The sequence below is a fragment of the Hydrogenoanaerobacterium sp. genome (assembly GCF_032017025.1).
GTDB lineage: Bacteria > Bacillota > Clostridia > Oscillospirales > Ruminococcaceae > Hydrogenoanaerobacterium.
In genome coordinates this window covers 1-50,200 of sequence record NZ_DALZQO010000024.1, presented here as the reverse complement: position 1 = coordinate 50,200, position 50,200 = coordinate 1, and the positions used below count along the sequence as shown (strand labels likewise).

General features: G+C 44.3%; 58 protein-coding genes and 1 pseudogene. 13 read left to right on the top strand and 46 right to left on the bottom strand.

Annotation, left to right across the window (positions count from 1 at the left end):
* From RTV33_RS13030 to RTV33_RS13005, 6 genes are all read left to right on the top strand, one after another.
* A partial coding sequence (locus RTV33_RS13030) for a M23 family metallopeptidase (protein ID WP_312644930.1) occupies positions 1 to 107 on the top strand: 107 nt, incomplete at its 5' end.
* A 21-nt stretch (positions 108 to 128) separates the two neighbouring features.
* Complete coding sequence (locus RTV33_RS13025; protein WP_109708939.1) at positions 129 to 503, top strand: DUF3846 domain-containing protein; 375 nt, start codon at positions 129 to 131, stop codon at positions 501 to 503.
* Between the two features lie 13 nt (positions 504 to 516).
* The gene (locus RTV33_RS13020) at positions 517 to 783 is read left to right on the top strand and encodes a DUF6103 family protein (protein WP_312644924.1); all 267 of its coding nucleotides are present in this window, start codon (positions 517 to 519) and stop codon (positions 781 to 783) included.
* Between the two features lie 382 nt (positions 784 to 1,165).
* Positions 1,166 to 1,582: a hypothetical protein gene (locus RTV33_RS13015; RefSeq protein WP_312644922.1), complete on the top strand. Its 417-nt coding sequence runs from the start codon at positions 1,166 to 1,168 to the stop codon at positions 1,580 to 1,582.
* The gene (gene mobP3 / locus RTV33_RS13010; protein ID WP_312644919.1) at positions 1,582 to 4,458 is read left to right on the top strand and encodes a MobP3 family relaxase; all 2,877 of its coding nucleotides are present in this window, start codon (positions 1,582 to 1,584) and stop codon (positions 4,456 to 4,458) included. The genes RTV33_RS13015 and mobP3 overlap by 1 nt, the downstream gene beginning before the upstream one ends.
* A 146-nt stretch (positions 4,459 to 4,604) precedes the next feature.
* Entirely contained in the window at positions 4,605 to 5,549 is a 945-nt protein-coding gene (locus RTV33_RS13005) for a DUF3991 and toprim domain-containing protein (RefSeq protein WP_312644918.1), read from the top strand.
* Between the two features lie 124 nt (positions 5,550 to 5,673).
* Here the strand turns inward: RTV33_RS13005 and RTV33_RS13000 are convergent, their stop codons facing one another.
* Positions 5,674 to 6,249, bottom strand: a complete 576-nt coding sequence (locus RTV33_RS13000; RefSeq protein WP_312644917.1) for a YdeI/OmpD-associated family protein — start codon at positions 6,247 to 6,249, stop codon at positions 5,674 to 5,676.
* A gap of 122 nt (positions 6,250 to 6,371) precedes the next feature.
* On the opposite strand from RTV33_RS13000, the gene RTV33_RS12995 reads away from it, so the two are divergent.
* Both RTV33_RS12995 and RTV33_RS12990 read left to right on the top strand, forming a co-directional pair.
* Complete coding sequence (locus RTV33_RS12995) at positions 6,372 to 8,195, top strand: VirD4-like conjugal transfer protein, CD1115 family (RefSeq protein ID WP_312644915.1); 1,824 nt, start codon at positions 6,372 to 6,374, stop codon at positions 8,193 to 8,195.
* An 11-nt stretch (positions 8,196 to 8,206) separates the two neighbouring features.
* Complete coding sequence (locus tag RTV33_RS12990; RefSeq protein WP_040658462.1) at positions 8,207 to 8,473, top strand: helix-turn-helix domain-containing protein; 267 nt, start codon at positions 8,207 to 8,209, stop codon at positions 8,471 to 8,473.
* A 369-nt stretch (positions 8,474 to 8,842) separates the two neighbouring features.
* On the opposite strand, the gene RTV33_RS12985 is transcribed toward RTV33_RS12990, so the two are convergent.
* From RTV33_RS12985 to RTV33_RS12845, 29 genes and pseudogenes are all read right to left on the bottom strand, one after another.
* Positions 8,843 to 9,094 carry an alpha/beta hydrolase gene (locus tag RTV33_RS12985; RefSeq protein WP_312644911.1) on the bottom strand — a complete coding sequence of 84 codons (252 nt, stop codon included), beginning with the start codon at positions 9,092 to 9,094 and terminating at the stop codon, positions 8,843 to 8,845.
* A 45-nt stretch (positions 9,095 to 9,139) separates the two neighbouring features.
* Positions 9,140 to 9,299 (bottom strand): annotated as a pseudogene (locus tag RTV33_RS12980) (SAM-dependent methyltransferase); the annotation flags it as partial.
* Positions 9,300 to 9,375: 76 nt separating this feature from the next.
* Positions 9,376 to 9,609 (bottom strand): hypothetical protein, encoded by a 234-nt coding sequence (locus RTV33_RS12975; protein ID WP_312644908.1) that lies wholly within the window; start codon positions 9,607 to 9,609, stop codon positions 9,376 to 9,378.
* A gap of 64 nt (positions 9,610 to 9,673) precedes the next feature.
* A complete protein-coding gene (locus RTV33_RS12970; protein ID WP_312644906.1) occupies positions 9,674 to 10,027 on the bottom strand; it encodes a nuclear transport factor 2 family protein in 354 nt (117 codons plus the stop codon).
* Between the two features lie 54 nt (positions 10,028 to 10,081).
* The gene (locus RTV33_RS12965) at positions 10,082 to 10,576 is read right to left on the bottom strand and encodes an HD domain-containing protein (RefSeq protein ID WP_312644904.1); all 495 of its coding nucleotides are present in this window, start codon (positions 10,574 to 10,576) and stop codon (positions 10,082 to 10,084) included.
* A gap of 107 nt (positions 10,577 to 10,683) precedes the next feature.
* Complete coding sequence (locus RTV33_RS12960; RefSeq protein WP_312644901.1) at positions 10,684 to 11,214, bottom strand: N-acetyltransferase; 531 nt, start codon at positions 11,212 to 11,214, stop codon at positions 10,684 to 10,686.
* A gap of 12 nt (positions 11,215 to 11,226) precedes the next feature.
* Complete coding sequence (locus RTV33_RS12955; protein WP_312644899.1) at positions 11,227 to 11,763, bottom strand: GrpB family protein; 537 nt, start codon at positions 11,761 to 11,763, stop codon at positions 11,227 to 11,229.
* Positions 11,764 to 11,800: 37 nt separating this feature from the next.
* Positions 11,801 to 12,412 carry an SDR family NAD(P)-dependent oxidoreductase gene (locus RTV33_RS12950; protein WP_312644928.1) on the bottom strand — a complete coding sequence of 204 codons (612 nt, stop codon included), beginning with the start codon at positions 12,410 to 12,412 and terminating at the stop codon, positions 11,801 to 11,803.
* A complete protein-coding gene (locus RTV33_RS12945; protein ID WP_312644897.1) occupies positions 12,385 to 12,579 on the bottom strand; it encodes a hypothetical protein in 195 nt (64 codons plus the stop codon). The genes RTV33_RS12950 and RTV33_RS12945 overlap by 28 nt, the downstream gene beginning before the upstream one ends.
* Positions 12,580 to 12,806: 227 nt before the next feature.
* On the bottom strand, positions 12,807 to 14,036 hold the full coding sequence (mef(B), locus tag RTV33_RS12940; protein ID WP_312644895.1) for a macrolide efflux MFS transporter Mef(B): 1,230 nt from the start codon (positions 14,034 to 14,036) through the stop codon (positions 12,807 to 12,809).
* Positions 14,037 to 14,294: 258 nt separating this feature from the next.
* Positions 14,295 to 14,660 carry a DUF4180 domain-containing protein gene (locus RTV33_RS12935; protein ID WP_312644893.1) on the bottom strand — a complete coding sequence of 122 codons (366 nt, stop codon included), beginning with the start codon at positions 14,658 to 14,660 and terminating at the stop codon, positions 14,295 to 14,297.
* Between the two features lie 49 nt (positions 14,661 to 14,709).
* Positions 14,710 to 15,345, bottom strand: coding sequence for a Vat family streptogramin A O-acetyltransferase (locus tag RTV33_RS12930; protein ID WP_312644891.1), 636 nt, complete (start codon positions 15,343 to 15,345; stop codon positions 14,710 to 14,712).
* 42 nt (positions 15,346 to 15,387) lie between these two features.
* Positions 15,388 to 15,984 carry a GrpB family protein gene (locus RTV33_RS12925; protein WP_312644890.1) on the bottom strand — a complete coding sequence of 199 codons (597 nt, stop codon included), beginning with the start codon at positions 15,982 to 15,984 and terminating at the stop codon, positions 15,388 to 15,390.
* Positions 15,956 to 16,702 carry a methyltransferase domain-containing protein gene (locus RTV33_RS12920; RefSeq protein ID WP_312644888.1) on the bottom strand — a complete coding sequence of 249 codons (747 nt, stop codon included), beginning with the start codon at positions 16,700 to 16,702 and terminating at the stop codon, positions 15,956 to 15,958. Before RTV33_RS12920 ends, RTV33_RS12925 begins: the two co-directional genes overlap by 29 nt.
* Before the next feature lie 51 nt (positions 16,703 to 16,753).
* A complete protein-coding gene (locus RTV33_RS12915) occupies positions 16,754 to 17,491 on the bottom strand; it encodes a class I SAM-dependent methyltransferase (protein WP_312644886.1) in 738 nt (245 codons plus the stop codon).
* A gap of 48 nt (positions 17,492 to 17,539) precedes the next feature.
* Positions 17,540 to 18,370 (bottom strand): nucleotidyltransferase domain-containing protein, encoded by an 831-nt coding sequence (locus RTV33_RS12910; protein ID WP_312644884.1) that lies wholly within the window; start codon positions 18,368 to 18,370, stop codon positions 17,540 to 17,542.
* Positions 18,367 to 19,077, bottom strand: a complete 711-nt coding sequence (locus RTV33_RS12905) for an MBL fold metallo-hydrolase (protein ID WP_312644882.1) — start codon at positions 19,075 to 19,077, stop codon at positions 18,367 to 18,369. Before RTV33_RS12905 ends, RTV33_RS12910 begins: the two co-directional genes overlap by 4 nt.
* Positions 19,068 to 19,457: a cytidine deaminase gene (locus tag RTV33_RS12900; protein ID WP_312644881.1), complete on the bottom strand. Its 390-nt coding sequence runs from the start codon at positions 19,455 to 19,457 to the stop codon at positions 19,068 to 19,070. The genes RTV33_RS12905 and RTV33_RS12900 overlap by 10 nt, the downstream gene beginning before the upstream one ends.
* A 40-nt stretch (positions 19,458 to 19,497) precedes the next feature.
* The gene (locus RTV33_RS12895; RefSeq protein ID WP_312644878.1) at positions 19,498 to 19,992 is read right to left on the bottom strand and encodes a nucleotidyltransferase domain-containing protein; all 495 of its coding nucleotides are present in this window, start codon (positions 19,990 to 19,992) and stop codon (positions 19,498 to 19,500) included.
* Between the two features lie 109 nt (positions 19,993 to 20,101).
* Entirely contained in the window at positions 20,102 to 21,016 is a 915-nt protein-coding gene (locus RTV33_RS12890) for an MFS transporter (protein WP_312644876.1), read from the bottom strand.
* 12 nt (positions 21,017 to 21,028) lie between these two features.
* Positions 21,029 to 21,343: a hypothetical protein gene (locus RTV33_RS12885; RefSeq protein ID WP_312644874.1), complete on the bottom strand. Its 315-nt coding sequence runs from the start codon at positions 21,341 to 21,343 to the stop codon at positions 21,029 to 21,031.
* 13 nt (positions 21,344 to 21,356) lie between these two features.
* A complete protein-coding gene (locus RTV33_RS12880; protein ID WP_312644872.1) occupies positions 21,357 to 21,542 on the bottom strand; it encodes a hypothetical protein in 186 nt (61 codons plus the stop codon).
* A gap of 16 nt (positions 21,543 to 21,558) precedes the next feature.
* Complete coding sequence (locus RTV33_RS12875; protein WP_312644870.1) at positions 21,559 to 21,765, bottom strand: type II toxin-antitoxin system Phd/YefM family antitoxin; 207 nt, start codon at positions 21,763 to 21,765, stop codon at positions 21,559 to 21,561.
* Positions 21,766 to 22,187: 422 nt separating this feature from the next.
* Positions 22,188 to 22,349 carry a hypothetical protein gene (locus tag RTV33_RS12870; RefSeq protein ID WP_312644868.1) on the bottom strand — a complete coding sequence of 54 codons (162 nt, stop codon included), beginning with the start codon at positions 22,347 to 22,349 and terminating at the stop codon, positions 22,188 to 22,190.
* Positions 22,350 to 22,373: 24 nt separating this feature from the next.
* A complete protein-coding gene (locus RTV33_RS12865) occupies positions 22,374 to 22,970 on the bottom strand; it encodes a helix-turn-helix domain-containing protein (RefSeq protein ID WP_312644865.1) in 597 nt (198 codons plus the stop codon).
* Between the two features lie 33 nt (positions 22,971 to 23,003).
* Complete coding sequence (locus RTV33_RS12860; RefSeq protein WP_312644863.1) at positions 23,004 to 25,037, bottom strand: AAA family ATPase; 2,034 nt, start codon at positions 25,035 to 25,037, stop codon at positions 23,004 to 23,006.
* 1 nt (position 25,038) lies between these two features.
* A complete protein-coding gene (locus tag RTV33_RS12855) occupies positions 25,039 to 25,503 on the bottom strand; it encodes a DUF6530 family protein (protein WP_312644861.1) in 465 nt (154 codons plus the stop codon).
* The gene (locus RTV33_RS12850; protein ID WP_312644858.1) at positions 25,500 to 25,844 is read right to left on the bottom strand and encodes a GIY-YIG nuclease family protein; all 345 of its coding nucleotides are present in this window, start codon (positions 25,842 to 25,844) and stop codon (positions 25,500 to 25,502) included. Before RTV33_RS12850 ends, RTV33_RS12855 begins: the two co-directional genes overlap by 4 nt.
* Before the next feature lie 78 nt (positions 25,845 to 25,922).
* Complete coding sequence (locus RTV33_RS12845; RefSeq protein ID WP_312644856.1) at positions 25,923 to 27,164, bottom strand: MFS transporter; 1,242 nt, start codon at positions 27,162 to 27,164, stop codon at positions 25,923 to 25,925.
* Between the two features lie 621 nt (positions 27,165 to 27,785).
* Between RTV33_RS12845 and RTV33_RS12840 the strand changes: the two genes are divergently transcribed.
* Together RTV33_RS12840 and RTV33_RS12835 are read left to right on the top strand one after the other, a co-directional pair.
* Positions 27,786 to 28,613 (top strand): MerR family transcriptional regulator, encoded by an 828-nt coding sequence (locus RTV33_RS12840; RefSeq protein ID WP_312644854.1) that lies wholly within the window; start codon positions 27,786 to 27,788, stop codon positions 28,611 to 28,613.
* 133 nt (positions 28,614 to 28,746) lie between these two features.
* Positions 28,747 to 29,166, top strand: a complete 420-nt coding sequence (locus RTV33_RS12835) for a VOC family protein (RefSeq protein ID WP_312644852.1) — start codon at positions 28,747 to 28,749, stop codon at positions 29,164 to 29,166.
* A gap of 317 nt (positions 29,167 to 29,483) precedes the next feature.
* On the opposite strand, the gene RTV33_RS12830 is transcribed toward RTV33_RS12835, so the two are convergent.
* The 16 genes from RTV33_RS12830 to RTV33_RS12755 form a co-directional block, all read right to left on the bottom strand.
* Positions 29,484 to 30,506: a hypothetical protein gene (locus RTV33_RS12830; protein ID WP_312644850.1), complete on the bottom strand. Its 1,023-nt coding sequence runs from the start codon at positions 30,504 to 30,506 to the stop codon at positions 29,484 to 29,486.
* Between the two features lie 62 nt (positions 30,507 to 30,568).
* Positions 30,569 to 31,432, bottom strand: coding sequence for an ADP-ribosylglycohydrolase family protein (locus RTV33_RS12825; protein WP_312644847.1), 864 nt, complete (start codon positions 31,430 to 31,432; stop codon positions 30,569 to 30,571).
* Positions 31,432 to 32,085 carry a VWA domain-containing protein gene (locus RTV33_RS12820; protein WP_312644845.1) on the bottom strand — a complete coding sequence of 218 codons (654 nt, stop codon included), beginning with the start codon at positions 32,083 to 32,085 and terminating at the stop codon, positions 31,432 to 31,434. Before RTV33_RS12820 ends, RTV33_RS12825 begins: the two co-directional genes overlap by 1 nt.
* A gap of 84 nt (positions 32,086 to 32,169) precedes the next feature.
* On the bottom strand, positions 32,170 to 33,489 hold the full coding sequence (locus RTV33_RS12815) for a topoisomerase IV (RefSeq protein WP_312644843.1): 1,320 nt from the start codon (positions 33,487 to 33,489) through the stop codon (positions 32,170 to 32,172).
* A gap of 5 nt (positions 33,490 to 33,494) precedes the next feature.
* Positions 33,495 to 34,526, bottom strand: coding sequence for a macro domain-containing protein (locus RTV33_RS12810; protein WP_312644842.1), 1,032 nt, complete (start codon positions 34,524 to 34,526; stop codon positions 33,495 to 33,497).
* 72 nt (positions 34,527 to 34,598) lie between these two features.
* Complete coding sequence (locus RTV33_RS12805; protein ID WP_312644840.1) at positions 34,599 to 35,783, bottom strand: hypothetical protein; 1,185 nt, start codon at positions 35,781 to 35,783, stop codon at positions 34,599 to 34,601.
* A gap of 18 nt (positions 35,784 to 35,801) precedes the next feature.
* On the bottom strand, positions 35,802 to 36,194 hold the full coding sequence (locus tag RTV33_RS12800; RefSeq protein WP_312644838.1) for a hypothetical protein: 393 nt from the start codon (positions 36,192 to 36,194) through the stop codon (positions 35,802 to 35,804).
* 86 nt (positions 36,195 to 36,280) lie between these two features.
* The gene (locus RTV33_RS12795) at positions 36,281 to 36,961 is read right to left on the bottom strand and encodes a hypothetical protein (protein ID WP_312644836.1); all 681 of its coding nucleotides are present in this window, start codon (positions 36,959 to 36,961) and stop codon (positions 36,281 to 36,283) included.
* Between the two features lie 30 nt (positions 36,962 to 36,991).
* Positions 36,992 to 38,764, bottom strand: a complete 1,773-nt coding sequence (locus tag RTV33_RS12790) for a DUF262 domain-containing protein (RefSeq protein ID WP_312644834.1) — start codon at positions 38,762 to 38,764, stop codon at positions 36,992 to 36,994.
* A gap of 34 nt (positions 38,765 to 38,798) precedes the next feature.
* Positions 38,799 to 39,410, bottom strand: a complete 612-nt coding sequence (locus RTV33_RS12785) for a hypothetical protein (RefSeq protein ID WP_312644833.1) — start codon at positions 39,408 to 39,410, stop codon at positions 38,799 to 38,801.
* 22 nt (positions 39,411 to 39,432) lie between these two features.
* Positions 39,433 to 41,952, bottom strand: coding sequence for a DEAD/DEAH box helicase family protein (locus RTV33_RS12780; protein WP_312644831.1), 2,520 nt, complete (start codon positions 41,950 to 41,952; stop codon positions 39,433 to 39,435).
* Positions 41,949 to 44,396: a DNA methyltransferase gene (locus RTV33_RS12775; RefSeq protein ID WP_312644829.1), complete on the bottom strand. Its 2,448-nt coding sequence runs from the start codon at positions 44,394 to 44,396 to the stop codon at positions 41,949 to 41,951. The genes RTV33_RS12780 and RTV33_RS12775 overlap by 4 nt, the downstream gene beginning before the upstream one ends.
* A gap of 14 nt (positions 44,397 to 44,410) precedes the next feature.
* On the bottom strand, positions 44,411 to 46,114 hold the full coding sequence (locus RTV33_RS12770; RefSeq protein WP_312644827.1) for a DUF2326 domain-containing protein: 1,704 nt from the start codon (positions 46,112 to 46,114) through the stop codon (positions 44,411 to 44,413).
* Positions 46,083 to 46,331 carry an ABC-three component system middle component 7 gene (locus tag RTV33_RS12765; protein ID WP_117418227.1) on the bottom strand — a complete coding sequence of 83 codons (249 nt, stop codon included), beginning with the start codon at positions 46,329 to 46,331 and terminating at the stop codon, positions 46,083 to 46,085. Before RTV33_RS12765 ends, RTV33_RS12770 begins: the two co-directional genes overlap by 32 nt.
* Positions 46,309 to 47,745 (bottom strand): ABC-three component system protein, encoded by a 1,437-nt coding sequence (locus RTV33_RS12760; RefSeq protein ID WP_312644823.1) that lies wholly within the window; start codon positions 47,743 to 47,745, stop codon positions 46,309 to 46,311. The genes RTV33_RS12765 and RTV33_RS12760 overlap by 23 nt, the downstream gene beginning before the upstream one ends.
* Before the next feature lie 32 nt (positions 47,746 to 47,777).
* The gene (locus RTV33_RS12755; protein WP_117418225.1) at positions 47,778 to 47,990 is read right to left on the bottom strand and encodes a helix-turn-helix transcriptional regulator; all 213 of its coding nucleotides are present in this window, start codon (positions 47,988 to 47,990) and stop codon (positions 47,778 to 47,780) included.
* A 297-nt stretch (positions 47,991 to 48,287) separates the two neighbouring features.
* On the opposite strand from RTV33_RS12755, the gene RTV33_RS12750 reads away from it, so the two are divergent.
* The 3 genes from RTV33_RS12750 (at position 48,288) to RTV33_RS12740 (ending at position 50,078) form a co-directional block, all read left to right on the top strand.
* Positions 48,288 to 48,446, top strand: coding sequence for a hypothetical protein (locus tag RTV33_RS12750; protein ID WP_170313502.1), 159 nt, complete (start codon positions 48,288 to 48,290; stop codon positions 48,444 to 48,446).
* A gap of 154 nt (positions 48,447 to 48,600) precedes the next feature.
* Positions 48,601 to 49,053, top strand: a complete 453-nt coding sequence (locus RTV33_RS12745; protein ID WP_312644821.1) for a sigma-70 family RNA polymerase sigma factor — start codon at positions 48,601 to 48,603, stop codon at positions 49,051 to 49,053.
* A 638-nt stretch (positions 49,054 to 49,691) separates the two neighbouring features.
* A complete protein-coding gene (locus RTV33_RS12740; RefSeq protein ID WP_312644819.1) occupies positions 49,692 to 50,078 on the top strand; it encodes a type II toxin-antitoxin system PemK/MazF family toxin in 387 nt (128 codons plus the stop codon).
* Positions 50,079 to 50,200: the final 122 nt, after the last annotated feature.

Genomic DNA, 50,200 nt, shown 5'->3' with positions numbered 1-50,200 from the left:
AAACCGTTGCCAAGGTGGGTTCCACCGGGCGCAGCACCGGAAACCATCTGCACTTCGAGGTGCGGGTGAACGGCGTGAAGCAGAATCCGAGAAATTATCTGCCATGAAAACAAAGAAGGGATGATTTTATGAATGAAAATATGATTCGTGTATTGAAGATTGAGCCGGGGCAGGCTCCCGCGGTCAAGGAGATTCCAAATGACCTTAAAAGCCTGCAGGCGGAGGTGGATGGCCTGATTGAATGCATCCGCTTTCCAAACGGCTGTGTTGCCGTCTGCAATGAGGAAGGCAAATTAAACGGAATGCCGCCCAACAGGCGGCTGGGCGCAGACATTATCTGCGGCCCGTTTTTTGTCTGCGACACCACCCGTGATGGGAATTTCACCTCGCTCGGCAAGAGTAAAATCGCGGAATACAGTCAGCTTTTTGCTGACATTCCCGAATTCACCGGGCAGGAGCCGGAGCTGGAACCCGGCTTCACATTTATTGGATTTGAGTATTAAGGAGGGCACTTAGATGAAAAAAGAAAGCATTACCGTTCAAATGGACGGAGAAAAGCTCCGTGCGGTAAAACGCTACATGGAGAAAAAGGACGCGGATCTCGCACAGGAACTCTGCGATTCCCTGCAAAAGTTGTATGAAAAATACGTTCCGTCTTCCGTCCGGGAATACATTGACGAGGGCTGCGAAGATGCTCCAGCCATCGCTCCGGCAAAAAAGCAGAAGGAAAAAGATAAGGCCGCTGCTGCCGCTGACGGCGCACAGGACAGGGCGGCGCATTAAGGCGCATGCCCGTCTCCCGGCGTTGCCCCCTGTTCGCCCCCGTGTGCCGCTTTGACAGGCGGGGGTGGCATCCATGCACCCATCCCGCCCCAAAACGCTGTGTGAGGGCTTTGGGACGAGCGTTTGGAAAAGGCGCTCTGCCCTCCAAATCTGGCAGCTCTCCACGGTCGAAAAAAGAGCAGGATAAAGGCGGGTGGTCGCAAGCGCCCTCCCGCCGCCCACTTCGCCCAGCAGTGCTGGGCGTTTTTCGCACTTCCCCATGAGGTGGTCGGATTACGGATTCGTCACAGCCAAGGTGGTCGGAATCCACGAAAACGTAAGGAAACAAAGGAATTTACACGGTCACCTCATAGGTGGACACCCATGAAAGGTCGGATTTCACATGAAAAATAACAAGGAACGGACAGCGGTTTGGCTGTACCCCGAAACCATGGAACGGCTGGACGGCTGGCTGCCAAAGGACAACTGCAAGAGCCGCAGCGAGTTTATTGAAAAAGCACTCAGCTTTTACATGGGCTACCTTGGAACGGAGGACATTTCCTCCTATCTTTCCAAGGCTTTGCTTGCATCCATTCAAGGCACACTGCAAAAGACCGAAAACCGGGTGGCAAATAATCTGTTTCGGCTTTCTGTGGAAATCAGCATGATGATGCATCTGCTGGCAACCACGCTGGAGATTACCGACGAGGAACTGCACCGCCTCCGTGGTCGGTGCGTTGCCGAGGTCAAACGGACCAGAGGTAAAATCCGCTTGGACGATGCGGTGGATTTCCAGAGCAGCCCTGAGACGGAAGAATAATGGCCCGCATCATTCTCAAGTGCCCCTACCTCAAAGGCGGGAAAAAGACTGCCGCCCATCTGAACAACCTCGTCAAGTATATTGCCACCCGTGACGGCGTAGAAAAAATGGAAGGCGGTCATAAGCTCTGGCACTCCACAAAAAAACAAAAGGATTTGATCGCACAGATACTCCGGGAATTTCCTGATGCCCGGGATTTATTTGAATATGAGGATTACCTCGAAAACCCCAACCGGGCAAATGCCTCCGAATTCATCACCATTGCATTGGAACAGAACCTTGATAAAATCAACGGCCGGGAAAAATATCTGGACTACATTGCGAACCGTCCCCGCGTCGAAAAGTTTGACAGCCACGGTCTGTTCACGGCCGGGAACGAGCCGCTGGTCTTATCGCAAGTTGCTGATGAAGTATCCGGCCACACCGGAAATGTGTGGACGCCGATTATTTCCCTCCGCCGTGAGGATGCCGCACGGCTGGGTTATGACAATGCCCCTGCATGGAAGGCTCTGCTTTCCGAAAAAGCCGTGGAGCTTGCGGAGAATTTAAAAATCCATCCTGACCATCTGAAATGGTACGCTGCCTTTCACAACGAGTCCCATCATCCCCATATCCACATGGTCTGCTACAGCACCGACCGGGGAGAGGGCTACCTCACAAAACAGGGCATCAAGAAAATGAAATCCTCTCTGGCAAATGAGATTTTTCGTCAGGAGCTCATTCCGCTCTATGGAGAAAAGGCCCAGCGGCGGGATGACCTGAAACAACAGGCTGCCGAGTCCATGCGGGAGCTGATCCATCAGATGAAAGGCTGTGTTTTACAAAGCGACCGCATGGAGCAGCTCATCACACACCTTGCCGAGCGTCTGCAATCTGTAGGCGGCAAAAAACAATATGGCTACCTCAAGGCAGGCCTTAAAAATGTAGTGGACGAAATTGTGGATGAGCTTGCCAAGGACAGCCGTGTCTCAGAAGCCTACCGCCTGTGGTGGGAAACCAGGGGCAGGATCGAATCCATCTACACGGAAACTCCATCCGAGCCGCCGCCCCTTTCCCGCTGTGATGATTTTAAGCCCATCCGCAACATGGTCATTCAGGAAGCCCTGCTGATTGGGACCATGACCTTTGAGGAACCGGCATCTATGGAAACAGCCTTGCCGGAGCCGGAGGATGATCTGGAGATGCCCCTCTCTGACATGGCGGATGAAGAAGATCAGGAACCGGCAGATGGTTTTGGGGAACGGTCCTCCAGCGATGAAGCCTCTGCCAGTAAGGAATCCTCCGACTCATGGTGGACGGATGGCTACAAACAGGCAAAGAAGTATTTGTACGGCGATGAGGATGCCGGGATTTTGCAGGATTTTGAAAAAGCCCATGAACTCTTCCTCATGGAAGCGGAGGCAGATAACCCTCTCGCCCTGTATGACCTGGGCAGAATGTCCGCGGATGGTCTTGGCTGCGAAGCGGACGCCGATGAAGCATATCGCTGGTACGAAAAGGCCCTTGCTGTTTTCCATACTGCCGAGGAAGAAAAACCTTGGAAGTACACCGAGTATCGTATCGGCAAAATGTATGCCGCCGGACTTGGCACAGAGCAGGACTATCTGCAGGCGGCGGATTGGCTCACCCTGTCTGCAGATGAGAATTACAAGTACGCGCAGTATTCCCTTGGCGGCCTGTATTACCATGGCAAAGGTGTGGATCAGGATCACGAATCTGCCTTCGCCCTCTACACCCGCTCGGCGGATCAGAGCTTTCCCTATGCCAGTTTTGAGCTTGGAAAAATGCTGCGGGACGGAATCGGCTGTGTGAAAAATCAGCAGGATTCTGACCGCCGCTTCAAGGAAGCCTTCCTCGGTTTTGTATCCCTGGAGGAACAGAGCCATGACGATAAGCTCCAATACCGGCTGGGCTGGATGCTTCTGAATGGCGTGGGTACAGACAAGGATGAAACCAGGGCAAAGGAATATTTTGAAAAGGCGGCGTCCGTGGGAAACCCCTTTGCCTGTTATCAGCTTGCCAAGCTCATCCTCTCCGATGAAAAGGCACAGCCGCAGGAAGTGGAGAAAGCCCTCGGCTATCTCAGGAAAGCGGTGGAGGCTGAGAATCCCTATGCCGCATATTTTCTCGGCAAGCTCTATGAAAAGGGGCAGCACGTTCCGCAAAATATCTCCGAGGCGGTACGGCTCTATACAATGTCGGCAGAACAGGACAATGACTTTGCCGCATACCGGCTCGGCAAGCTGTATCTTGGCGGTGACGGTGTGCTGAAGGATGTGGAGTCCGCCATTCGCTGGCTAACCTTTGCCGCCGACAGAAAGAACCAATTTGCTGAATATGCCCTCGGCGTCCTCTACTTCAAGGGGGAGGATGTTCCGAAGGATGTCCCCAAAGCTCTGGAATACCTGAAACGGTCTGCCGGTCAGGGTAATCAGTTTGCACAGTACCGGCTGGGCAAGATTTATCTTATGGGCGAGGATATGCCAAAGGATATTCAGACTGCCCTGCAATTTCTAACGGCTGCCGCTGAACAGGGAAATCAGTATGCGCAGTACACCCTCGGCAAGCTGTATCTGATGGGAAAGGATGTTCCGAAAGACAAGGAAACTGCTATCCGCTGGTTTACCTTATCGGCAGAGCAGGGCAACATTTACGCTCAGTTTTTCCTCAACCATATGGACGATTTCAAAGACCCCTCCGTCCTGCTGACGGGAACACGGCTCCTGCATCACATGAGCCGTGTTTTTGCGGACAACGCTCCGCCGCTGAAACCGCCCGGTCAGCGAACCGACCGCAAGCTCCTCCGCAAGCTTCGTGAGAAAAAGCAGGCGCAGGGCCATGCGAGGAATGACCATGAGCAGACCATGTCATTATAACGATTGGAGGATAACCGTGAAGAAACAGAAAAAGAAAATCAAGCAGCCACCCATCAAGGAAAAATTGCTTCAAAGCCATTGCCGTCCTGTGAAAAGGGCGGCTTTTTTTCATAGAATTGGCACTCGCCATAAATAGGAGGTGGACCATGGGTGTATATGTGCATTTTACGGATGACCAGAAATACCGTGCCAACAATGTGGACCTTGTGGACTTTCTCCAGCGGCAGGGTGAGAAGCTGATCCCCAGCGGTCGGGATAAGAGGCTGGAGTCCGACCATAGCATCACCGTCCGTGGGAACGAGTGGTACGATCACTCCGCAGAGAGCGGCGGGTATGCCATTGACTTCGTGCGGAGCTTCTACGGTCTCACCTTCCCCGAAGCCGTGACCATGCTGCTGGGCGGTGAGCAGGGCGAGGTCTACAGACCAGCCTCACAAAAGAAACAGGAGCCAAAACAGCCCTTTGCCCTCCCGAATCCTCACAGCGATATGCGCCGTGTCTATGCCTACTTGGTGAAAACCCGGCTCATCGACCGTGAGGTGGTCAATTACTTTGCCAGGGCAAAGCTCCTGTATGAGAGCTGCGAAAAATCCAAGGACGGTATGAAGGAATACCATAACGCCGTTTTTGTAGGATACGATGAGAACGGCGTTCCCCGCCATGCCCACAAGCGAGGGCTCTATACCGAGGGAACCGGCTTCAAGGGAAATGTGGATAGCTGCGATCCAAACTACAGCTTCCACCACATCGGCACAAGCAACCGTCTCTATGTGTTTGAGGCTCCCATCGACTTACTGTCCTATATCACCCTTCATCCCCAGGATTGGCAGGAACACAACTATGTGGCTCTCTGCGGTGTCGGTGGTCATGCGATGATATGGATGCTGGAGCAGCACCCACGGCTCCGACAGGTTTCGCTCTGTTTGGATAATGATGAAGCCGGGGACAAGGCAAGCGGGCGGCTGAAAAGTGAACTTGCAGAAAAAGGATATGTTTCTGAGCGGCTTATCTCACAGACAAAGGACTGGAATGACGATTTAACAGCGGCAGCACAGCAAAGGCATAGCGGCTTAGGGATGAAGATGGTGTAGGCAAAAAGGAGCGGTCAAGATTATTGACTGCTCCTACTTTTCTATAAGGTTTAATGAATAGACACACTAAGAAAGCCTGCTCTATTTATGCCCTCACACAAATAGAGATTTGTTGAAGGCCATCCTAATACTCCAGCAATCTGCCATAGTCGTTCCAATCTCCAAACATTTTATTCTGCTTAGAGTTTTCAATCAGCTTCTTGAGTCTTTTTTGGTAAACTTCTATATCCCTTTTCTTATCACGTTGGATGGAATCAATTCTAACCCGTTGATACAGCATCGGGCATTTCCGAAAGTATTCCCACGCAGGAGGAACTGCTTCAAACGCCCGCACTATATCATCATCAATGATAAACCCTGTATCCGACATATCAGGAAGTGCATCTTTTCCTGATGTTGTCATAAGTCCTAACTTTTCAAGCCTGCGGCATCTTTCTTTATTTAGTTCGGTCCATGGGCTTTTCTTCGCGCGGGGCATAAATTTCTGCATGGTAACACCATCTATTTTCTTATTTGTGGTGTCAATCCATCCAAAGCACAGAGCTTCTTCAACAGAATCCAAATACCAAATAGCGTCTTTGGGTTTTTCCTTACCACGTTTGGTAACTACCCAGCATTCGGTTTCTCTATTATGATTTTGAATGAGCCATTCTCTAAATTCTTCGCGGCTCTTAAAATCTAGCACATTTTTTTCGGCCATAATATTTCAAATGCCTCCTATTTGGCAAGTACTAATTGGCTTCTCACTCCGATAAATTTCTGTTCATGTAGCTCATTTGCTTTATAGTACCACAAAATATACCAAACCGAAAGGAGTTCCCCATGCAATCTCAAGTCTACATTCTAATCGCAGTGGCCGCCGTGATGTTTCTCGTCATCGGCGGCCTTTCTCTTTTGGCTCACTATTATACCTTGAACGGGATCAAGTCCCGCACGGTGGGCGACGGCCAGCATGGCACGGCTCGGTTCGCTTCTAAGCAGGAAATCAAAAATACCTATCAGCACATCCCCTTTCAGCCGGAGCTGTGGAGGCAGGGGCAATGCCTCCCCACTGCCGCCGAGCAGGGAATCATTCTCGGAAGCGTAGGCGCAAAAAATAAAGTCACGGCAATGGTGGACAAGGACGATGTCCACTGTCTCATGATCGGTGCGTCCGGCGTCGGGAAAACCGCATACTTTTTATACCCCAATCTGGAATATGCCTGTGCCTCCGGTATGAGTTTCCTGGCCACCGACACCAAGGGCGACCTGTATCGGAACTACGGAGCCATCGCCCGCGACTACTACGGCTACCATGTGGCGGTTATCGATCTTCGAAATCCCACTCGCTCAGACGGCAACAATATGCTCCATCTGGTGAACACCTACATGGATGCGTACCTTGCCGACGAAAATAACCTTGTAGCAAAGGCGAAAGCAGAGAAATACGCCAAGATTATCTCCAAAACCATCATCAACGCCAGTGGGGAGAATTACGGACAAAATCAGTTTTTTTATGATGCTGCTGAAGGACTCCTCTCCTCAGTGATTTTGCTGATTGCCGAGTATCTGCCGCCCACTGAGGCAGATGGGAAAAAGGTGGACTGCCGCCATATCATCAGCGTATTCAAATTGGTTCAGGACTTGCTGGCGCCCAGCAAGGTAAAGGGGAAAAGCCAGTTCCAGCTATTAATGGACAAACTGCCTTCCGACCACAAGGCTCGCTGGTTTGCAGGAGCGGCCCTAAATTCCGCAGAGCAGGCCATGGCATCGGTACTCTCCACTGTGCTATCCCGGTTGAATTCCTTTCTCGACTCCGAAATGGAACAGATTCTCTGTTTTGAAACAGCCATTGATGCGGAGAAATTCTGTAATGAAAAATCCGCTCTGTTTATCGTACTTCCCGAAGAAGATTTGACCAAGTATTTCATGGTCAGCCTTATGATCCAACAGCTCTACCGGGAGATCCTTGCCGTTGCGGATGAAAACGGCGGTAAACTGAAAAACCGCGTGATGTTCTACTGCGATGAGCTCGGAACGCTCCCAGCCATCGAGTCACTGGAGCTGATTTTTTCAGCCAGCCGCTCACGCCGGCTTGCGATGGTACCGATCATCCAGTCCTTCGGTCAGCTCGAAAAGAATTACGGCAAAGAGGGTTCGGAAATCATCGTGGACAACTGCCAGGACACCATCTTCGGTGGATTCGCTCCCAACAGTCAAACCGCCGAAGTGCTGAGTAAAGCATTGGGCAGCCGCACCGTCATGAGTGGCAGCGTAAGCCGTGGAAAGAACGATCCCAGCCAGTCCTTACAGATGATGGAGCGTCCCCTCATGACGCCTGATGAACTAAAATCCATTCCCAAGGGTAACTTTGTTGTGATGAAAACCGGCACCCATCCCATGAGGACAAAATTGCGGCTGTTCCTTGATTGGGGTATTCGTTTTGGAGAGCCTTATACTGTGGAGGAAAAAGCGCACCGAAAGGTGGTCTACGCCGATAAGCAGATGCTGGAGGAAAACATCGTCCGCAAGCACACGGCCTGCCTTATGGTGGACGAAGAAACCGGGGAGATGCTGGAACCAACCACCGGAAGAGGAACCCTTCATACCCCGGTGGCAGAACCGTCTGAAAACACCATGCGCCGCCGCAATGTGCTCAAAACGTAAAGGAGGTTCCCATGAGCTACTTCAACCACATTTATACAGCCTCGCCCGATGAGCTTCCCCATCGGGCGAGAGCTGTCTATCTATACCTTTGTGACCGGGCAGGAAAAGGTAAGGACTGCTGGCCTGCGGTAAAAACGATTGCCTCCGACTTGCAGCTTTCCCGCAGTACCGTTAAACGCGCAATCCATGATCTGGTCAGAGCTGAGCTGATCGAAAAGGAGCCGCGCTACCGGGAGAATGGAAGCAACAGCTCCAACCGTCTCATTTTAAGAAAATAGCAGGGGATGGTAAAGCAAAAGGGCGGATTTCCCGCCAGGGAGGTATTCCGCTCTTCTGCTGAACCCAGGTGCGGTTCACTGTGAACCCACCAGAACCTCTCACTCTAAGAAATTTTATTACAGAAAAAGAATAAAGTGTTGCTTTATATATTCTTGTGTAACACAAGAAACGCTATATTTGTAAACTACAAATTATTGTGGACAAGATGGAGTGAATATAGGTAATTTATTTATATTGTTCTTGTATATTCTGCGCCATCTTGCGTATATTTTTCCGCATTTCCAAAGGCTTTATAACTTCAACTTCTACACCAAGCCCCATAAATAATTTGGTACAGGCTCTAGCATTTCATATATGTCTGAGCTGAATTATATATTAAAATTGCTGATCTTTTTCATCAGCAAATCAGGGCAATCAACTAAAGGAGAGTGTCCACTATCTTTAATAATAATCAACTCAGCTTTGTCTCCCAAAGCTTCAACAGTTTCTCTTACTGTAGCTTCTGGTATTATTATATCCTTTTCACTCCAAAAGCTCAGTACCGGAGCCTCTATTTCATTTATTCTGCAATCACCCGCTGAATATCCATTATGTTTATTTGAAATGTTAAATAAGGCCAACGCCTATAAATATCTACCAAGTTCCTCTGTTTTAAGGTTGCATTGATATTTGCAGTACCAACCGTAACCACATCCAAGATCGAGTACGCTTTTTGCCGCTTAAGTCAGGAAATAAGGCTTTGAACTGATGCCATTCGCCCGCACCGGATAAACCTTGCTGACTTCGTGACATTTTCGCATACTCATCAAAAATTTGTATTATCATAAATGTTGTTCATAGGTTCACCTCGGTAAATTGGAATTTGTAGCCTCGTATATATGCTCGCAATAGACAGTGCGATTCACTTTTTGGCTTTTATATGTAATATGAGAGATAATATCAAGCATATTGCAGTTGGAGGTAAAAACAATACGCTGTGAATTAGAGCATCAAGATCAGCCCCCGCAGAAGCATAGGGGTTATACTCTTGAATATTGTAAAAATAAAATATCCCTCCGAAATAACACATTAATAGTACAATCCCAATTCTAAATAAAATTCTTGGATTAATATTTTTTTTAATTTTATACCTCATTTAGTAACCTCCTTCACAAAATACAGATAATTCTTGATTAAAATCTGATCGATGCTCAATTGTGTTACTCAATCGGCAAACCATGTTGTTTCAGGAAAGAGAGCTTATCCCAATAACCCCGTTGAAAAAAAATTCTATCATTCACAATCTGGAAGAAACCGCAACCTCGGAGTCCTAATGGGTCTCGCCACTCCATAATCGCCCACTGACCATCCTCAAATATATTCTCCACAATACAAACCATCTTTGCTTGTGCAAATTCATTCTCCAGGAATCTTTTAATATTGTCCCGACCATGTACTGGCTCATTGGCAACCTGATGATTGACGGCATCCTCCGCATAAAGTAACGATAATGTTTCGGCATCAGCCTGATTGAACGCATCAACAAACTTCTGTAAAACCTCTTTTGGTCTCATTCTCGCAACCTTCTGTTATATAAATAATTTAAAATCTAAGCTATCCGACAAATTCTAATATAAAGTAAAACGTTCATAGGCTATCATTTTTCCAGTAGCTGTTTTAAAATTATCATTGATGCATTTTTTTATCTTTTCCTGTTCTTTTTCTTTATCCATAACCGTTAAATTTTCAAGCAAATCAGCTTCCCATTGTATTTGAAAATCAAGTCCATCAATTTTAGATGGAGTATGATGATTGCCTATTATAAAGCATATTCGATCGATATTTTTGCCATAGCCTACCTTTTGTAATATTTCTCTGGCTACTGCTGGTCCTTCTTTTTCTTGATAGACACCGTCAATTGAGCCGTACTTTTTTTGTGCTTCAACGGCACCAATATCATGTAGTATAGCAACAATACAGATTAGTTCTTTTTCTTGATCTCCGATATTTTCACCTTTCATAATATCTTCTGCGTTTTGCAAAACTTTGAGAGTATGATCTATGCCGAAAGGAATTTCTTTGAAAACTTCTTTCATCTCTCTGATAATTTTCTCTTTAAACATTGATTACCTCCATTGATACCTCATAGGTGTTTTAATTCTGTATGTCATATGCTTTAGCCATTTGCTTTACCTCCGCATGGTAATTTTGCAATTCTCAATGTTATATATTATTCAAAAAACTCTTTGCAATAAACCACGGTTCCCGAAACATCACCAAGGATTCCATCTTCAAGTTCCAACGCCATAAACGATTCATCTGGCACATCAAATGGTGCTTTAATTCCCCATGTACTTGCGGGCTTAAATCCAAATCGAGGATAGTAGGCTTCATGTCCGAGAACAACGATTGATTTGAAGCCCATTTCCTTTGATTTCTTCAACCCATGAATAATCAATTGGCTGCCGATACCCTGGTTCTGGTATTCAGGCAAGACCGAAACCGGAGCTAATGCCAATGCTTCGTAATTCTGCCCGTCATTTTTAATAAGCAGCTTTGTTAGCATAAGATGCCCGACGATTGCCTTGTTCCTTTCGGCGACAAGGCTGAGTTCAGGGACAAACACATCGCTTTTTCGCAATCTGGCGACCAAAAATTGTTCCCTGTGGTCACTGTGTTCTTCATTCTGAAATGCCTTTTCTACAACAGCTTCCGTAAGTTTATAGTCTTTCTCCGTTTCTTTCCGTATCATGATATCCAACTGTAAATCACCCTAACTTTCCCAAACGCTTTTCAAGGGCAAGCCTTTTTCCTTCCTTGCCGCATCGATTACCTTTTGAATAAATTCTGTCTTTGCGCGTGTATATGCCTCCATGGTACTGCCATTTTCCATGGCGGCTCTCTCTTTTACTTCTCCATATTCATCGGCCAATTTGGGATGCTCCCTTAAATAATCCCTGAGCAGAAATTCGTTGCGCAGATAAAAACCATCGTTGTACGGTAAAACATGAAGATTATGGGTCCAAACTTCATTTGTATATTTTGCAAACAAATATCTGCCTGTCATATCTGTCGGAGTGTGGTGATACTCCTTTGCATTAAAAATGCACTGATAAAAGGTTAGTTCAGCAAAAGGCGAAACGCCAATAAATATATCTATAACCGGTTTCGCCCGTTGATTGGGTATCGCCGTTCTTCCGATATGTTCAATGGCTACGGCATGAGAACCGAAAAAACGGAGCAATTTTATTTTCTCTTCTTCAAAATTCTTTGTCCAATCCGGGTTATATTCCATAATTTCAATTTTCATGATAGTTTCGTCCTTGCCTCAAAACCCCTGTTTGGTATTATACTCCATATCTCTCCGGTGCAGGAATAGCCTTTTCTGATGCACGGCTAACAGCTTCCCATTCTTCCCAAGTAGCCATCCGTGCTTTTAAGGTATCCATCGCCAAATCGTATACCATGCTGCCAAGGATAAGCCTCAAAGGCGGATTATTGCTGGCTACTAATTTCATAAGGGCTTCCGCTGCCAAGGAAGGATCACTATCGACCGAATCTTCGGAATACTGTTTCGCCAGCTCATCGCGAAGTGTACCGTATGAATCTAATGGATTGCTGTAACTCATCCAAGTGTATAAATCTGTCCAATATCCTCCTGGTTCCACCATAGTGAGTTTCACTCCGAAATGTTCCGCTTCTTTTGCTAAGGCTTCACTCATTCCTTCCAGCGCAAATTTACTTGCACTGTAAATACCAGACATCGGACCCGAGATAATAGCGCCAATGCTTGTAATCTGTATGATATGTCCAGAACGCTGCGACCTCAAATAGGGCATCACTACCTGACAAACCCAAAGAGCTCCAAAAAAGTTTGTGTCCATTAGTTTCCGAGCATCGGATTCGTTTAGTTCTTCAATCATACCCATAGTCATGATACCCGCATTATTAACAACAATATCAAGCCTGCCGAAATGTTTAACTGCTGTTTCAACCGTAGAAAAAACAGCCTCCTATCTGTAACATCGAGGTTTAATGGCAGTAAGCTCTCTTGATATGTTTCTTCTAGCTTCGCCAAATTATCGATAGTCCTTGCAACTGCAACAACTTTATCCCCGGCTTTCAAGGCGGCGCATGTAAAAGCATAGCCAAGCCCCTTGCTTGCTCCGGTAATAAACCATACTCTTTTATTTTCGCTATTAGGTGTTATAGATATTCTCCTCTACTATTATAGAAAGATTATTATAAGCGAAACTAATACCGTTAAACGCCATGAGCCCGACAATTTTGAGCACTTTGTTTTGAACTCCCAGAAGCCCACCACTCCAAATTATCATCAACCCTGTCCTTTTTTCAGTCCACTTGCGGTTTCATTGTTACTTTGTCATAGCGTCGTGTCAAAAGGCGGCAGAGAATAGCATCTGCCATCAGTACAACACCTGACCAGAAAAACCATGTGTTTACACCTATCACCTCAACAACCGGACCCGCAACAAGTAAGCCTATCGGCATAGAAAGAGTCATGGCGGTCATCAAAAGGGAAAACACCTTGCCCATCATTTCAGGTGCAATGCTTTCTTGAACATAGGCCATAACTGGAACATTCATAAATGTGCCAGAGGCACCCAAGAAGAAGCAGCATATAGAAAATATCCAAAAACCGCTTGTCGGTAACGCTCCGCTAATCAGTGTAGACAGACCCATTAAGCCAATAGCTAAGGATGCCATGAAAAACCTCCTTTTCATGCCGCCCCATACACCGATAACCAAAGATGAAAGAAGCAATCCACCTGCAAAGACAAATTCCACAATGCTATTGTGCCATGCTTCGCCCATAAAGTGGTTGCGTACCAGCAGAGGGAACAGAGAACCTAAGGGCATATAAAGTATGGTCATCAGCAGCATGGGGGAAAACACAGCCATTAAAGGTTTATTTGCTTTCATTGCGATAAAGCCCTGCTTCATGTCAGACAATACACTCATCTTCTCATTGGTTTGCGGAATGTCCGGAATCACAACAAATAGGAGGCAAACTATCGCAAAAGCGGCTCCCAGTATATCCACAATCATAATGGAGGAAATAGGTAGAAATGACATAAGCGCAGCACCCAGCACAGGCCCCATCATGTTGGATATCGATTGGATCATATTTCCCCAGCCCCCTGCTTTGGTCAACATATCTGCTGGCACAAACATGGGTATCGCCGCTTGCATAGCTGGACCGTGAAAGGTATTCCCCAATCCACGCAAAAATAAAACAATGTAGATAAACCAAATAGGGGGTGTTTCCACAAGTAAAAATGCTGCGCCAAGGATGATGCTGGATACAGCTACCAGACCGTCAGCTAAAATCATTACTGTTCGGCGATTGTATCGGTCGATCCACACACCGGCAAAGGGTCCGATTAACATATTGGGGAGAAAGGCAACTAAGGATGCAATCGTCAAGGTGATTGCGGATTCAGTCTGGATGGTCAGCCACCAGATAACAGCGAACTGCACTGCGGCAGAACCCAAGATTGAAAAAGCCTGTCCTGTGTATATTACAGCAAATTGTTTCTTCCAATTTTTTATTCTGTTCATTATAGAAATCTCCTTATATAAAATTAAAAACGAACAACTGCCTAAGCGTTGTTCGTGCAGAAAGACATAATTTTACAAGGAGATCTTCAAAAGCGAGGATATACTCATGTAAATATGTCTTTAAGCACAACAAATAAACCCTAAAAAGGGCAGTGCTTAAAAACTAAATTACATGAATATCAAATACATATTTCTACCCCGCTTTCACTTTAAATTATTATACTATATTTTAACTGCAATCTCAAGATATGAAACGGATTATGTTCTGCTCAATTTCTCAATAGCATCTTCTTCGGAAGACACAAAGAAGATATCTCTTCCTTTATTGCTTTCATATATAAAATCTTTCAGCGGCTTGCTTGTATAGCCTGAAAAGTCGCCAACAATCGCAAACTTAAACTGGTAAATGATAAACTTTTGTAGAATTTCACCGGCAATCCTCGTACTCAAAACAAAAAAGTCCGGGGTCACCGCATCTTTGTTCAATATAATGGAATGGCTTCCTGTTTCATAATTTACAGACATCATGAATTCCAGTGCGGACTGCACATCTGAAATGCAAACCTCATCGCTGTTTACAATAGCTATTTCATTGCCGTTAGCCGTAATCTTCTTTATATCCATGATTAAATTATCTCCTAAAAAGTATGATTTATTGCGTTATCATAATAGGTTACTTGATTCCCTTTATTTTTGTCAGATCATCACTGCATAGGATTTCAAGATTCTCGAAAACTTTTTGAGCAGACCAATTCCACCACTTCAGCTCCAGCAGATAGCGGATGAGATCGTCATCAAACCGTTTCCGAATGATTCGGGCAGGGTTTCCGCCCGCAATATGGTAAGCCGGTATGTCCTTTGTTACAACGGAATTAGCTGCAATGATTGTCCCATCCCCAATATGCACTCCGGGCATAATCGTGACATTCTGCCCAATCCACACATCATTTCCGACAACGGTATCACCTTTGAACGGTAGTTCTTCCAGCGTCGGTGTAACCTTTTCCCAACCGTGGCCCATGATGTTAAATGGGTAGGTGGTGACACTGCACATCCTGTGATTGGCACCGTTCATTACAAACTCGATACCTTTGGCAATGGCGCAGAATTTTCCGATTACGAGTTTGTCGCCTAAAAACTCATAATGATGCGTCACGTGCTCTTCAAACCGCTCCGCTCCGTTGATATCGTCGTAATACGTGTAATCGCCCACGATGATATTAGGACGGGTTATAACATTCTTGATGTAGCATACGCTTTTTATTTTTTCATTGGGATATATGGCGTTAGGGTTAGGGCCATACTGCATGGGGCGAACCTCCTTCTTCAGGGTATACTTATTAATCTTATGCTATATATTAGCATTCGCCCGTTCCATGATTTCCTGTACTATTGATGTTTTGACATTCGCATAGTGCTGAACATGCCGCCACTTTTTCTTTGCCAATCTTCGCTTGACTTGCGCATATTTCTCCCGGTCGATTTCATTGGACCGTAACCAATCTCGAAAGCGCAACATTCTATCAATCTCTGATGTACCCGAACTGAACACATGCAGGTTGATGTCGGTATCTGGTCCTTTAAACAGACGATGCTTGAACCAGTCAGACTCCCGAATCCGCAACATGTAACCGGCTGCTTCCAATGCCTGGACATAGGATGGCTCGTCTGCAGAATCCTCCACAGCCATAAGCATATCAATGATTGGCTTGGCGCATAGCCCTGGTACCGAGGTTGAGCCCACGTGTTCAATTTGCAAAGCTTTGCTGCCGAGTATTGAACGAATCCGGTTCGCTTCCCGCTCAAACAATTCAGGCCAACTCGGATCGTATTCAACAAGTGTAATCGGCGCATTGTGCAGCTTCAGCTCGCCAACCGTGTTCCTTTGCAACTCTTCATCCGTTGTAGGCATAGAGCTGCTATTTTTTCTTTGCGATATAGAAAACATAACTGTAATAATCCTTAAAACGATTGTACATATCGGCTTCTATCTTGCCTTGCTCAAGGAAATCTTTTACCTCATCTGCATAATTATATTTTTTAAGGAACGCTTCGGAGTTATCTATAAGCGGCTGATAATAATTATCGATCCAGCATTTATCGTCCAGTGCAAAATGGGCGACGGAAGTATATCCGCATTTCTCAATAACTGATAGCTTATTTTCGATTGTGTCAATCTCGGAATATGCATTAACCCAGTACTGCTCGATTTCATCCGGTCTTGTATCAGTCAGCCATGAGATTTCAGAAACAGCGATATAACCGTTATCCTTTAAATATTTTCTCCACAGCGACAGTCCTTTTTCAAAACCGATGTTGTAGATAGCTCCCTCCGACCATATTACATCAAAAGAGTTTTCCTTAAAGGTTAAGCTTTCCATCAGCATTTCTTCAGCTACAATACGGTTAATAAGGTTATTCTCTTTGGATTTTTTCATAAGCATTTCTAAAAACTGCGGAAACATATCGACCGCTGTGATATGTGCAGCTGTGTTTTTTGCAAGGGTTATTGTCTGACCGCCGGTTCCGCATCCGATGTCCAATATTTTAGTTTTTTCATTCAAATAAGGAATATAGCTTAGTGCTTTTAATGTCGCTTCTTTGCTCCCCGGTCCCTGCCGTTCGTTATCCTTGTGATACTCTATGATTAATTCTAATAAATCCATTTTAATTCTCCTTGTAAAATATATATTTTTTCTATCTCCCTTAAATTGGGTTTATCGCGCTCCTTGCTTCAGTGATTTAATTAGCAACATCATCGGTCGCCGCATTTCATCCTTCATACCCGGAATCTCCATCATATCGGCGCTCGGCATCGCTTCTTCAACAGCTTCCAGCCGGAATCCGGCATTCATGAGTCCCATTTGAATTTGCGTCAGTGTGTGGTGTTGTTTCGTAATATTCTGCCCAAGAAAATGTGTCACCCTTTCTCCGGAGTAAAAGTAATCATCAATTGGCCAATACTGTGGCTTGCCGTCAGAATCATAAATCCAGTCCTGGTTCACACCCGCCGTGAAAACAGGATGTTCGATGTTAAGAAGGAAAACGCCTTCCGCCTTTAGCGTCAGATATACTTTTCTGAAGATTGTGTCAATATCTGCAATGTAATGAAGCACCAGATTGGAAATCACGCAATCATATGAATTGGCGGGATAATCATAATCATCCAGTCCGCAGACCCGATAGATAATTTTAGGGTCGGCGTTTTTTTCTTTTGCTTCCTGTATCATTTTTTCACTCAAGTCGATGCCCAGCACCTGCTTTGCACCGCATTCCACAGCATATTTGCAGTGCCAACCGTAACCGCATCCAAGATCGAGTACGCTTTTGTCGCTTAAGTCAGGAAACAAGGACTTGAACTGATGCCATTCGCCTGCACCTGATAAGCCTTGTTGACTTCGTGACATTTTCGCATACTCATCAAAAAATTGTTTATTGTCATAAATGTTGTTCATACTCTCACCTTCTTTGTGGCAGTTAATATCTACCGGAATATATGTTCATCAATCATTCGGAAGAATACCTCTCACTTCGTTAATCAATTGCTTTAGCTGCACACAGGCATTTTCTCCATCTGTTCCGGCTGCCGCAAAAATCGAATTTACTTTATCTTTGTAGTCAAGCGGGTGGATGCTAAAGCTATCTATCATGCCGACTGCCTTTTTCTCGTTCAAGCAGTATTCTTCATTTACTGCAAATAACACCTGGTTCAGCGCTGAGATCGCTCGTACAATATGAGCAATAACATAATAAACATCGTTTTTCTCAGCATTGCTTTCCGCAAACATTAAAGAAAACTCCGCTTCAAACCCGAAGAAACCAATAATAGCTTTCTTTAGCTTTAGCGGATATTGTTCGGCAATACTCTTCAGGGTTGAGATATTGCCCTGCTTATCCCACAGCATCTTACAAACTGCCAATTCTCCCATATACATCACATTCATGTAAGCATGGGGATGTCCCGTTTGATAATGTGCGGAAATATCCCCTTGCTGACATTCGGCAATCACATTTTCTACTCTTTCCGCGTCACGCAGAATAAAGTCAACATGGTATCCGTTAATAACGAGCCAACCTCCGCCATTCACCCATTTACCCCATTCACCGGGAGGAACAACCAGATTATCCCGATGTTCATCATCTATTAATTGAGCTGCCTTGTTTAAAGATACAAGGTCAAGTGTGGCTTTATCGTAATAGATACCGATATCAATATCCGATTCAGGGGAATGCGTGCCCCTTGCACGCGAGCCGCCAAGCACAATCGCTTGGATGCCTGAAACATCTGCCAATGTTGATACAACTTTATCTAATGTTGTTTTAATTTCTTTCATAATCTCCCTCCATGAACGTTGCTTATGGAATATAAATAGTTCAATAAATCTTGCTTTGTTAATAGCTCTGTATGACTCAATACACAGTATTGGCAATCTGTTTTTTCTATCTCGTTTATCAACGTGTTTAGCTTATCCCTGTCCATGTAACCATTATTGAAAAAATCTTCACTTGTTGCGTCACCCAAAAACAAAACCTTTTCTTCCGGGATATGGATAAGTACTGTATCCTCAGAATGCGGAGACACCGCATGATACATAATGGCTGTTATTCCTCCAAGGTCAAGGATAAGTTCATCCGCAAATTCCATGTCGGACGAGACAACTATAATTTCTTTGTCGCCTGCATATTCTCTCCCGAAACACGGATCATCTTCCTTCAAAAAATCAACATACGCACCATCTGACAGCTTGTTTCTTTCCTGCCGTAATAATTCATTGGTTTTGCTGTGTGCGATAGATGCGCCTCCAATATGATGCATTCCAAAGGTGTGGTCCCAATGCCAGTGGGTAATTATCGTGAAATCCGGCTTGCGTAAGCCAGCCGCCTCCAATGCCACATAAAACTCGTCAACATGCATGGCGGAGTTTCCTGCGTCAATGGCAAGGGCAAACTTATTTCCTTTCAGATAAGCCAGCATGGGCCGGTCGGTATCCGTTTGATGGGGATAATAAAACACTTTATCGGTTATTGCTTTTAGTCCCACTTACTATCCCACCGTTCCGGCAATAAGTCCCTCAGCAGTATTTCCTTCATCTGGGGCATCACGATGAAGGTGGCGTCATTGTTATCGTCTATCTGTGCGATAAACTCTCTACATCTCCCACAAGGGGGAAGGATGCTTCCGTCCTCAAAAACGGCAACAATCCGCTTGATTTCAGTTTCACCCTTTTTGAGCATCTCAGCGATGGCAGACTGCTCAGCACATAAGCCGATTGAACAGGGAATGTCGATGCATATTCCCGTGTAGATAGCACCGCTGGTTGTTTCCAGCGCGCACGCCACATGCCCCGCCTCGCCAAATCTTCTGAGCATTTTATGATTGATTGCACTGTAAGCAATTTGATATAATTCTTGTTTATTCATTTAATTCCCCTTGTAAAATATTTGTTTCATCTGTGATACACTACTCTGAAATGAGGCTATCAAGATTTTTCAGATCGATATGATCAACTTCTCTCAATTCATATCCACTATGAAAAATTTTCTGAGCCTCTGCCGAAATACATGGAATCACTCTACCTTCAAATATTGAAGAAGAAAACCATTTTGCTTCAAAATGATACCAGCCGCCTTGCGGATCAGCCTGCCGAGCGCTTCCATCCTTATTTATTATTAAAGGGTGTATATCTATATAACTTAGTTCCGGGTGATGCAGCTCAATGCGTGCAGGACTCCAATCAGTCGTGATTTTATATCCCTTATCTTTTAGTGCAGCCAATAAGACTTCCTCAGATTCCCCATTGAAATCAATGTCTATATCTCTATGATCCCTATTTTGTTTTCCGGTCAGGATATCAACTCCCCAACCACCATCAACCCAATACTTTATATTCAAATCTTCTAACAGATTTAAAACATCAAATAGGTTTTCTTTACTTGTTGTTTCATTGTTATTCATAGGATCCCCTTTACTAAATACCTTTTTATTGTTGCAAAACTTCCCATTTCCATACCATACTGCAAAGTATTTTATCCTAACGTTATATTCCAATTTATTGTTACAACAATCAACTTTTACTTTGTCCTACTTTATCCGCCTTTCGTGGAAGAACGAACAGGGCACTTATCAGCGTAAGTATAAGGAGCGCGATTCCGGATACAAAAAACCACAACGATACTCCGCGATTTTCGGTAATTGGGCCTGCTATGAGCAATCCCAAAGGCATAGTAGCTGAGCTGAGGCTTCCAATCAAGGAAAAGGCACGCCCCATTCGTTCAGGCGGGATGGTTTCCTGCATATAGGCGATATAGGGGATATTATACAAGTTACTGCTTGCCCCAAGTAGTGTGCATAATGCTGCAAATATCCAAAACCAGAACATCTCTGCAGGCAATAGACCGCAGAGCAACGAAGATGTTCCCATACCTAAAAGTCCCAGATGGATAACCGGAAATTTATTTTTGATGGTACCGAATTTTCCAAGGATTATCGCGCAGAGCATCATCCCGCCTGCGTAACCGAAGTTGACCATACTCGCATGCCATGCGTCAGCTTTGAAGTAATCACTTGTCATAAGCGGATAGTAGGTGGATAAAGGTGCGTAAAACACCATGCCGAGCATGGTGGCCGATGTCACGATAAAGAGCTTTCTATCCTGCCATATGGCTGCCGCACCTTCCTTCATTTCATGGAAAAAATGCGGAATTTGTTGTGTTTTCCTCTCCGGATCAGGTATTTTTACAAGTGCCACAGTAGCACTGGCTACAAGCGCGCCTGCCAAATCAGACAATAAAATGATCCAAAGGGGTAGGGCAGCATACATGGCTGCGCCAAGTACAGGCCCCAGCAGGAAAGCACCCGACTGCATAAACTGACTCCATCCGTTGGCACGCACCAGCTCCTGTTGCGGCACCAGCATGGGTACCGCTGCCTGGATGGCTGGACTGTGAAAAACATTGCCTATAGCTCTAATACCCAGCACCACACAAACCGACTAATAGGGTGGCGTATCAAACAAAAATACCAGAGCAAAAACAAGGGCTACTAATCCAATGAAAAGGTCTGCTGCTATGATGACGGTTTTACGGCTAAGTCGGTCAACCCATACTCCCACAAAAGGACCGAGAATAAGTTGAGGTAAAAAGGCGAACACGCCCGCGATGGACATCATAATAGGGGATCCCGTTTCACTTGCCAGCCACCATATTAGAGAAAACTGCACAGCGGCACTGCCTATCAGCGACACTGTCTGCCCTCCGGCAATGGTAAGAAAGTTTCGTTTCCAATTATTTTGACTATATTGATTCATAAGTATTTTCTCCTTATCCAACCTGACCACACAACCCTGTAAAAATCAAAAAAACATCAAAACCGATACTCGTAAACCTCTGACATCTAACCTGACCACCCCTCAAACTGTTAGCAATAGAGAATACAAGATCGACTTCTTTGCTGACATTAATACTGGCGTCATCCATCACAACGTCGGTAATTCGTTCTTTAACCATTCTGAAGGCCTCCATATTAATAATCATTGATATCAATCCCGGCTTTAAGCAGCCTTGCGTAGCGCTCGTTAGACATAACAACCACGATGGGCTTGCCATTCTTGAGAACGAATGCAGTTTTATCTCCGTCAGCTATTGCGGTCAGTATCTTGGATGACTGACCTTTCAAGAAATCACCAATATTGTGATGCTCCATCGGTTCTATCGGTTTTTTGTCTGGCACTTTCAGCCCCTCCTTCATCGTGCATAGTCATACATATAGTATTTTATCACAAAGTAATTACAATTGGAATGCCTTTCTCAATGTCTTTTTATAAGCAAATTGCAACTCAGTGCATATAATGGTTTAAAATCTTCTTAAAAAAAGATTCACATGGCGTGTGAGTTTTAGGCGGCGGTAGTGTGGCGGTAACGTCAGCACTGCTGCCGTTTTTTGTGTTCATAAAAAAGCCGTGAGAGTCCAGTATTACTGGGTTCTCACGACCTTTTTGCGTTTTAGTACATCGGGCATTTCGGGGCTTGGTGTGGAACACCTCGACCGATACACAAAAGTAATCGTTAAATTTCAGGGTAGCGGTGCATTTTTCAGAGTAACCGTTAAAAGACAGTGGGTAATGGTTAAAAGTGAACCTCTCAATCGTGAATCTATACGTCTACGGCGTTATCCTCGCTGCGGACTTCATACCGCTTTTCGGGCTTTCCGTACACATTCATCAACTGGCGACTTGTTGCGAACGAGTTATCCTCAAGTTGGTTTTGCTTCCAAGCATTATTTCTTCGATGACCGGAGATGGTTGTTCGCTCCATGTCAGCTGTTCCTTGCAGAGTCTTTCAATTTGTTAGGTAATCTGCATATACTAACAATCCATGCTTATTACAATAAACATATAGTTTACCGCCAGTAATTATAGGAAACCTACAACTTGGGCTTTGTTCCGGGTACAAGCGATTCAGAAATACTCTGTCACTTTTAACAAAGGCCATAAAGGAAATATAATGTTCTTTGGTCATTGGATGGTCAAAGGTGATAAAGTAATCAGTATCCATTTCCTCCACTGTGATTTTGGGTGCAATAGTCGCATCCGTAGGGAGGATGCGTTCTAATTTTCTTCCGCAACAGAAAATAGAGGCACTTCCTGTGCTAACCAGAATATTTCCGCAGGAAGGACATACATAAAAACGTATTTTATCAATGTTGCCGCTATCTGGCTTGTTTGATGTAATTTCACCCTCCATCATCTGTTTCATATCAACGCCCAAAATAGCAGACAGTTCCGGCCACAGCGATAGATCAGGACACCCTAAACCACATTCCCATTTAGAAACCGTTTTATTTTGAATACCCAATGCATCTGCAATATTTCTCTGGGTAAGGTTTTTTTCCTTTCGCAGCTTGGCTATTAAATTGCCTATTTTCACACAATCCATGCCACCACCTCCATTTCTGCTTAGTATACCATACTACAGGAACCTTGCGATTACTTGTACCAATCTTGCCGGGAGCTGCTTCAAATCGGTAATATCCAATGTGTTTTCAGCACCGTAAAGTTCACGGATAGCCTCTTTATCCTGCCCAATAGCTGCGGCCAGGAACTGGATGCCTTTTCGCCTATATTCCTGCAAAGTATCTTTCATATCACGAGCTGCTTTTTCACCTGTATAATCGGGCATAGCCTTAGGCTGACCGTCGCTGATGCTGATTATTACTTTGGTTCTTTGCGGTGCATTAAGCAATCTATCGGAAATAATCCTAAGTGCCATACCATCCCGATTGTTGCTGCGAGCCTGAATGTCCATAAGAGCATATTTTTCATCTGCATCTTTGCTTTCAAAGTCTACATAGGCATAGACGGACATTTGCTCCAGCTTGGAGCGGTCTGCTGTATCTCCGTAAACCATGATCGGAATGCCACACCCAGTGCAGAATTCATATAAAGCGACGGCTGCCTGTTTTGCTGCATCCAAACGGCCAAAGGCTGACATTGATGCAGATTCGTCAATCCGAAGAGCAACTGCAAGGGAGGGTTCTTCCTCAGGTGGGCGCTTGCGGGCAAATACACGGAAATCTAAAGAAGCGGCCTGATCCGCGCAGAATTTTGTGCCATAAAGCTGAGATTTAGCAAATTCAGCGGAAACTTCATGCTCTAAAAGCGGGTTTGTTTTTCGGATTAATTCCCGAATAACCGGCAGCAAAGTTGCAGCCATGCTGTTATATCCGTCTCTGTCTTGAGCGGAAGCTTCCGGGCGGTGGACAATAAGCTTAATATCTTCATGGCAGCTGCCTTGAACACTTTGCCGGGCTTCTTTGTTTAACTGTTTGCGAAATTCCCTTTTTTGTTCATTTGAAACGGGTTTATCCAGCTCATGGTAAACTGGAGTGCCATTTTCTCCATTATCATTGCTTGACACATCAGAATTCTTATCGCTGCTCGTATCCGAATGCCCATCACTGTCTGCTGATTTTCTCAGACGGATTGCATTTTTATCAGCTTTATCTGTTTCTGCAGAGTATTCCCCGTTTCCTGAAATATGAAGTTCCATTACTTCCGGATTCTCCCCATCCGGATGAGAATGACAGATAATATCTAATTCTTCAAGCTTATCTGTCAAACCACGGCTTACCAGTGCCTGCTCTAAAATGGCAAGCTCCTGTGGATCAGTGGTAATTTTATAGAGCACCTTATGATATAGGGTACTTCGCACTGGTGCACCACTTGCGACAGCATCAACCCAAAAGATATAGGAGCGCATCCCAGCCACACCTTTAATTGCATTAGCCCGAGCGGTTTCATCCAGCAGCATAATTGTTTCGGCTAAAAGAGAAAGAACATTTTCAGATCGATAACCGGTCTTAGCTTTGGCCCGTTCCATCATAACTTCTTTGGGTGGTAAATCCAGTTTTTCTGCATGCTGCACTCTATCACGCAAAGCCTCATTTAAAGGGCGGTAGCCATTGTAGCCGCGGTTTGTTGTAATAACAGCAATAAAATCCGGATGCCTATGTGCGATACGGGTAGGTAAGTTTAGACTACCATCCGGTTCCAGTGCAGAATTCAGAGCCATTAAAACAGCGGCGTCCCGGATGACTGTCGGTTCCTGAATCTCCAAGAGCCATCCATTTTCATAAGCGCGGACAATTTCTGATGGATAATAGCAATATTCAACCGTATCTGATTTATCCTTTTCAGATAATACCGGTAAAATAGAGCCCAACACATCGGATTTATCCATATCTGCAAAACAGGTTATTTTCGTATAAGGCAGGTTAAAATCAGCAGAGAGGGCTTTGGCAAGCTGGGTTTTCCCCGATCCTGCATCGCCCTCCAGTAAAACTGTACTGATTTTCATTTCACCGCGGTTCCAATTCCTTACTACTTCTTGATATATACGTTTTTCTGCTTCACTTTCAATATGCGAAGGTGGTTTTTGCCAGACAAGGGATTGCTCCTCTTCTGTCAGCTGTCTGGCAGGTGACAAAACACAAGTCTGTTTCATATTAATATAACTCCAATTCTTCTAAAATGCGGCTAAGGACCCGCTTACGTTCTCCAATCAATTCCCCTAAATCATTCAGACTTTGGGCAAATGCTTTAATGTCCTCATTGATGTTTTGATTATCTACACAAACTTCTACAGGTAATACCCCACCTTGTACCCCAACTCGTTCCACTGTGGGTTTTTCCGGGTCATATAAAAGCGGAAGCCGGTAAGCCTCTTTAAAATAAAGCAATGTTCTGGATAAAAAGATCATCAAGTCAAATACTTGATGGATAGGCAGCTCCTGTGCCAAAAACAATTCGCCATCTTTACCGGTTTTCCAGATCTGTGCGGCAATCTGCATTTTTTTATTTTCATCCAGCATAGGTTCACCTAATGTTAAGCTTTTGATGTCAGATTGATAAGCATTTCTGCCGTCTATGAGGTCATAATCGTTCGACACCATAACAATTTTTTCATTCATCGCCATATCCTCCTTGCATTTGGATTAGCAGCGAGACACTGCTCTCTTAAACTTTCTAATTTCGCTGTATGATCTTCGCTTGGGTCATCATACTTTAGCACTTTGATAACTGATAGTTCAAAGCCTTCCGGGCCATATTTGTTCCAAAGTTCCTGTAATTTTTTATTAGGGTGCCAGTTGGCTGACAATTTCATATTAGTGCCGTTAAAATCCGCCTTTGTATCTTTGGAAATACCTAAGAATATTTCGCCGGTTTCTTTACAGCAGTAAGAAATTACACCCATTTCCGGATGCCTGTTTTTATAGGATTCCAAAAGTTCTTTTTTTCTTTTTATATCCATTGTTTTCACCTCGACTTTAGTATACACTTATATGCTCTAAAAAATAATCCACGCTCCGTAGACAAAACAGAGCGCGGGTTATTCAAAAGTCCAATTTGATCTTTTTTGGAAAAGCAGTGCAATTGAAGTAATAAGGCAAATCCCAATGCCTGAAATAAAAAACCACTTACTAATACCGATAACTTCGGCCACCGGGCTTGCTATGGCAAGTCCAATCGGCATTGTAACAGATGAAGTTGCTGATAGCAAGGAAAATGCTCTGCCCATTTTTTCGCGCGAAATGGTTTCGTGCATATAAGCCGTTAATGGTATGGTATGGATATTACCACCTCCGCCAATAAAAGCACAGGCAAAAATGAAAAGCCAGCACGCTATAAGCGATGATGGCAGTAAGCCACAGAACAGAACAGCAATTCCCATAATCCCAAGACCAACATAAGCCGTTTTCAGTTTGTTCTTTACTCTCAATCTGCTGCTAAGTAGTATGGCACTTGCCATCATACCCAGCGCACAGCTCAAAGACCCTGCACTGGCATACCATGCACCCGCGTGAAAATGGCTGCTGATCATTAGCGGGAAAAAAGTTGTCAAAGGCATATAGAAAATCAAACACAAAGTTTCGGCTATAATGATAACAAGCAGTTTTCTATCTGCGGCGTACACCGATAATCCTTCCTTAAAATCGTCTTTAAAGCTTTGCTTTACTTTGTTTTTTGCTATCAGCTTCGGAACTTTTACTACACCTAATAAACAACAAGCCACAATAGCTCCCATAAGATCAGTAAGCAATATGGCATTTATGGGGAAGGCTGCATACATGGCTGCACCTAAAATAGGCCCAAGTATATAGGAACCAGACTGCATCATCTGATTCCAGCTGTTTGCCTGTACAAGCTGCTCCGCAGGAACCATTTGTGGAATAATTGAGCGAATAGACGGGGAATGAAAAGTATTCCCAATCGCTCGCATTAAAAGTACAAGCAACGAAATCCAAATTGGCATCTCATAAAGCCACAATAAAAGCGCAAATACAGCGGCAGACAGTCCTACAAACAGGTCAGCACAAATACAAATGACCTTTCGATTATACCGGTCAGCTATAACCCCGGCAGCTGGGCTGAATAAAACTACAGGAACATAAGCTACCATACCAGATAACCCCAAGAGCAATGCGGAATTTGTTTCGCTGGTAATCCACCAAATTAATGCAAACTGAACAGCGGAACTCCCAATTAGTGAAATAGACTGCCCAATAACAATCAGCAAAAATGGTAATTTCCACTTTTGTTCTGTTGTCATGGCAATTTTTGAATTATCCATAATCATTTACCTCCTTACTTATTGTAAAAGGATATGATATATAGAACAATCCACGCTCCGTAGACCATTTCAATGATACAGGGTTACGGAGGAAACTAAGCCATTTGCGGAATATCTGCTGCCCACCGAAAAAGATGGGCATAAGGTGTACTGCCGCCATATCATCAGCGTGTTCAAGCTGGTGCAGGATTTGCTGGCCCCAGCGAGGTAAAGGGCAAGAGCCAGTTCCAGCTCCTCATGGAAAAGCTACCGCCCGACCACAAGGCCCGCTCATATCCGATATTACCAGTATCTTAGGGATAATTAACAAGCTGGTTGATAAGGGAAGTACAGTAATTGTCGTTGAGCATAATCTGGATGTTATGCGAAACGCCGACTGGATAATTGACCTTAGTGCTGATGGTGGTATCCGTGGTGGAGAAATCTTGTTTGAAGGAAAGCCAGCAGACTTGCCACAGTGCGAAGCCTCCATTACCGCAGCATATATCACGGGAAAATCTGTCGCTAGTTAGCGAACAAATAGAGGTTACAAAATAGAGGTTAATGGCCCTTGACTTTGACACAGTGTCAAGGTATACACTGTTAATTGTAACAAAATAGCAAGAAATAGGAGGTGTGGCAATGTTCCGAATCGGTATATTTTCAAAACTTGTCCGTGTATCGGCGCGTATGCTCAGGCATTACGAAAAGTGCGGCCTGCTATATCCCGCTGAAATAGACCATGTTACAGGCTATCGGTTTTTTAGCATGAAACAAATTTCCTTGTTGAATAAAATCGTTGATTTGCGTGATATGGGATTTTCTATTGAAGAAATTGGGGATATTCTGCCGAATTACGATAATGCTAGATATTTAGAAAAAGCCCTGAAAAAAAAGGCAAAGGAAATTCAAGCTACTATTGCGGCAGAACAAGCGCGACTCGAAAAACTTATGGATATGCGGTTTCAGCTACGAGGAGATAAGCCCATGGTATATGACGTTGAATTAAAGGCGTTACCAGAAATTAAGGTTATTTCGCTAAAAGAGGTTATTGCTGACTATAGCGACGAAGAACACGTTTGGGAGAAAATGTTCCAATTCATCATTGAAAATAATATCCCGATTTGTAAAGGAGAAGGCGCATATTCCGACTACTTAGATGACGAATACAAGGAAAGCGATGTAGAAATCGAAATATCCCTGCCTGTGAATGAATTGGGAAACAACAACAGCGACGGATTTGTGTTCCAAACCCTTAAAGCCATCCCCCATGCAGCTACGATAAAATTTTCTGGCTCCTATGAAAATTATAGCTCCGCAATGGAACGCTTGGGAATATGGATTGAGGAAAACGGTTATGAAGTGGTTGGCAATGTGCGTGGAATTGCTCTCCATGACCTTCTAATTACCACAAATCCCAACGACTTTCTGACCGAGTTGCAAATACCCGTTGGAAGAACCGGTGAATAATCACCACCATAACCCTGAAAATATTTTACATAATATTTTACGTTTTGCCCTTGACTTTGACACAGTGTCAAGGAATAAACTGATTTTGCAATCATCGAAACAAACGAGTAGTTACTAAAAGGAGGACAATTACATGAAAATCAAAGCTATCGCGCTATCGTTTACTGTCAAAGAGGTTTCGTTATCCAGCCACTTTCTACAGGAGCACTTCGGGTTTTTAGAACGCTGGAGCACCGTGGGCTTCGCATATCTATTTAATGAAAGCATTGATTTTCCAATTATTTTTATGCAGAAAGGTACCGAGGTTCTACCCCAAGCCATCCGTCACCAAGAAGCGTCTGGAATGATTACGGCCTTTACGGTAGACGACATAGAAGCGGAATTGGAGCGGCTTTCCAATGAGGATGTAAACATTTCAGCGCCATTGCAGGATGACCCTTGGGGTGAGAGGCTTTTTCAAGTAACCGACCCTAATGGCATTGTGTATCAGCTTGTTCAATGGGTAGAACCCTCCGACGAGCAATACGAGGGAAATAACCCCGGACAGTGGTAAATGGTACGAACTAAAGGCAGCATCTAGCGTAAATAGCCGCCGAAAAAGCAAAAATATTTTTCGTGTAGCCCTTGGCTTTGTCATAATGCCAAGGGCTACACTGAATATACAAATAAAAATTTTATGTTACAAAAAGAGGTGAGAATAGAATGCGGCATGCATTAGGAAAAAGGATCAACCAATTGAGAAAGAGCAAGGGCTTGACCCCTGAGCAGCTATCGGAGCTGTGCGGGGGTGAATGCGGTGCATATCCGCAGGATCGAAAGCGGCGGCAGTCTGCCCAGCTTTTCTCTTTTTCTAAAGTGTATGTAAAAATGTCAATTTTCATTTATAATAGCCGGTCCGCCATTTTCTTTAAGCCATGCTAATAAAAATGGTCTGTCATTATTGGCTGAAACCTCAAACCATTGCGAGCAAAGGCGATATTGCACCCCTTTTATAATGAGCGGCTTGGCATAATATCTTACTGAATCGCATTCTTCATTAGCCAAAACAAGAAGCGGAAAGTCTATGCCGAACACATTCTTCGAATATTCTTTTGTAAGCATTAAGCTGATTTCCTCATCATCGACTTTTCCGCTTTCCAGTGCTTCACGAAGCAGAGTCTGTGCTATTTTCCCTATCTTCAATTCGGAGAGCGTGTCGGTAGAAAGTGCTTTGCTGTTCGCCATAATTGTTGATCGCTGTCTTGTTGACCGTGGTTCATCCCCGAACATTTTTACAAGTTGATATCCTCGCATAAATAACTCGGATGTATCAGATACACCGTCGCTGGCAATCAATATCGGCTTTAAGACTATATCGTTAAAATCATCATTGGCAATGATGCGTGCTGTGAAATGATAGCCATTTTCAAGAAACAATGCATTCAAATCTGAAATACACGGCTCCAAATCACATAGGATGGCATTGTGAACTTTAGGCGCAGCAAAGATTATTTCGCTCTTTATCATGCTGAAATAACCAATCAGGCACAAGGCGGTGCGAATCATTTTTTTCGTAACCCGTGTAACCGTTTCTCGGTGGTCTCCATAATTTAGGCCGCTTTCATGAAAGGCAACGTCAACGGCATATATTTCCGCACCGTTTTCGGATAGACAAATACCGATAGCGTCTATCTCGGCTTGCATTAATAGCTGCGAAAGCGAGTTGTTTTTATAAACGCCATAGCCATATTTATTTCGGAAATGCTCATCCGTAGCTTTCATGAAACGCTGTAATTCCTCCTCATTTTGAAGTTGCCAGGAGGAGGAAGGCTTCCAGTTTGTTTGCACCACATGGCATTCTTTCACATGGCGAAGCCACGAATAAAAAAGCGATTCTCCCATTTCAATTTTCATACCATTGTTTCCTCACTTTTGATTCCAATTCAATAAACCTTTTGATTTTGCAAATCTATATTTTAGTTGTTTTGAAGTTGCGCTGTCCACCGTTCGCAGGGTTTGAGCAATGGAATGTCAAGATAACTCAGCGCCTTATCCTTTATATCCTCCGGGATTCCATAGGCGGCTTCGGCTATGCTGCCGGTTATCGCGGCGAGGGTGTCGCTGTCGCCTCCGAGGGAGATTGCGTTGCGGATAGCATCCTCAAAGCCTGCACTTTCAAGAAAAGCGATAATTGCCTGCGGTACGGTGTCCTGGCAGTTTTCGTTGAAGCGGTAGGTGGGGCGGATTTCATCGAGCGTTTTGCTTAAGTCATATGCGTATTCCCGCTCTATATGTTTTTTGATTTTTACTTTCCACTCGTTAAGTGTTAGTGCTTTGCTGACACTATTGCCCATATCGTCCCCATAACCGCCAACATAAAAACGGCACATAAATATCGCGTCCGTCACAGCCAGTGCGCCCTTTATCCCTTCGGGATGGTTGTGCGTCACTTCGGCAGACATTTTTGCTCTTTCTCTGCCGTTTGACGGCCACATTCCTGTACGGGCACAGAATCCGCAATCCATTAGCCACGCACAAGGCGATACCCTCATCGCCGAGCCATTGCCCCAACTGTTGTACGGTTCACGCTCATCAGAAATAATCCAACTACCGAACCGCCCGCCATATCCGGCATTAGGGTACAGGCGTCCCCATTTCTTGTATGCGTCAATAAAGTCGTCGGTTTTGCCGCCGTTCATCAGAGCGTCCGCTGTGGCGATGGTCATCACAGTGTCGTCCGTGAAAAAGCAGTCGTCACGGAACAGCGGGAAGTCCTTTGTTTTGATGTTATTCCACTCGTAGACCGAACCTACGATGTCACCGATAATCGCTCCAAGCATTATTTCCGGCCTCCCCTCCGCTTCACATCCTTACGGATCTCCTCAAAGCAGGCCTCGTCAACTGTCCCCGTCTCGCGGAAAGTTGCCACGGCACTTGCCATCACCTTGAAGTTCAACTCCGTTCCCTCGCTGTCGGCGAAATAATTAATCGCCCTGTCAGGCGCAATCCCAAATCGCCCTGCGGTCTGCACCGCGTCAATGTTTGCGCCAAGGAAGATGAACTCCCAGCCATATTTCGTCTTTTGCCGTTCAATCTGCACCTTGACTTTTTCGGCAGAATATTCGCGGCTGCTGTTTTCCTCGCCGTCTGTGATAATCACGAACATCACCTTTTCGGCACGGTAGTCGTCCGCAGTGTGTTTTTGGGCGTTGCCAATTTTGTGAATCGTCCTGCCGATTGCGTCAAGAAGCGCAGTCGAACCGCCGACTTGGTACTCCTTTTCCGTTATAGGGCTAATTGCCTTGATGTCGATGCGGTCGTGGAGCAGTTCATAATTGTTATCGAATAGCACCGTTGTGATGTGGCATTCACCCTCGACCGCCTTCTGCTTTTCGAGCATCGAATTGTAACCACCGATGGTGTCGCTTTCCAAGCCGCCCATCGAGCCGCTCTTGTCGAGTATAAAAACCAGTTCTGTTAATCCCTTTTTCATTTTCGTAGCCTCCTAAGATTTTAATGTAATCTTAGAATACTACTTGACGGCGGATGGGAGGTCGCTTGGTAAGCGACAAATAGTTCATTCCGTTGTTTGTTGACTGCTACCTGCGGCATCGTGCAAGTAGTAGTATTTGTCGCCTTTTATTATGATTTCCACATCAGCATCGTAGACTTCCTTTGGTTTGGCAGAACTTTCGGGGATGGCTTGCACTTGGGTGCTTATTTTGTTTACGAAGCTCTGGCTAAGTTCATTATATTTATATTTGTCATCAAACAAGCCAGGTATCGCCGAAACAACTGCTTCAATACCCGCCTTCGTTATACGCTCTTTGCTTAAGTCGATATGCAGTGCCGTAACTTGCTTATCGTGCCATTGCCCAAGAAGGGTTCGAGTTTGTCGAGCTTGTCCCAAATACTTGCTGTATGCAACGTAACTGCGCTCAGTCGATATTGACCCTTTGCCTAACAAATACGTCAATTTGCTGATTTCCGCAAGAACAGCAACTAATACGTTCTGATACTCGACCAAAACTTTAAAATCCTCAACTTTGGATTGATAATTTTCATAATTAGGATTAGGGCATTTCTGGGTAATGTCAGATATCGTAATGTTTACTTGCCCCAACAGCTCGGTAGCTGTAGCTTTCAGATTCTCTAAGGTTGAAAGTTTGAGCGTTCGCTGACCATCATTCCCCATTATTTCAGAACTGAATTGCGAAATTTCTCCAACAAGGGTAATCACGGACAGTATTCGGCTTTTAAACTCTCTATCTTGGAAATCGCCGATTTTATCTATGCTTTTCGTCATGGTTTCCAATTTAGAGCTTATTTCAGACATATAATACTGGCCGACAACCAAGGAGCCGACATTCATTACATTTGCCACACCGTTTGCGACAGTAGTTGCTTTTGTGACTTTGGTCATATCAACTTTAGTTAAATTCGCTTGTGCCGCTACGCCCCTACCGCCGTGAACATAACCTCTTGCGGCGTCTACTACATCTTTCGATTTCGTGAGTCGTGAAAATGGAATATCCATTTTTATTAACTCTGTACCTTTTAGGGAGTTGAGAGCATTATTTGCCATCATCCTTGTTCCGGTCTGTGATGTAAAAGGTATTAGTTCTGAAATTCGAGCAACAACTGTACTGTCTGTAATTTCAAACAAACTTTTTTCGTCAATTTGAGTTGATACAGGTAAAAGTTCAATCGGGATGGTTATTTCACCGTCCTGAACACCTCCTGCTGTTACAAGCGCCTCCGAGTTAACTGAATCGGTGTGTTCTGTGCTTATGGCATTGTTGCCGTTGGAATTGGATTTTTTACGCAGGAAAACTACCCCTCCAACAATTAGAGCGAGTGCTATTATAGGTAATGCAGTAATCAGAAAACAATCCATAATCATCAACCTCCCAGCAGCGGCTGGTCGTATTCGAACAGCACTTCATTTATCTCGAAAACATCATGCCTGCCGTTTGTGATAAAATATTCCACAATCACGTCAAACTTAACGGCGTGGGAAAGCGCATATCCCGCCCGCTTCAAGAGGTCATCGGTTTCGTCGAGAGATAACTCCAGTGCCACAGCAAGGGCAATCACTGTGCCCTTGCTCGGCATATAGCCTTTGTTGCTCCGAATTTTAGAGAACAGCTTGCGGTCAAGGTTGGCCCGTTTATAGACTTCCACATCTGTCTTGCCCTTGGCGTCAATCAAGCGTAGGAGTGTCTTGGAGAACGGCTCATCAAGGTTGCCGACCAAATCATCAAGCGGTGTGGGTGCGCCAACGGACGGAGCAAGCATCTCTTCAAAAAAAGGCTCATTGTACTTACTGACGCCTTCATCGGCTTCCTCTAAGTATTCCCGCTCCACATCAAGTAGTTGCCGCCGTTGGATTTGGTGCGTATCGACGTGGTGTTCGTCAATGTAGCTGTCCACCGCACCGAGCAGTTCACGGCTTATGGTGAATGCCGATTTATCAAATACCACAAGAGCCACATCAATGTCATGGCCAGATAGAAAGTCCTGAATAGCCGAGGTAGCTACTTTTAGTGCTTTATCCTTTGGATAGCCATATATGCCGCTTGAAATTAACGGAAATGCTATGCTTTCACAATTATTTTCAACGGCGCGTTTCAGTGAATTTGTGTATGCGGCACGAAGATCTTTCTCATTCTTTGCCTCATTCCAATGTCGATAAACCGGACCCGCCGCATGAATGACAAACTTCGCCGAAAGATCAAACCCCGGCGTGATAACGGCATCACCAGTCTTTATCGGTGCGAGTTTATCGCAGGCAGATTGGAGCTGCGTTGTTCCCGCTGCTTTAAATATCGCTCCGCAGACCCCGCCGCCCATTTGCAATTCGGTGTTAGCTGCGTTGACGATGGCGTCAACTTTCAGCTTTGTTATATCTTGACGGACAATAGTAAACGGCATTAACACACCTCCTCTCTTGTTATGAACCATTATTTATCTACTTTTTTAACGTCGCTGAATTATACAATGCCTTTACTTTTGAAGATGGGCAATACTATTGGAAAGATATTCATCTACAGCAATCGAACCAGAGAGTTCTTTAATCAACTGATTGCCGAGAGAGAAATCTGATACCATAGCACATAATTTAATTAATTCTACGACACAGTTAGAATTTTTACTTGCCAAAGAATACGCCTTTTTCATTTCATGATAAGCCAATGTAATAAGTCCGCTATCCCTCAGAGCATCAGCTCTATTAAAAAGCGTATCATAATTCAAATTCATTTTGCATAGTGCATTTGCCGCCCATACTCCCCGGAACCCAACCTCATTGACAGCTATTGCATACAACTCCTTATATGCAAGCTGCAGATATGGTGCGGCTATCTCTGTTGCGAAAGGAGCCATTCCCAACTCATAAAACCCCTCGCAATATGAGTTTACATATTTTAAATCTTCTTGTATTACATCTGATCTAATATCATATATGATAAACTTGTCAGCCTCTAAAGAAACAGGAAACGCTTTTTTCCCAATAGCATAGGTACATGTTGTGTTAAAAAGAATTTTTACATTATCCCTCAAAGTCCAAATTCTATAAGAAAAGTCAAGCCCTCCGAAATCGCCATGAAGTATCTGCTTCTGAAACTTAAAAAACTCTGCATTTTCCGCCCAAGCAACAATATGGTATTTTTCTCCGTTGTCTACCAGAAAGATTGTCAAGTTGCTTTTTGAAACATTTGAAATTTCTGCTTCTGTGTCAATATAAATGTTCCCATCATAAAAAGTAAAGGCGTTTTGAAAATCTTCCAGATAAGGAATGATAACAAAAACCACCTCGTTTTTACCTTTTGAATAATCAGCTGTTATTTTGTCATATTTCAAGTTAAGTGAGTAATCGCTAAGGTATTCATCCAGCTCTTTTGAATATGTCTTGTAATTAGGAAATCTATTTGCCCTCAGCATAAATTTGCGGTCATGGTCTGCAAAATCCTGGTGCAAGCTTTCATGATAAACGACGGATGCCAAAGCTTCATAAGAAATGTCATTACTATTTAATGCCCGGCTAATAGTAATCTGATTATTATATAAATCGTATTTGCCATTGATGGCTGTCCAGTGTTCATCAGACCATAAGATATTAGGGCGCGGTAAAGTCGTTGATGCATAGTACTTTGTGCGTACTTCATCGAGTATTTTATCTAAGTCGTACATCGTATTTGCTCCTGTTAATCATTTTTCTATTACCCAGAACTTTCTTTCGCTTCCAAATGCGCCTTTATAACGTGGCTCAAAGCCCAATGTTTCGCAGTATCTTGCATATTCCTTATTTAAGATAGAATTGACCGAAGGTTTGGCACCCAAAATTCTTGATATAGCCGGATTAGTCTCTTTCCCGTCTTTTTCCACGTTGTTCAAATGAGCGTCCATTGAATTGTCAGCGTAACCAATGAATCTACTGGGATAAAATCTATAAACGCTGGAATCTTCCATCGCAACAAAGCAAGTTCCGTTTTTGATTAAGTTAAGGGCAAAATCATATTCCGGATCAACTTGAGCATTGAGGTATCCATCTAAAGTTTGGATGTTCGTGATTAATTCATTTAAATTAGAAACGGTTTTCATAATTAATTAGTGCTCCTTTTCTTTGTTTTGCAACAATTTTTCAATACTTCTCTTTTCCAAAAAAGTGAACTTAAAACCGATTTTTGTTATGTAATTTCAAATTTTAACTTTTTGTTCAAAGAAGGCGAATTTTCATTCTTTTCACGATATGCCCAAAGGATTTTATCAATTTTCCTTGGCGTCCATGTGCCAGTCTGGAATATTCGATTCAATTCGTCTGCCTTTGCGCGCAATATCTGTTCAAGCATTACGCCATCTGCAAGCGTCAACGCCTCTGGGCGCATCCGAACAAGATTTTCAAGTTCATTTAACTCATCAATACGCAGCAAGGACTTCACTACAAATTGGTCAACCGTTCCAAAATAATCAGGGAATAAAACTGAAAGCAATCCTGACGCTCCGGCGATACCCAAACCTCGAATCCTGCTTGCGATCTCAAGTCCAGTACGAATTTGTGTTTTATCAAAAGAAAACAATTCGTTCTGAATCTCAGCCAGTGTTGTGATGTCAGTCAAATGCCTTTTTAGCTGTGCGCGAGTGGTGGCAAGCCGATTTTTGGCAGTATATTTCCAGACAAAGTAAGTATCGTGGAGAAAGCGATAAAATGTCTCAACATTCATTTGTTTTATATCATCTGGATTTAATACCTCAAGCGACTTTTCCAGACTTCTATTGGCGTGAGAAACCTGATTCCAATAACAATTTTCGGCAATCAGCCAGTCGTCTTGGCAGGTAGAATGCCATAGCTCTTCAATTTTCAAATCCACCGTCTATCCCCCAAGTTCTTTTCTCACAAACTATCCTTGCAGTTCCTTTTTTAATCTATCAATTATTAAAGCTTCACGGGCTTCTAAAAATTCCGGGAAGTTTGTAAACGCAAGATCAACACCGTCGGGTATCAGATGTTTCTGCCGATAGGCAGTCTTTGCCTCTTCTGTAGGCAGGTTATCCTCAAACCACTTCTTAAAATCTTTATTGGTTTTTGATGTGTTGTCCAGCCCCTCAAGTAATTGAAGGTTTCCTATGTAATTGAAGTTCTCCAAGAAATCTGAAATTCTATCCGAAGGAACTCCCATCTTACGAAGCTTGCGCTCTGTGAACTCTGCTTTTGGGAAAATGTGATCCATATGAAACAAATTGTGCAAGTCTGCCCAAGGGTAGAGAACCGACATCACTGTCAGCGTATCACCTTGTCCATATTTGAGATACAGCAGATTTTCAATGTCAGCATCCGTGAATTCATGTGTTCTGTTTGTTCCCTTAAACCGCTCAATAATTTGTTTAAGTGGAAAGATCGAACCATCACTTTTAGCGATTATCTCCCGAATAGGGCGCAGGACACCATCAGGCTGGGAACTGAACACACGCTTCAGCATGGCGCTTACAAGCCATTTTTTAATTGTCCTTACGTTTTCAGCATTTTTGGGTGATGCCGCAAAATTTGAAGGCAAGCCTATGTGTTTAATATAATAGGCGATAGGTATGAACAGGTTATTTGATGTCAGGTTATCTCTGTTAAAACCCAGTCTGGCAGCAAGGGTCACCGCTTCTCGCAGGGCAGCCATAATATTTGACCATTCCGACTGTATCTTCATCATATTAGTGTGATTGAAGTTATCAATTTTGAAGGCTATGTCAGGGAAATCACACAGGACTAAACAGGCTTTGAGTATAAAATCTTTATTGACATTGAATCCTCTGCCGATTGCGTTTATTTCGTCAACGGCACTATGAATTTCCTCACGGGCATCCAGATCATCCCATTGTGCAGAAGCAATGGAAAGGAGAAGGTCGGAGTAACTGAGTGGTGTTCCTCCGCTGTTTACACGAATAAATATGTTGAGGACTTTGTCCAGTTTATCGCTCTTTTCAAGATAATAGCTGATCGTTCCATCGGCGTGAATCGCTTGCCACAGTTTACTAAGTGTTTCGGTGGCAAATTCTGCTTTCTCCTCATCATATGAGCCTTGTCCGATTTTAACAAGATAGCTGTTGACTTTTTGGAGGTACTTCATCGCATCAGACAGTTTATCAAAACCCAGTATATCCCCAACGAAAAACCAGTAGTGGCTATCGTCATTTTTGCACTCATCAGAAGTAAGAAATGCAAAATCATAAAACCAGTCATCATCATCCGATTTTTTCAGTAAGTTCAGATAAAGCTTTCTTATAGGGTAGGCTTTCGGATTGTCATACCGCATATACGGTTTTTTATAGGCGTATGTCCCCATTAATCCTAAATACAGCGATGTCAAGCGTTGCTGGCCATCAAGAATAGCAGTGACGGTCTCGTTACCGATAATACTTGCTTTCGGATTGTGCCGACCATCCTTTTCCTGTTCGTGATAATTCCGAAGAAATTCATAAAAAACAAACTCCTTCACGTTAGCAGGGCTAACCTCCCAAAACAGAAAGGAACCAATAGGATAGCCAAGCATCAGGCTGTCAAACAGCTGGGTTATTTGGTCTACATCCCAGACAAATTCACGTTGAATAGACGGCAGCAAATATTTTTTGCTATGTATATTGGAAATTGTTTCCTTGATTGTTAGTGCAGTTTGAAAAGCCATAAAGTACCTCCAAATCTTTTTATTCGTATTGTTATTATCTGTCAATCGGCGTCTTGGCCAATGAAATTACTGTGTCGCGCAACTCGGTAAAAGAACACTTTTTGACACCAAGGGCCAATAACGTATTTAATCCTATTGATTTTTGATTGCTAACGGCAGCGTTCAGAGCTTCTGTAGCAATGGGATAAAAATCCCACTGTGCTAAGTCAAGCGGGTTTACCAACTTCTGTTCTTTGCAGTTTTGAACGCAAAACACATAAACGTCCGCTTGGCGCATAGCAATTTCCGCATAAGTATTCGTAACCGAATCCCAAGCCAGAGTTTCACGGATGCCAAAACGAATATTGGATATCCTCTTTTGCGCCCAACTCTGCAAATAGGCTGAGGTTTTCACTTCGATTTTTATTCCTTCGAGTGTCAACACGTCAAAAGCTCTCCAGCCTTCGCTAACACCATTGGCACAGTGCATTGCCAGAGAAACAATGTACTCGGCGAGTTTGCCACGCTCCGTATTTCCCATCAGATCGGAGTATGCCCATCTCCAAAAGTCTACAAGATGAGCGGAGCAGCAGCCGTTAAGGAAACACTCGTCACCATGCTTTTTTTCCACGGTCAGCGCCGGATATGGATATTCACAATTAGCCACGATGTTTCCTCCTTCTTGAAGACTATTCCTCTGTTTGTGCATCCTCATTAAAGATTCTATCGAGTTCGGCATTAGATATCACACCGCGAACCCTATTTCTGACGCTCAGTTTTCCCATATCCAAGCGATAGAAGTGATCTCGCTTGTCCGCGCCTTTTACCTTGCGGATCAATTGAATACGTCCGAAATGCTCTCCGTGCTTCTCTGCAAATTTGGCCAATCCAACGGCTTTCGGATAATTATCCTTACGGCTTGAGTCATGCGGTTCAAGTACATCAAAAACATATCCATGCGCATCAGCTCGGACAACAATCAGGTCAGGGAACATCGAAGTTACCACTCCGTCCACTTCGTATGGAATTTCCAATGACCACCTTTTACGGTCAAGGTTGCGGAGCCACGCTACAGCACCCTTTTCATCCTTCATTTCTTCCCTGATAACACCAAGCTCCCAGTCATTCAGGCTTACCTTGAATTCACCACCATCAGAAGGGATGTAGAGGTGTTTTTCCAGAATTACAGCATCTTCGCCAATCAAAAAATCAATGGTTGGGGGCAGTTCCCAGTCAAGCGCAATTGGGGTCGTTGATGATAGAGCCAGCTTTTTATAAGCATCTCTACGATCCTCTTTCAATTTTCGGAATGCTGTTTTATTCATGTCATATAATTCGTTGAACAGCTTGTCTGCAAACGATTCAAGCCGCTCCATGGCTGCATTATCGTTTGTCAACACAATGATTTCTGTTTTTACATCCTTAAAATCACGGACAGCGTGACGAACCCAATATTCCTTGTGCAGACCCTCACCGAGCACTTTTCCTGCCCGTTCAAAGAGGTTGTTGATATCAAATTCTGAGAGCTCCACAATTTCTGATATGTTGTCTGTTGTCCCTTCTGCGCTGCTGCCGTAATCTATGGTAAGCGTTCGCAGCGCCAAGCCTGTAACAGCTTTAGATATCTCCTCAAATTTGCCGCTTTTCTTCAATGCGGCTATTTCCGACTCAAACTCATCAAGTACCTTTTTCAGTGTGCTTTTTCGCGCTTCAGGCGCAATCATGTCTTGCGTTAGCGCACGGGCAAGCGCAATCAGTCTGCGGAGTGCGGGTTGTTTCCGTGCGGAATCTATGCGATAGGTAATTAAATTCATATCGCTAAATACATCGGCAAATGCAGGATCACGTTTCAGGGTGATAAGCTCCTTATGCGATCCGGTTTCAGCAGGAACAATTGCCTCGCTGTCGCGTAATGCCTGCTCCACCATTTTGACTGTATTTTCATCAAAAAATGGAAGGAATAGACCTACATTGTTCAGTTCGGCATCAGACTCCACACGACGGGCAAGCGGGGTACGTATCATACGTCCGAGCAATTGGGCGATATAAGTATAATCGTTTGCGTGCCGGAACGACATCATTGTTTCGGCACGGGGGCAGTCCCAGCCAGTGGAAAGATTCATTTTAAAGAACACAACGAGAGCCTTTTCATCTTCTTCAATGCGGGAAGCATCCACCCTGCGTATATCCAGCCCATGCCTTTTAATGGTTTCATGTTTATCAAACGTATGAACAACTTCTCCGGCTTGAAGTCTGCGCCCGATAGCGTCCTCAAGTATAGAGATACAGGAATCCAAATCTGTTTGAGTGATTTCACGTTCATTTCCGTCCTCAACCTGAATGACAAGAACAGGGCGGACGGGTTTCTTAATTTCCTCGCGTTCACAATAAGACTGCCACCGTTCACATTTCTTCTTCCAATTGGCAACAGCTTCCTTAAACATCGTCATATCGGCACCGATTGCAATGTCTGGGAAGTGAATAATAACTCTGTCTTTCAAAAGACCGGATTCTCGCACATCTTCCGGGGGAACGACAACTTTTTGTATAGTAGATGTTGTATCGGCCACAAGCTTTTGAAACCGTTGAGGTGTAGCGGTCACTCCGATAATAAGCGGCATAACAGGGAGAGTATCTTCTTTACTGCCCTTAACAAATTTCTGCATGATAGATTGCGCTTTGTTTTCGGCCTGTGAGGAAGTAAATGTTCCTCTGTGCGCTTCATCGATTACGACATAAAAGGACTTGGGCTGACGCTCCGCAGTATTTGCAATTGTTTCCCAAATCGTATATTCGCGCAAATTGGATTTCTGCGTGAGCAGCTTGTCCGAACCGAGCTTTTGTGTATTCAGAAAATAGATGCCGCCGGGGGCAAAATACTCTGCATCAAAAGTCGAGTCAATTACCCGAATGTCCCTTGTGCGAAATTTTTCCGATTTGCTTTCAATTTTCAAACGTGTCTGCTCATTGAGTTCCGGCATATCCGAAAGCCAAACGAAAACAGAATCCGGCTCCGCTACTCCATAGGCATGGCCGAAGATAATATCTTCAAATAAAGCGGTCATAATAATTGTCTTACCGGCACCCGTGGGAGCAGTAAACGAAATGACCTGAGGATCTTTTTCACTCCAATAGGCATGTGCTTTTTTTATCTTCTCGTGCAAGTCGGCAAGTGCCGATTCTTGAAACGGAAATAACGTTGCTCTCATAGATTATTCCTCCTGCTCCCGATTACGAAATTATCAATATAGTCGCGGTATAGCTGATAAGTTTGCTCGATCCCAATACCATCCGACATCTCTCTGAACGCTTCCTCAGAGTTTGTAACAAAATATACCGTACCAATATTTTTCGTTTCCAGCAAAGTCTCGGCAAATTTACCGTAGCAGTCTTCATCAAGGAGAACTGCAAAAGAGTTCTGCGGCAAAATCAACATATTCGGCAGTTCCGCACTGTCCAGCTCGGGGCGCTTGCCAATCGCTCCAGCTTTCAGCCATAGCAAGGGGAGAATCTCGGCGAATTGCTGACCGAGCGACACGCTGTTTTTGTCAAGAAAGCCAAGCTTGAAGTATTCTACATTAGCGGCGAAACCTTCGCTCATCGGGCGCTTCAGAGGTTCGGTTACCGTGACCGTACCGAGAAGGTCCACGACCTTTTGTCTGATGTTATTATATGTTCGGCTGTCTTTTGCCCCGATATAGAAATCGGTTATATGCTCCTGATCTTCAAGGACATTGAGCCATTCATCAGCAGCATCAGGGTCAAACAACACGGACGCTGTATGCTTTTCTGATACAATGAAACGGCTGTCTGCTTTCACGAGAGACTGCGGCAGCTTATCCTTACCGATGAGAGCAACAATCTGCTTTTTCGCAGCAGGGGTAAGTGATGCAGGATTTTCAACAAAGCCAAGCTGATAGAACGAGCGATTGACTTCTTTTGTCGTTGTTTGGTTTGTAAAATATTCGCCTGAAAGCACCGTACCATCAGCCCGTTTGCCAAGGATGCTGTACTCCGTGCGCGGCCAAGTCACCGAACGGCAAATGCCGTGCTTTTCCCATTCGGGGTCACCCGGCTGGTATCCCCGTTCAGTCAATATTTGGGCTTCGGCTTCGGAGACTTCGTTGTTTGTTACAAGGATGCATCGCCGTTTTCCATTGTCCTCAGCGTTCAGCAAATTAACAGCATGAAGAGTCGTTCCACTACCGGCGAAGAAATCGATGATAAGAGCATTAGACTTATCAGAAACGAAAAAACTAATAGCGTCTTTGACAGCATATGGGGACTTTGGAAATGTGAAGCTAACGTTAGGCAGCAAGGCGGTCAACATTTTTGTCCCTTTTTGAGTAGCATCGTGAGAAGATATCCACCATTGCGTACCTGGGACAAATTTTGCTTTGTATGCACTTTCGTCAACAATAACAGAACCGTCATCAGCATAGCCAATCACAGGAAAATCGCCTGATTCAACTTTCATTTGCTCACCACGTGCAAGGTAGGTAATTGATGTCGATTCTCCTCTAAACTTGCCAAGTTTTACATAGTGCTTATCTATCAGATGTAAGAGCGTCCCCCGACCTAAGCGCCATCGTCCCTCTTTACCATCCGGGAAAACTGGCCACACGGCAACAGTACCTTGCGGAACTTGCACTTGCTGTCTGTCCGCGTCAAGCGGTATTGGGTTTCCTACGCTTATGATTCGCTTTCCGTCTTCACTAATGAAAACAGGGTAGAACATATTAGGCCTGTCGCTCCTTAATATGCCAGTTCCAGATCGTTGAAGTCCATTCCAGCGCAGTTTATCCTTGTATCCGCCTTTGATATTGCCACGCCATTCATCAGATAAAGGCAATGCTTGCGGCTTTGCATCACCAAGCATTACATAGTAGATATACTCATCTGTCCTCGAAAATCCACCCGTTCTCGTCACTCCGGCAGGGTTAATGACAGTTGAAATCATCTGTATTGTTGCTTCTGGGAACATCTCTTTAAGAAGCATGCCCAGATTGTTATATTCGCGCTCATCAATTGTGATGATGAGCACACTATTTTCAGGATTAAGGATGCGCTTTGCTATCAGCAATCTCTTCTTCAACATCGAAAGCCATTTGCTATGCCTGTAAGCATCATTGGAATCCACATAGTCGTTGTTATATTTCCAGTCCCTTGCCCCTGTATTATAGGGCGGGTCTATGTATATGCAATCCACTTGTCCCTCATAAAGGTACTCCAAAAGCTGAAGAGCATGGTAGTTATCCGCTTCAATAATCGTGTGCCAGAGGCTGTCATTCGGCGCATTTTCTACTTTAGCAATGGGTTCGAGCGAAGGAAAAATAGGATCGCCAAACTGTGCCACAGCAACCAGATCGCATAAAGGTATGGTTGTTATTTCTGACGATACCTTATCCTCACAGACGGCAGTTTTGCCGTCAATTTTTTTTACTATGTAAATTTGGTTTAGTTTGCCTGTCTTGCGTGCAACGGTCGAATCACACTTTATGGGTACGCCATAGAGCGGAGTACATTCAGGGACGTGTTCCTCAAATACCAGACCGAACTTTTTATTTTTACTGATGCGGGTTACTTCCTCCGTCAGCCGTTCACGCAGCATTGGATCAGTAATTTGCTGTAATAGGTCTTTAATAGCCGCCATGTGCTTTTATCTCCTTATTCTTTATCGTTTCGCTGTTCTGTTTTCGCCTTATCCTCGGCATCTGCTCTGGGTATGGGCTCCGTCTCTGGCACAGCATTTTGCCGACTCCAAGACATACCAAACAATTCATTACCCACGGACAGGCGGAGAACTGACGCCTTATCAACGATTTTGTATGTATTTGGTGTATAAGTATCTGCCTTATCAAATGCGATGAACACTTGCTTGCCGTTTTCACCGCTTTTCTGATATAAACCAAGTATCTTTTCAAAATCCGCGTCCTCTATGCGCTTAACGATGCTTGAATCATGAATCAGAACAGGGAGCGGAGTTAAAGCGAGCATACTCAGATCGTACACTACCAGACTCTTAAATGCTGTTCCTTCACTCTTATCATCGGGGGTTTCAAACTCAAAGGTCTTGTCCGGTTTTAGCGTCAATTCTGGCGCAGTTCTGTCACCGCCGGTAATAATATCATTAATTCGCTGCATTTCAGCGTTCACTTCATCCTGAGCAGCGGCGAGAGCTTCTTCCTGCCGTTTGCGGAGATTCGCCAGCAGATGTTCAATCTCCTTGCGCTTTTCCATTTGCTCCATTTCGCCTTGCAGCGCTTCATTCTCTTCAACCAGTTTTTCTATTTCCCGTGACACACGGGCGTACTGAGTAAGAATGGATTGCGAGAGCGATTTGGCGACTCCTGAACCCTCGATTTGCTTCTCATAGTTTGCAATATCGGCATCTATGTATTCAATTTGCGGCGTCAGCCGTGCAATTTCTTCCTCAATGTCAGCGCGAAGAAAACCGTTGATCTTAGCATGGAAAGCTTCAACATCAGTAAAAGCATCAATTTTAGCATCAGGGAAAAAACGGAGCAGAGCCGAAAAGTCTTTTTTTAGCACTCCGTCATTACCAGGCATATTGTTGCGGACTGCATTAAGCTGGGATATCAAACGACTCTTCCGGCGGCTCAGTTTACCTAACTCACTCTTAATTTCAGCAAGCCGCTCCGCTTGCTGTGGATCAATACCCAAAGCGCGCAGGTTGGCCTCTTCATTTTGTCTGCACAGCCTCTCCCTGCGTTTTTCCAGACTTTCTATTTTATCCTTATTCTCGCCTATATCAGCCGTGATATCCGATATGGAACGTTCCGCTTGTTTGCTTGGCTTGATGCCATAGCTTTCTTCGGCGGTTTTCAGATTCTGGATGGCTTCAAACTTATCCAATAATTTCATAAGGTACTCTACAGCCGTTGCCATTGATTCGCGCTCGCTTTGCAGAGGCTTGTGTTCATTATGGCTTCCATGGCCGTAAATACGAAAGAACCTTTCTACAATTTCATCAAAAGTAATACTCCTCAGAAGTATTCTATACTCGTGGAACAGCCATTTGCGATAGTTCGGCACACTCATTTCCTCAATGACATGGAACTGGCTGTCGCAGCGATTCACCACGGACGGGCGGCTTGTGCTTCGAGAAAAAAAGTAGGAAAAACCATCAAATTCAAAGATAAAGTTTATCGTGTGGTGATCAATATAAGTGATCACATCCTTTGCGGATTTCGGGTAGTTATCCCCTCCAAACACAAAATCCAGTATCAGCAGAAAAGTGGACTTGCCAATAGCGTTGCTGCCATCCGAACTGCCAAGGATGACGTTAAGCCCAGGTCGGAAATCTTCCGGCTGAGTTTTAAACTTCTCGCATGTTATCCGCTTTAACATAGTGGAGTACCTCCGTCCCGTCAGGTATTTCTATTTGCCCAAGTTTATACAAACAATCAAGAGCATCAAGAAATATGCTTATTTCCGATACTTTTGTCCGTGTCGCTTCGAGCAGTTCATGCGGGGTCATATCCCGCTCCTCTAATTTCTCCAAGATAGGTGCGAAAAGAGCAATGACGCTATCGGAGAAGGAATTAACTTTGCTTGGTATTTTCATTGAACAAATCACACCTTTTCACTAAATATCCAACAATGATCTCACAGGCGTCTCTATGTCTCTGTCCAACTTGTGAAAATAGTTTTTCAACTAAGAGATCTGCTATGTATTCCTGTGGATCGATAATATCTGATTTTTTCTGTATTCCACTCTCGAGCAGCTTATAAGCGGATTTCATTAACTCCCCAAACATATTCGTGTCAAATCCGATTTCCTGTTCAAGACGGGAGCAAGTGTTTTTTACAGTTTTATATAAGCGAGCCATACTCGCATTAATCTTGTCCTTCAGGAAAGGTTCGTGAATCTTACGCTCAATCTCAACCAAATCCTTGATATCTGTTGGTTCCAGTCCTTGCGCATTCTTTGTCTTATGAACTTCGCGCAGAACAGTCTCTATTTCATCCTGAAACTTAATGCCGGATATTCTGTCAAGAAATGCCTGAATATCCGCACAACGGTGTTTTTTTTCAAGCAACTCTGCTATTTCATCAGATGACATCACCGGAACAAGAGAAGCACATTCGTTTGTACATAATGCTACCGCATTTTCATAGCTGTCCGCTTCATCTGGTGACTGCTTCAAATAGACAATTTCACAGTTTTTAACCGGAATCTTCCCTCGCTTGGGAATTCCAAGATAACCACCGCAATATAAACACTTTCCATTAGCTTCTGACAGCAGAGTAACAAGCAGGGAATCGTCCTGCTTTGATGGCTGAGGTAGTTGCTTGATTTTGTCTATAACATACTCTGCGACACCTTCGGCGAATTCTGTATCGGTCTTTCCGTTTCTATAATCATAAGTGCGGGCCCGATTTGACACATTATCCTCAAGGAGCGTTATTTCTTCAATCCGAGATGTGAAGGAAAGAACATACTCTTGTGTAACAGATCGAATCGTCTTTTTACCGCTTCGGTTCGTAGTATTTGTGACAACATATAAAAAGACTCCGGCCAAAAACGAATGAAAACAGAATTCGGTTTGTGGTGCCAATTCTTTTTTGGTTATGCCATTGACCAGCTCGACTTTCGTATCATCGTAAATACCATGTATTTTCTTCCCATCTTTTTCAGGAAGATCATTACCAATCATGTCTTTAAGTGTCAGGATTATCTGCTTGGATAAATTACTGTCCAACAGTTTGATGACATTGTTCTTAAAGTAGCTGGCTACTTCTTGTGGAACGGCGCTGCGGGCTGGCCCAGTAATATCTTTTGAGAGATTTTGTTCACACCGCAATAATTTTGATGTGGCATCTTCTCTGACACGATCTGCATTTTCCTGCCCTGAAAATGTAAACTCATAATTGGGGGCAACAGAATGAAGAAGTGCTTCGCACAACTGCTTATTATCAATATTAACTGCCTTGCACGGAACAAGAATCGCTAAATATGAGCCAAAACATAACCTCATGCCGAAACCCTCCATTCAAACTGAACTATATCCTATTTATTTTCTTCATCAATATAATCGACGATATCTCCAATATTACATCTGAGAGCCTTACATATGCGCGCCAAAACGTCCATGCTGACCGGCAGTTCTTTGCCTAACTTTGCCATAGTAGTTGTAGTTAAGCCCGTCATAGCCATCAAATCTTTTTTCATCATTTTTCTATCTATCAGTATTTTCCATAGCTTATTGTAGCTGAACGCCATAATATCTCCTCCAAAGAGCATTGCCCTCAAATAGCCTATTTGGAATATTTTATCACGTTTTGAGACTGATATCAAGGTTAACTTGATTAACGCTGATATCGGCTTTGCATATTTAGACTTCATGCATGAACTTGGTACAATATTAAAAATTCGCTACTCACACGCTACCGGAAAGCTATTCCCACACCTCCAAGCTTGTCCCATAAATTAGTATGCTGTTATTGCGTAAGGCGATAACAGCTTTTGCTTTATATGCCTGAACACTCAAAAATCAGTCGAGGGGAGGGAAGCATTTCTATGACCGAAGTAAGAAACCTGAATAAAAAACGCATCGGCGATATGAGCAGTGATCAACGTCTGTTTGAAATTCAAATAAAAGATTGCGTTACTCGTATCACCGTAAATACCGATGGCACATTGAACATAACGCATGATCGTGTAAAACCTGTAGCATAACCGTACCTTAGTAACAAAAATGAAATCCGCCAGAACGCAAGACGGCAGTGCGGAACTTCCTGCAAAGGAGGTTCTCCTGCCGTCTTGTTTCGTTTATGCGGATTCGACGGTTCCGGCGGATTTCAAAAATTTGAAATTCAAAGGAGCAGATTTTATGAAAAGCATCAAAAGAGATACTCAGCGTCAGAGGGAGAGCAAGAAAAAATACCAAATCAAGGTGCAGGACCAGCTTGTGCCGGTCAGCGAAGAAGTCTATTTTACCTATCACCGCATGAAGCGTCGTGAAACCTATCTGGAGGAAAGGGATACGGCAAACGGCGTCTTTTATTACAGTGCCATGGATACGGCGGAAACTACAGGTGAGGATGGTATTCCAGACCTTGTCTCTCCCCGTGTGGAGGATGTGGTCATGGACAAGCTCATAACGGAAAAGCTCCACAGGTGCCTCGCACAGCTTTCTAAGGAGGAACAGGCTTTAATCTTTGCCCTGTACTTTCAAGGAAAATCTCAGTCGGAATTGGAGCGGGAAACCGGTATCAAGCAACAAACTATCAGCTACCGTGAACGACAGATTCGGCTGAAGCTCAAAAAAATGATAGAAAAGTAAAAATATTTTTTGTAGACCCCCTCACGAAATCGGCTTAGTAGTGAGGGGGTTTTTCTATTCACCCTCACTGCTCTTTGAAAATTTCATATCCGACGACCTGAATACGTTAGCTGACGGCCCCAAAAAAGGGAAAGCGACCCCGGAGGATGCGCCAAGACCACCTGTAGGCAGGCAGTAAGAAAACGAAAGCACTTATTTTCTGTTCGTTGTTTCTTTCTGCTCCTATCAAAGACGGCCAAATAAGGTGCAAAGCGGTACCCATCCGTCCGAAAAGCAGGCTGTGGCAGCTTGTTTCGCAATGACCCCGTCAGCCTATATTGATACTTCTGTCCAGTCACAGCCCCCCTTGACAGGGGGACCACGCAATGAGGGCAGCCAGCGGAGATCCCGGTGGAGGTGAGATTCCTATGATGCGGTGAAGCCAGCCGCAGTTCAGGCCGTCGCCTTTTGAGCTCGTATACACCAGAGCTCTGCGTGCTTGGGGAATAGTGTTGAATTAAGCACAGCGAGAAAAATCTTAATGTTAGAAGCAATGGAGATCGCCCTGCCTGCAAAGACTCTCACAGCAAAGCAGATCATACAGGGCGGTCTCTATTTTTGTGCCATTAAGAATATGGGCATAGGAAAGAGGTGTGTATTTGAAACAGTTCCAAAATACCATTTTACGAGGTGACATCTACTACGCAGATTTAAATCCAACGGTTGGCTCGGAACAGGGCGGCGTTCGGCCCCTTGTCATATTGCAAAACAATGTTGGAAACCGCTACAGTCCCACCGTGATTGCCGCCGCCATTACCGCGAAGCCGAAAAAGCCGCTCCCCACCCATGCAAGCATCGGTCATGCCTGCGGCCGCCTGAAGGAGTCCTTTGTGCTTCTGGAGCAGATACGCACCATCGACCGCAGCAGGCTTCGGGAATATGTCGGCAGGCTGGATGAACAGGAAATGCAAAAAATTGACGAGGCACTGGCAATCAGCGTCGGGCTGGCTCCGGCGCCTATTTTATCAGGGAGGGAAACGCCATGACAAACGCACAGGTATCCGATAATCTGATGTACGCTGCCGCCCTGCAGCAGCTCACACGGCTTGCAGCCGTCAAGGGCATGACCAACAAGGAGCTTGAACAGGTTAAAAAAGACTTGGAACGC

Bases quoted from the DNA above. Each gene is read 5' to 3' on its own strand.
- RTV33_RS12760 (WP_312644823.1), bottom strand. From the start codon at position 47,745: ATGAGGTTATGTTTTGGCTCATATTTAGCGATTCTTGTTCCGTGCAAG.
- RTV33_RS12820 (WP_312644845.1), bottom strand. From the start codon at position 32,085: ATGAAAAAGGGATTAACAGAACTGGTTTTTATACTCGACAAGAGCGGC.
- RTV33_RS12805 (WP_312644840.1), bottom strand. From the start codon at position 35,783: ATGTACGACTTAGATAAAATACTCGATGAAGTACGCACAAAGTACTAT.
- RTV33_RS12935 (WP_312644893.1), bottom strand. From the start codon at position 14,660: ATGGATATAAAGAAGATTACGGCTAACGGCAATGAAATAGCTATTGTA.
- RTV33_RS13000 (WP_312644917.1), bottom strand. From the start codon at position 6,249: ATGGCCGAAAAAAATGTGCTAGATTTTAAGAGCCGCGAAGAATTTAGA.
- RTV33_RS12895 (WP_312644878.1), bottom strand. From the start codon at position 19,992: ATGAATAACAATGAAACAACAAGTAAAGAAAACCTATTTGATGTTTTA.
- RTV33_RS12930 (WP_312644891.1), bottom strand. From the start codon at position 15,345: ATGCAGTATGGCCCTAACCCTAACGCCATATATCCCAATGAAAAAATA.
- RTV33_RS12775 (WP_312644829.1), bottom strand. From the start codon at position 44,396: ATGGCGGCTATTAAAGACCTATTACAGCAAATTACTGATCCAATGCTG.
- RTV33_RS12755 (WP_117418225.1), bottom strand. From the start codon at position 47,990: ATGGCGTTCAGCTACAATAAGCTATGGAAAATACTGATAGATAGAAAA.
- RTV33_RS12920 (WP_312644888.1), bottom strand. From the start codon at position 16,702: ATGGATTTATTAGAATTAATCATAGAGTATCACAAGGATAACGAACGG.
- RTV33_RS12745 (WP_312644821.1), top strand. From the start codon at position 48,601: ATGAAAAGCATCAAAAGAGATACTCAGCGTCAGAGGGAGAGCAAGAAA.
- mobP3 (WP_312644919.1), top strand. From the start codon at position 1,582: ATGGCCCGCATCATTCTCAAGTGCCCCTACCTCAAAGGCGGGAAAAAG.
- RTV33_RS12915 (WP_312644886.1), bottom strand. From the start codon at position 17,491: ATGAACAACATTTATGACAATAAACAATTTTTTGATGAGTATGCGAAA.
- RTV33_RS12790 (WP_312644834.1), bottom strand. From the start codon at position 38,764: ATGGCTTTTCAAACTGCACTAACAATCAAGGAAACAATTTCCAATATA.
- RTV33_RS12970 (WP_312644906.1), bottom strand. From the start codon at position 10,027: ATGAGACCAAAAGAGGTTTTACAGAAGTTTGTTGATGCGTTCAATCAG.
- RTV33_RS12845 (WP_312644856.1), bottom strand. From the start codon at position 27,164: ATGGATAATTCAAAAATTGCCATGACAACAGAACAAAAGTGGAAATTA.
- RTV33_RS13020 (WP_312644924.1), top strand. From the start codon at position 517: ATGAAAAAAGAAAGCATTACCGTTCAAATGGACGGAGAAAAGCTCCGT.
- RTV33_RS12850 (WP_312644858.1), bottom strand. From the start codon at position 25,844: ATGGATATAAAAAGAAAAAAAGAACTTTTGGAATCCTATAAAAACAGG.
- RTV33_RS12955 (WP_312644899.1), bottom strand. From the start codon at position 11,763: ATGAAAATTGAAATTATGGAATATAACCCGGATTGGACAAAGAATTTT.
- RTV33_RS12995 (WP_312644915.1), top strand. From the start codon at position 6,372: ATGCAATCTCAAGTCTACATTCTAATCGCAGTGGCCGCCGTGATGTTT.
- RTV33_RS12840 (WP_312644854.1), top strand. From the start codon at position 27,786: ATGTTCCGAATCGGTATATTTTCAAAACTTGTCCGTGTATCGGCGCGT.
- RTV33_RS12825 (WP_312644847.1), bottom strand. From the start codon at position 31,432: ATGCTTGGAGCGATTATCGGTGACATCGTAGGTTCGGTCTACGAGTGG.
- RTV33_RS13015 (WP_312644922.1), top strand. From the start codon at position 1,166: ATGAAAAATAACAAGGAACGGACAGCGGTTTGGCTGTACCCCGAAACC.
- RTV33_RS12910 (WP_312644884.1), bottom strand. From the start codon at position 18,370: ATGAAAGAAATTAAAACAACATTAGATAAAGTTGTATCAACATTGGCA.
- RTV33_RS12815 (WP_312644843.1), bottom strand. From the start codon at position 33,489: ATGGATTGTTTTCTGATTACTGCATTACCTATAATAGCACTCGCTCTA.
- RTV33_RS12835 (WP_312644852.1), top strand. From the start codon at position 28,747: ATGAAAATCAAAGCTATCGCGCTATCGTTTACTGTCAAAGAGGTTTCG.
- RTV33_RS12885 (WP_312644874.1), bottom strand. From the start codon at position 21,343: ATGAATCAATATAGTCAAAATAATTGGAAACGAAACTTTCTTACCATT.
- RTV33_RS12770 (WP_312644827.1), bottom strand. From the start codon at position 46,114: ATGTTAAAGCGGATAACATGCGAGAAGTTTAAAACTCAGCCGGAAGAT.
- RTV33_RS12780 (WP_312644831.1), bottom strand. From the start codon at position 41,952: ATGAGAGCAACGTTATTTCCGTTTCAAGAATCGGCACTTGCCGACTTG.
- RTV33_RS12870 (WP_312644868.1), bottom strand. From the start codon at position 22,349: ATGGAGCGAACAACCATCTCCGGTCATCGAAGAAATAATGCTTGGAAG.
- RTV33_RS12860 (WP_312644863.1), bottom strand. From the start codon at position 25,037: ATGAAACAGACTTGTGTTTTGTCACCTGCCAGACAGCTGACAGAAGAG.
- RTV33_RS12855 (WP_312644861.1), bottom strand. From the start codon at position 25,503: ATGAATGAAAAAATTGTTATGGTGTCGAACGATTATGACCTCATAGAC.
- RTV33_RS12800 (WP_312644838.1), bottom strand. From the start codon at position 36,194: ATGAAAACCGTTTCTAATTTAAATGAATTAATCACGAACATCCAAACT.
- RTV33_RS12865 (WP_312644865.1), bottom strand. From the start codon at position 22,970: ATGGATTGTGTGAAAATAGGCAATTTAATAGCCAAGCTGCGAAAGGAA.
- RTV33_RS12750 (WP_170313502.1), top strand. From the start codon at position 48,288: ATGACCGAAGTAAGAAACCTGAATAAAAAACGCATCGGCGATATGAGC.
- RTV33_RS12900 (WP_312644881.1), bottom strand. From the start codon at position 19,457: ATGAATAAACAAGAATTATATCAAATTGCTTACAGTGCAATCAATCAT.
- RTV33_RS12810 (WP_312644842.1), bottom strand. From the start codon at position 34,526: ATGCCGTTTACTATTGTCCGTCAAGATATAACAAAGCTGAAAGTTGAC.
- RTV33_RS12880 (WP_312644872.1), bottom strand. From the start codon at position 21,542: ATGGTTAAAGAACGAATTACCGACGTTGTGATGGATGACGCCAGTATT.
- RTV33_RS12925 (WP_312644890.1), bottom strand. From the start codon at position 15,984: ATGTTTTCTATATCGCAAAGAAAAAATAGCAGCTCTATGCCTACAACG.
- RTV33_RS13025 (WP_109708939.1), top strand. From the start codon at position 129: ATGAATGAAAATATGATTCGTGTATTGAAGATTGAGCCGGGGCAGGCT.
- RTV33_RS13005 (WP_312644918.1), top strand. From the start codon at position 4,605: ATGGGTGTATATGTGCATTTTACGGATGACCAGAAATACCGTGCCAAC.
- RTV33_RS12965 (WP_312644904.1), bottom strand. From the start codon at position 10,576: ATGTTTAAAGAGAAAATTATCAGAGAGATGAAAGAAGTTTTCAAAGAA.
- RTV33_RS12975 (WP_312644908.1), bottom strand. From the start codon at position 9,609: ATGAGGTATAAAATTAAAAAAAATATTAATCCAAGAATTTTATTTAGA.
- RTV33_RS12830 (WP_312644850.1), bottom strand. From the start codon at position 30,506: ATGAAAATTGAAATGGGAGAATCGCTTTTTTATTCGTGGCTTCGCCAT.
- RTV33_RS12765 (WP_117418227.1), bottom strand. From the start codon at position 46,331: ATGAAAATACCAAGCAAAGTTAATTCCTTCTCCGATAGCGTCATTGCT.
- RTV33_RS12990 (WP_040658462.1), top strand. From the start codon at position 8,207: ATGAGCTACTTCAACCACATTTATACAGCCTCGCCCGATGAGCTTCCC.